Raw genomic sequence first — 57265 nt, forward strand, 5'->3', positions numbered from 1 at the left:
GCGAACGCGCCCGCGTCCGCTCCGAACGCCAGCAACGCTGGGGACGACCACGATCACGGGCCGCCTGACCCGAACCGAAACACGTTCGTGGTCAGCGCACTAGCCGACTTGACACCCCACAGGCTCGAGCTGCCGCGGCCGACTGATCGATCCGAGCTGGGCGCGAATGCGGGCGCCGATGCGAGCAGGTGGGCGGATACGCCTCCACCTGGCCGAAGCCCACTCCCGCGAGCCAGGCGAGCAGCGCCGCTGACTTGCGGCTCACCATGGACGTTGCAGGTCTGGGGCCAGTGCTGTTCGACCACGCGTCGACGCCCGGCGACCCGGGCGGTCAGCGCGAGTCCAGCGATCAGCGGGCGCCACACGGCCGGCGGTATTCCGTTCGACGATGAGGCCATGCCACGTCGATCTGCCGGCCGGAGGAGTGTGAGCCGGTTCGTGCCGTGATGGCCGGGGCGCGCCCGAGCTGCTCGGTGCCTCCGCCGCCCCCGCCGGCGCCGAGGGCGTGCTCCACGCCCGGGTGGCGGTGCTGACCGTCGCCGACAGCAAGGGCCTGGAGTTCGACGCCGTGCTCCTGGTCGAGCCGGCGGCGCTGCTCGCCGGGCCGACCAGGGGCCTGGCCGACCTCTACGTGGCCCTCACCCGCGCCACCCGTTCACTGACCGTCGTCCACAGCGACGACCTCCCGGAGGTGCTGGGGCGCCTCGCGGCCTGACCGTCCGGCGCCGCCGCCCCTGGCTGTCGGGCGCCGCGGGTCGTCGCGCCTATCCGGCGGTGGCGCCGGCGGCGTGGCGCCGGGTGACCAGGCCGGCGCCGGTGACCACGGCCCACACTGCGACCCCGAGGGCGGTCGGGAAGAGTGGGTCGAGGGCGCTGGTGAAGACGGCGGTCCCGCTGGCCAGCGCGTACCCGACGCCGCCGACGACTCCGAACGCGGCCGCGACCGGGCTGCCCAGCGTGCGCCGCGCCGCGCCCAGGATCGCCAGCGCGGCGATGGCGAAGCCGAAGAGCGGGACCGTGACCGTGTCGGCGACCAGGACCACGTCGGTGAGCGGATGACTGTCGCCGCGGGCGATCCGGTCGGCCTCGGTGGCGGCGAGCAGGTGGAGCAGGGCGACGGGCGCGCTGATCACGGCGGTCACGGCCGCGGCGACGGCCGCCTTGTGCGCGTGGTCGTCCCGGGCGAGCACGCGGCTGCGCACCAGGGCGACCAGCGCCGCCGCGAGGAGGACAGCGCCAACCGCCATGAGGGTGTGCGCCGGGTACCAGGCGGAGTCCTCGTACATGACCCGCATCTGCTGCGCCATGCCGAGCTCCGGTCGGTCCTCGTTCGGGTGGAATAGGCCACCGGCCAGGAAGAACAGCCCGCCGGCCGGGAGCAGCCATCCGGCGGGCGGTATCGCCCTGCGGGCCGGAACGCGGGTTTCGGCGGTAGTAGCGTTTGACATCGTGATCCCTCCATGGGTTGTCTCGAGGGACCGTAGAAACATCTGCGCGCCGGTTCATGAGTGCGGACCCTCGCAGTCGTGCGGGTCTGGCCCTGAGGGTCAGCCCTGATGGATTCCCGCCCCCGGCATGGGACGGTGACTGAATGACGCGCACCGCCGTGATCGTGGATGACCACGCCGAGTTCCGGGCGCGGGCGCGGGAACTGCTGGAGGCGGCCGGCTACGAGATCGTGGGATCGTGCCCGGACGGCCGGAGCGCCCTCGTGACGATCGACAGGACCCGCCCGGACGTCGTGCTGCTTGACATCCAGCTGCCGGACGTCGACGGTTTCGGCGTGCTGGCGCGCATCGACGCGCCACCGGCGGGTCCCGTGGTGGTGCTCGTGTCCACGCGGGCGGCGGTCGACTACGGAGGACGGCTGGCGCGCAGTGGGGCGGCCGGCTTCATCACCAAAGCGGAGCTGTCCGCCGACGCGCTGGCGGCCGTGGTCGGTGACCGGTGACCACGCAGGCGACGGCGGCCGGGGGTACGGCCGTCGGGGGAACGCCGGTCGGGGGGACCGGCCCGCCCGCGCTGGCGGACCCGCGGGGGCGTCTGCTGACCAGGGCGGCGCGGGTGGCGCTCGGGCTGCTGGTGGCGGGATGCGTCGCCGCCGGCTTCCGGCTCGGCGGGTACCTGCCGAACCTGCACAACGGGCTGATCGCGGTGAGCTTCACCGCCGTCGGCCTGTTCGTGGTCACGCGTCGGCCCGACAACCGGGAGGGCTGGCTTTTTGTCGCGACCGGGACCGCGTCCGCCATCATGTTCCTGGGCCGGCAGCACGGCCTGGCCGTGGAGGCGGGCAGGGCGGAGAACTCGACCGCGGTGACCTGGCTGACCTGGCTGGGCGTATGGCCGCTCGCGCCGATCCTGGTGCTCGCCGGGGTGACGTTCATGTCCTTCCCGGACGGGCGGCTGCCGTCGCGCCGGTGGCGGCTGGTCGTGGTCGCCATGGCGGTCGCCGCGGGCCTGCTCGCGCTGCTGTCGGCGCTCTGGCCGGTCGAGTACTCAGAGAACTCGCTGGTGGTGGCGCATCCGTTCCGGACCGGCGGCGAGGACGTCGCCCAACGGATCTGGAACGTGTCCGGCCCCCTCTGTTACACCCTGTTCCAGATCACCTGGGTTGTCGCGGTGATCTTCCGGCTGCGGCGGGCCCGGGGCGACGAGGCGCGCCAGATCCGGTGGTTCGCGTTCGCGGTGACCATCGGGGCGGTGGCGATGGCGACGGGCGCGATCGCCTTCCGTTCCGCGATCCTCGGGGTGCTCGCGGTGCCGCTCGTCGCGGTCGCGGCGGGCGCCGCGATCGTCAAGTACCGGCTCTACGACATCGACCCGGTGATCAACAAGGCGTTGGTCGTCGGGGCGATGGCGACCCTGGTGACCGGCGGCTACATCGGAGTGGTGGTGGTCGTCGGCCGGTTCGTCGGCATGTCGGCCGCGCAGCACCCGGTGTGGTCCATCGTGGCCACCGCGGTCGTCGCCGTCGTCTTCGAACCGGCGCGACGCCGGGTGCAGACGCTGGCGGACCGGCTGGTGTACGGCCACCGGCCGACCCCGTACGAGACCCTCGCCTGGCTGACGACCCAGCTGAACGGCGGTGTCCGACCGGACGACCTGGCGGCGGGGCTCGCGATCGCGGTGGCGGACGGGGTCGGCGCCGCCGAGGTGACGCTGTGGGAGGGTACGGCCGACAGGCTGGTGCCGGTGGCGTCCTGGCCGCCCGCGGCCGCCTCGGTGGCCCCGCGTGAGCTGCGCTGTCTCGACGGCGGGGGAACGCGGGTTCTGCCCATCGTCCGGGACGGCCGGGTCCGCGGTGCCGTCACGCTGCGCAAGGCACCCGGCGAGGCGCTGACGCCGGCCGAGGACCGGCTGCTGCGTGACCTGGCGGCGCAGGCGAGCCTCGTGCTCGACAACGTCGGCCTCGGGCTCGAGCTGCGCCGGCGGCTGCGCCAGATCGAACTCCAGGCGGCCGAGCTGCAGGCCGCGGCGAAACGGATCGTGGCCGCGCAGTACGAGGCGCGCCGCGCCATCGAGCGCGACCTGCACGACGGCGCCCAGCAGCGCCTGGTCACCCTGGCGCTCGGCCTGCGCTCCCTGGCCGAGCGGGCCGCCGCGGGTGGCCACGACGCGCTCGCCCGAAACGTCGACGACGCGCGCCGGGACCTCCTCGACGCGCTCGCCGAGCTGCGGGAGCTGGCCCGCGGGATCCACCCGGCGATCCTGACCCAGGAGGGTCTCGAGGCTGCCCTGGAGTTCCTGGCCGAGCGGTCCCCGATTCCCGTCGAGCTCGACGCGCGGGTGGACCGGCGTCTCGGCCAGGACGTCGAGGCCACGGCGTACTTCCTGGTCAGCGAGGCGCTGACGAACGCCGCCCGGCATGCCGGGGCCGCGCGCGTCGCCATCACCGGCCGGCTGGCGGACGGCTGGCTGCGCCTCGAGATCGCCGACGACGGGCGGGGCGGGGCGGACGCGCGCCGCGGCCAGGGTTTGCAGGGGCTGGTCGACCGGACGGCGACCCTGAACGGGCAGCTGACCGTGCACAGCCCGCCCGGCGGCGGCACCCGGCTCGTCGCCCAGATCCCCGCGGAGAACCCGCGCGAGTAGCGGAGTAATGGAGATTTTCATGCGTGTGGTCGTCGCCGACGACGCCGTGCTGTTCCGGGAGGGCACGGCCCGCCTCCTCACGGAGGCGGGCTTCGACGTGACGGGGCTCGCCCGTGACGCGGCCGAGCTTCGCGCGCTCGTCGCCCGGGACCCTCCCGACGCGGCGATCATCGACATCCGGATGCCGCCCGGCCACCTCACCGAGGGCGTCGAGGCCGCCGCCGACATCCGTCGGAGCCTCCCGGACGTCGGCCTGCTGCTGCTGTCCCAGCACGTGGAGACGCGCGTCGCGACGCGGCTCGTGACCGAGTTCCGCGCCGGTGTCGGCTATCTCCTCAAGGACCGGGTCAGCGACCTGGCCGCCTTCGCCGATGATGTGCGGCGGGTCGCCGCCGGCGGCTGCGTCCTTGACCCGGAGCTGATCGCGCGGCTGGTCGGGAAGCGCCGTGAACGTGACCCGCTGGTCGCTCTCACTGAGCGCGAGCGCACCGTGCTCGCCCTCATGGCGCAGGGGCGCTCCAACGCCGCGCTGGCCGCGGAGCTGTACCTGAGCGAGAAGACGGTCGAGGCCCATGTGCGCAGCATCTTCACCAAGCTGAACCTGCATCCCGACCCGGGCGACCACCGCCGGGTGCTCGCGGTACTGGCGTTCCTGCGCTCCTGAGCTTCCGACCTCGACTCCCGGGGTCCGCCGGGGCGACCGCGTCCCACGTCCGCGCCTCCGCCTGTCCATGGCGAGGTTACGGGCGGCCTGGGTGACCCACGCGGCGGTGGGGTATGCGGTGGCGCCCAGGATCCGGATCCGCCGGGTGGAGTGTTCGATCACCGTGAGGATGTACAGGCGCGCCCCGGTCAGGGTCACCGTTTCGAAGAAGTCGGCGGCGAGGATCGCGTGGGCTTGGGCGCGGAGGAAGTCGGCCCAGGTGGTCGCGGTCCGGTCGGGTGCGGGGTCGATGCCTGCGTCACGCAGGATCTCCCGGACGGTGGATGGGGCGACCCGGATGCCGAGGGTCAGGAGTTCGCCGTGGATTCGACGGTAGCCCCAGCTGCTGTTTTCCCTGGCCAGCCGTAACACCAGGGCGCGGATCGAGGCCACGGTACGGGGCCGGCCACGCCGCCTGGGACGGGAGCGAGCGGCGTGGTGGCGGGCGATCAGATCGCGATGTCAGCGCAGGACGGTCTCCGGGCGCACCAGGAGTCGCAGGCGGCGCAGGGTTGGCCGCGGCAGCGCGTGCAGGAGCGCGGCGAGCAGAGCACGGTCGGCGGGATGGAACTGGATCCGTTGACCGTCGAGTTGGCGTTGCAGCACGGCGATCTGGTGGCGCAGGGCGAGGATCTCGACGTCCTTGTCACGGCCACCGCGGGGCAGCAGGCGCAGCAGCGCGAACGCGTTCGTGACACCGAGGTAGGTCAGCCGACGCACCACGAACCGCCATCCTCGCGCAGCCGCCGGCGCCCAGGCGAGGGCCGGCGCTGGGAGGGCCATGGTCGGCAGCCACGGCTGCGACCGCGCTGAGCAGGGCGGATGGCATATTCGGCAGCCACACTGCCACGTCGATGCGGATGCCCGGCTACGGCCGCCGGTTGCCCCTGCCGAGCCAGCTCACACCGCGTGACGAGAGTGCCTGCGGGCCGCGGCTGGTACCTCGCGAGCCGCCCACGTGCACCTCGACGTCGGGTGACCGGCGCTTGGCCGGGTGGCTCGATCGTGCGGCCAGGCTCGCCGCCGACCTTGATCGTAGATCGAAACTCTTCGATGTCTTCCTGCTTCGGTCCCCTTCCGTTCGACGTCCGTTCATATCGAAGGTCTTCGATATGACCTCGGTTGGTTCGCGTGGACCCGCCACATATGCGCCCGTGGGCGCGGGGGAAGACTGAGGGGATGCGCACGTGGCAATAAGGGGTAAGCGGTTGGGCGCCGTCGTCGGCGTCGCGCTCGCGGCGGTCTTGACCGTGTCCGCGTGTGGTGACGACGAGGAGCCGACGACACCGGGTTCCGGAGGCACCGCGGCCGCGCTGTCCGGGACCGTCAAGGTCGATGGGTCGAGCACCGTCGCGCCGTTGTCGGAGGCGGCGGCCGAGTTGTTCCGCGAGGAGCAGGGCGGCGTGCAGATCACCGTCGGTACGTCCGGCACCGGTGGCGGCTTCGAGAAGTTCTGCCGGGGCGAGACGGACATCTCCGACGCCTCGCGCGCGATCGAGGACGACGAGGTGGCCGCCTGCGAGGAGGCCGGCATCGCCTTCGATGCGTTCCAGGTCGCGAACGACGCGCTCACGGTCGTCGTGAACAAGGAGAACACCTGGGCGAAGTGCCTCACGGTCGACCAGCTCAAGACGATCTGGGACGAGGGCTCGACCGTCAGCAACTGGAACCAGGTCGACCCGTCGTTCCCGGACGAGCCGTTGAAGCTGTTCGGCGCGGGCACGGACTCCGGTACGTTCGACTACTTCACCGCCGCGGTCAACGGCGAGGAGGGCCGTAGCCGCACGGACTACCAGGCGACCGAGGACGACAACGTCACCGTTCAGGGCGTGACCTCGTCCAAGGGCGGGCTTGGCTACTTCGGTTTCTCCTACTACGAGGAGAACGCCGACGAGCTGACCGCCGTGCAGATCGACGGCGGCGAGGGCTGTGTCACGCCGAGCGTCGCGACGGCGCAGGACGGCACGTACTCGCCGCTGGCCCGCCCGCTGTTCATCTACGTCAACGGCAAGTCGCTCGCCCGGCCCGAGGTCAAGGGGTTCGTCGAGTTCTACCTGGCGAACTCCACGGCGATCGCCGAGCAGGTCCAGTTCGTGCCGCTGACCGACGCGCAGATCAAGACCGCGCAGGACAAGCTCACCGCGCTGCAGGCGAGCGCGGGCGTCACCGCCACGCCGAGTTCGTGACGACGACATGACGCGGGCGGAATCCACCGCCGCCGGCGGGGTCGCCGCGGGGAGCGTTTCCCTGCGGCGGCCTCGGCCGCGCTACGGCGAAGCAGTCATCCGCGGCGCGCTGTTCGCCGCCGCGCTGTTGTCGGTCGCGACGACGGTCGGGATCGTCGTCGCGCTGATCGTCCCGACGGTCGAGTTCTTCGCCGAGGTCAGCGTCCTGGACTTCCTGACCGGCACCGAATGGGCGCCGCTGTTCGCCAGGCCGAAGTTCGGCGTGCTGCCGCTGCTGGTCGGGACCCTGGTGGTCACCGTGGTGGCGCTGATCGTCGCCATACCGCTTGGACTTGGTGCCGCGACGTTCCTGTCCGAGTACGCGACCGACCGGGTCCGGCGCGTGCTCAAGCCCGTCCTCGAGGTGCTCGCCGGTATCCCCACCGTCGTCTACGGCTTCTTCGCGCTCACCTTCGTCACCCCGCTGCTGCAGGACATCTGGCTGTTCGGCGACCCGCCGGAGGGCTTCAACGCCCTGTCCGCCGGCATCGTCATGGGCATCATGATCGTCCCGACGGTCGCGTCGCTGTCCGAGGACGCGATGAGCGCCGTGCCCGCGGACCTCAAGGCCGGCGGGTACGCGCTGGGCAGCAGTAAACGCCAGGTAGCGACGAGGGTGACGTTCCCGGCGGCGCTGTCGGGCATCGTCGCGGCCATCGTGCTGGCGATCTCCCGCGCCGTCGGCGAAACCATGATCGTCCTGGTGGCTGCCGGTGGAACACCGAACCTCAGCGCCGACCCGCGCGAGGCGATGCAGACGATGACCGCCTTCATCGGGGCGGCCGGGATCGGCGACCAGCCGGTCGGCTCCATCGGCTACAAGACGATCTTCGCCGTTGGTTCGCTGCTGTTCGTCATCACCCTCGTCATGAACGCCGTCTCCATCCGGCTCGTCCGCAAGTTCCGGGAGGTGTACGAGTGAGCACCACCCAGACCACCGGCGTGGAAGACCCGGCCGTGGCCGAGGCGACGTCGCATGCCGACCTCACGGCGGGGCAGCGGTCGATCAAGGATGTCCTGTTCTACGTGGGCATGCTGGCGAGCCTCGGGATCGCCTTCACGGCCCTGGTCGCCCTGATCGCCCTGATGCTGGTCCAGGGCTGGCCACGGCTCAACCTCGACCTCATCACCCACTTCCCGTCCAGCATCCCGGCCAGGGCCGGGGCCGAGTCGGCGGTGCTGGGAAGCATCTGGGTCGTCGGCTTCACCGCGCTGTTCACGATCCCGCTGGGGGTGGCCGCCGCCGTCTACCTGGAGGAGTTCGCCGACAAACAGCGCTGGTACAACCGCCTGATCGAGCTGAACATCCAGAACCTGGCGGCGGTGCCGTCGATCGTCTACGGCATCCTCGGCCTCGGCCTGATCGTGCAGGCCGCGGGACTGGGCCAGGTCGTACTCGCGGCCTCGTTGACACTCACCCTGCTCGTACTGCCCACGGTGATCATCGCGGCGCGGGAGGCGATCCGGGCTGTCCCGGACTCGATCCGGGCCGGTTCGCTCGCGCTCGGCGCGACCCAGTGGCAGACGGTGTGGCGGCAGGTGCTGCCGGCCTCGGTGCCGGGCATCGCCACCGGAGTGATCCTCGCGCTGTCCCGGGCGATCGGCGAGGCGGCGCCGCTGGTGCTGCTCGGCGGGCTCACCTTCATCCAGTTCAACCCGAGCGGCCTGGACAGCCCGTTCACGGTGCTACCGATCCAGATCTTCAACTGGGTCTCCCGGCCCCAGGACGAATTCGAGGTGCTCGCGGCCGCGGCCGGCGTCGTCCTCCTCGTGATCCTGCTGGCCATGAACAGCATCGCGATCCTCGTCCGGAACCGGTTCCAGCGCCGCTGGTAGCCCACCGCCGCCGCCCGCCGGGCGACCGGCGGCGGCCCGGCCCCGGCCCTGTCACGGGACCGTCATGACCAGCCCGCACCTCCGCACCCTTCGCGAAGGACAGCCATAGCCATGGACAATTCCCCGTCAGCGGACGACGCGCCGACGTCGGCCGACGCGCCCCAGCCGGCGGCCACGGGCTCCGGCCTGGCCGACCCGGCGCTGCACCTGGACACCCCCACCCGCGCCGGGCGGCGCGAGATTCCCGAGCAGCCGAAGGACCCCGTCATGCTGCTGCGTGACGTCGCCGTCTACTACGGCGGTTTTCGCGCGGTGAAGGACGTGAACCTCGACTTCGGCCGCCGCGAGATCACCGCCCTGATTGGGCCGTCCGGCTGCGGGAAGAGCACCGTCCTGCGCTGCCTCAACCGGATGAACGACCTGGTCCGCGGCGCGCGCGTCGCGGGTTCGATCACCTACCACGACCAGGATCTGTACGGCCCGAAGGTCGACCCGATCGTCGTGCGGCGCAGCATCGGCATGGTCTTCCAGAAGCCCAACCCCTTCCCGAAGTCGATCTACGACAACATCGCCTACGGGCCGCGGGTGACCGGGATGAAGCCGGGGAGCATGGACGAGCTCGTCGAGCAGGCGCTACGCGGCGCGGCACTGTGGGACGAGGTCAAGGACAAACTCAAGCAGAACGCCTACTCCCTGTCGGGCGGGCAGCAGCAACGGCTGTGCATCGCGCGCTGCATCGCCGTCAACCCCGACGTGATCCTCATGGACGAGCCCTGCTCCGCGCTCGACCCGATCGCCACTGCGCGCATCGAGGACCTGATGATCGAACTCGCCGACCGGTACACGATCATCATCGTCACCCACAACATGCAGCAGGCCGCCCGAGTCGCCGACCGCACCGCGTTCTTCACCGCGGAGGCCGACGCGACCACCGGCGAACGCACCGGGCTGCTGGTCGAGTACGACCGGACCGGCGCCATGTTCCACAACCCGCGCGACCGCCGGACCGAGGACTACATCAGTGGCCGCTTCGGCTGACGCCAACCGCATCCTTCGCGCGGGCGGAGCCCGCCCTGCTCGACCGAGCCCACGCGTTGGCCGGCGAGCCGACGAGGCGGCCTGGGCGGGCCGAACGGCGCCGCCCGGGCCGTTCGGCCAGGTCGTGACGCGGGAGAGGAGACCTGACCCGGTGCCCCAGATATCCGCGCGGCCAGCGGACGACGCCCGCCCGGCAGTCCGGCCAGTGATCGAGCCGGCGACCCATGCGGGCGCCGGCGGAAGTCCCACCCACGCGCCCGCCAGGCACCTGGGCGCGGGCCCCGCCCCGCGCGCGGTGACACCGCCGGGCGGAAGGGAGGTTTCCCTGGACGCGAGCCGTGGGGACGACCCCGAAACAGGCACCATACTGATCGCCGACGGGACCATCACCGAGGACACTCTGGCCACACTTCGGCAGGCGGGCGCCCAGGTGGCCATCGCCCGTGACGGGGCCAGCGCGCTGTTGGAAGTCGGTCGCCTCGAACCCGAACTGCTCCTCGTCCGCGCCGCCCTGCCGATTCTCGACGGAGTCGCGGTCATCAGGGCAGTCAGGGCCCGCTACGACCGTGAGACCCTGCCGATCGTGCTCGCCGTCGGGCCCGACGAGGGCGCACAAGCGGCGGCGGGGCTTGAAGCCGGCGCCAACTCGTGCGTCGCCTGGCCCCACGGAGTCATGGACATCCTCGGCACGGCGCACGCCTCTCGCGTCGAGGATGCCCAACGAACTGACGAGCCACCGGCGATCCTGCGCGCGGGCCCCATCACGATGGACGTCGCCGGACACGACGTCCGGGTCCACCAACGCCCGATCCACCTGCCACGCCGCGAGTTCGACGTTCTGCGGATCCTTCTCGAGAACATCGGCCGGGTAGTCACGAAGGAAACACTGGGCGAGCTCGCCTGGGGAACCGCCGAGACCGAGTCCAACACGATCGCGGTACACGTCCGCCGGATCCGCCTGCGGATCGGGGACACGGGCAAGCCCCAGCTCATCGAGTCCATCCGGGGCATCGGCTACCGCGTCCGCCGCGAATGATGAACCTTCGATGAACGGACATAAAACCAAGCCGAAACGCGGCGAAGAATCAAGGTGGCGCGGCGAAAAGTCCCATGCGCTCGCTAGTGTGTACGTGTGGCGGCGCTCGACGGGACTCCTTCCCACCCCGATATCGTCACCACCCAGCCCCCGGTCGATGACTGTGGGCCATCGCTGTCCGCCAAGCCGTTGCCGCGCGACGACGCGGACCGCTTGGCGGAGACCCTCAAGGCCATCGCGCACCCCGCCCGGCTGCAGCTGCTGAGCCTCATCATGGCCAGCGAGAACGGCGAGGCGTGCGTCTGCGATCTCATCGAGCCGGTCGGCCTCTCGCAGCCCACCGTCAGCCACCACCTCAAGCTGCTCACAAACGCCGGCCTGGTCACCCGCTCCCAACGCGGCCAGTGGGCCTGGTTCGCCGTCGTCCCCGAGCGTCTTCGCGAGATCCGCGCCGTCCTGCAGTGATCGAGCGGCCGGCCGGGTCGACAGGTGATCGGCCGGCGCGACGCGGTCTTCCTTGGCATGGCTGTAGATGCGAATATTGAAACATGTCGATGCGCGGCGAGAGTCGATGCGCCCCGTCCACCCTCCACGACCGGCCCGAAGCGCCGGCCCTCGCTGCTCCCCTGAGCGCACCGCGCTACGCGCTCGTCTCCCACCGCTCACCGGAGGCGGTCGCCGAGGCGCTCCAGACGCTGGCCCACGGCCCGTCGCTCCGGTTGTTCACCACATTGCGAGCCCACGGCGACGAGATCTGTGGCTGCCACATCGCTGATCTCCTCGCCGACCTCGGCCAGGACCGCGACCTGTACCTGACCAGGCTGGCGACCGCCGGCCTGCTCCAGATGATCTGGTGCGATGGCAACATCTACTACCGGGCGCTGCGTCCCGGCGATGTCCTCGCCGCGCTCGCACCGGCATACGTCAAGCCAGCGGGGATGGCCACCTCCAGCTGACGCCTTCCAGTCCAGGCCTTGGCCAGCATGCGGTGAGTCGGCGTGTCAGTGCAGGATCTCCTGTCAACAGGCGCCCCCCGCCGCAGCCCGCCCCCCGCCACAGCCGCGTGACTCGCCGGCGGCCCGTCGGGCGGCGGCGCGGCCGCGCTGGTGCAGCCCGAGAAACACCACCGCCAGGACGGCCAGGGCGATCACCGCGGCGACGAGCGTCTGGTTGACCGCGGCAGCCCACGGATCAGCAGGAGCACCAGCGTCGACACCATGCCGTCATGATCCCTGCCGCGCCATCTGCCCAGCTCAGCGGCCCTGACCGTCCAGTTGCACCCCACAGGGTCAAGGCCGATCTGAAGCGGTTCAAGGCATTCATCGAGAACCGCTGAACCGGGCTGTCGCGCCGCGAGGAGTCATCCTGTGGTGCGGCCGATTTTTCTGGCGTCGACTCAACGACCGCCCCGGGTCCGACGAGTCCGCGCAACTCCGGGGGCCTGTTGTGTCGGCGACCGCGGTGGCGATGTGGAGATCGCGCAGGTCCGTGAGGATCGGAGCGGGTGGATCCGCGGCGAGCGTCGTGAGCGCGGCGTCGCGCCCGGGCTGGGATCTGCCGGGCGCAGTCACCTGCTGAGGGGTCGGGCGCACCGGCACTGCGCACCGGCACTGCGCACCGGCACTGCGCACCGGCACTGCGCACCGGCACTGCGCACCGGCACGCCGCGCTACCGGCGCTCTTCGTCCCTCCGCTCCTCGAGGGTCGGTCCCGGGAGACGCCAGAACACCGCCCACTGGTCGATCCGCGTCAGGGGCGCGGTGACGCCGTGCGCGGCGCGGTAGTCGTGGACCGCCGCACGGCAGGCCGGGATCTGGTAGTCATCGATGATCACGAATCCGCCCGGTGACACCTTCGGGTACAGGTTGTCCAGCGCATCCATGGTCGACTCGTACAGGTCACCGTCGAGCCTGAGCACCGCGATCCGCTCGATCGGCGCGGTGGGCAGGGTGTCGCGGAACCATCCCTTCAGGAACCGGACCTGGTCGTCGAGCAGCCCGTAGACGCCGAAGTTGGCCCGCACCTGCTCGAGCGGGACGGCCAACACGGCGTTGGCCAGGTGCAGCCGGGTCTCCTGGTCGCTGGGGTGGCTGTCCGGCCCGCTGACCGGCATCCCCTCGAACGAGTCGCACACCCACACCAGCCGGTCGGTCACCCCGTAGGCGCGCAGGACCGCGCGCATGAAGATCGACGTGCCGCCACGCCAGACCCCCGTCTCGACCAGGTCGCCGGGAACGCCCTCCATGATCGCCGTGGCGGCGCATTCCTGGACGTTGTCCAGCCGGGCGAGCCCCACCATCGTGTGCGCGACGGTCGGCCAGTCCTGGCCGGTGGCCCGCTGGTCGCCGTCGAACGCCGCCCCTGTCCCGGAGACGGGCGGGTCCTGGTAGATCGTGTTCGTGAGGATCCGCTTCATCAGGTCGAGGTAGTCCTCATTCCCGGCCCCATGCGCGGTCAGCGGGCTCACCAAGGTCACGTCGTCGTCCCATCTCGCGGCCACGGCCACGGCCACGGCTCGGCTGCTCCTCTCGCGGGAACTCCCCGGATAGTTCGATCCTGGCCGGTGTCCTCGCGGCTCGCGACCGAAGTCGGTCCTCTGGAACCGAGATGCGGCAGCCGGTCGTCGCGACAGCCGCCATGCCTCGGGCCGGCTCGACGCGACTGTGCCCCAGGCAGCGCCCACCCGGACGGCGGTCCGGGTGGGCGCCGGGAGTCAGATCATGGTGCTGGTCGACGTCTGGCATCCCGCCGTCGTGGCGCCCGTACCCGTGTGCAGCGCGGCCGGCCCTCCTACAAGGACGGTCGCCAGGAGAACGACAACCCAGAGGGGAATCGGGTCTTGCTTCGGGTCTTGTTTAGGCATAGATCTACCTCTTTGTCCTCATACCGAGACTTTTAAGTGAGGCGCGCGGTTCCGGTTACCGCCGGACTGCAACCGCTCGCTTGAGTCACATCCTGTCCGCAGACGAGCACATTGGGTAGCCACCGGAAGTAACCATCTGTGGACTAGTCACAGACATAGCGTGCAGACGGGTGGCGTTTGATCGCCGATCCCCTTACGCTGCGCGTCAGCCGTCGTTCCTCATACCGAGCGGTTCAGGCGGCCACAGCCCCCGGTTACCGCCGGGGGCTGTCGCCTGTCGAGGCGGCGTCTCGGTCCCGTCGCGGTCGAACTTCAGCTGGAGATGCGCGGCGAGCAGGTAGATGTCGCGGACGGCATCGTCGTTCGCCCAGCCGCGCGCGCGGCACCCCGGCACAGCCGCGCGATCTCCGCGTCGAGCGCGTCCGCCTCGGGGCCGAGCGGCGGCGGCGACATGTTCGTCGTGTCCGTGCTCACCGGGCCAGCCAGCCTCCTTGGCTCCTGAGGGGGCTCCTGAGGGACGTGCCGCGCGCGGCGGCCGCCCCGCGCCGGCGCTGGTCGAGTTCAGGTGACGCCAGTCAGGTTCCAGCGGCGATCCCCTCGGCGCCGCCGCGCGGAGCGTGACCCTCGCGGCCGAGCCCGCTGGGACGTGATACGCGTACCTGCCCGTTCCAGCGGCCAGCGCGCCGCGCGGACTCGCGAACGCGGTCCCACGCCGCAACGATGATCGTCGCCGTGGGGCGCGAGAAGCAGCCCCACGGCGACGCGTCACACGCTCACGCCGGACGGTCCGACCAGCCTTCCGACCGGCCGGCGCGACAGCGCCTGCGTGACGACTGCCGAACGCCGTTGGCGATCACCGTTCAGAACTGGACGGAACTGTAGTCATCGAGGCAGGAGTAGACGAATGTGGCGGGGGTCCGGGCGTTGAACGTCATCGTTCCGGCATAGGTGGCGCCGGTGCTGGACCTGCGGGACACCTCGAGCGTCACCGTCGGCTTGACCGTGCCGCCGGACGTCCGCAGGCACGAGGTCGCGGGGTCGCGCAGGTCCGACCTGCCGGCGGCGGCAAAGCGGATGACGGTCTGGCCGCCGACGGACCGTACGTCGAGGATGTTGGCGAAGTAGTCCCTGCTGTAGACGGAGACCGCGCGGGACGGGACCGCGGCGGTGCCGAGCGCGACGGTGGAGTAGTCGCTCGCGCACGAATACGTGAAGCCGTACGAGCCGGGCGCGGCGAGCGCGAACGTCAGAGTTCCCGTATAGCGGCCGGGGCTGTTGGTCGACAGCGTGCTCTGCACGGGGAACAGCCGACGCGATGTCGATCCGTCCGACACCGTCACGCAGGAGGTCTCCGGCTTGCGGAGGTCGTTCCGCCCGGACGCGTCGAAGTCGACGTGGAGCAGGAACCCGTCCGGGCGGACCGCCCGGATCGCCGCGCGGTACTCGTCGCTGTACCGCGACGTGCCGAGCTGCGTGGCCTGGAAGGTGGAAGGACCCGATGAGGGAGCCGGTGCGCCGCCGCCGAGCTGGTCCAGGTAGCTGATGAGCGCGTCGGTGGCATGGTTCAGGCTGACGTCGCCCTTGTAGAGACGGCCGTGTGAGCAGCTCGCGGCGGCCTCGACGGCGGCGAGGTAGGCGACCAGCCCCGGTGTCAGGTTCCCGGACAGGATGCCGTCGAAGGTGTTGTCATCCAGCACCGCCATCTGGCCGATGCCCGCCGCGAGCGCGGCCAGCGCCGACTTGCTCCAGCCCAGGGCGACAGCCGCGGTCAGGAGAGAGTCGCTGGTGATGGTGCAAGCGTCCGTCCGGAGGGAAACCTTCACGCCTCGCGGCTGCGGTTCCCTCGGGTTCATCGGGAGATAGCCGTGCGCGGAGCTCACCGGCACGATGCCGTCGCTGCTCAGCGGGATGTCGTAGAGGTGGAACGGGCCCAGCGTTCGGCGCACCGTGGCGGAACCGGCGATCGCGGTCAACGGCACCGAGGCCGGCAGGTAGGACGGCAGCGTGCTGGCGCAGGCGTCGGGCATGTTCGCGCCGCCGTTCGGATGTGGGCCCAGGCAGACCTGGGCGTCCGAACCGGGCGGCGGAACCTCGGTCGAGCCGTGCTGGTGAAGGTCCTGCCAGAACCCGGCCGCCCAGGTCTCGCCGAACGGGGAGCCGAGATAGGGCGTGGCGAAGGTGACGACCCCGCCGAGCAGTTCGGCGGCCCCCGCCCGCCTGGCGGCGTACAGCGTCGCCAGGCCGCCCATCGAGTGCGCGACGACGAGGACCTTCCCGTCGCCGCCGTAGGTCGCCGACACGGCGGCGAGGTATTTGGCGAGGCAGCCCGCGACCGCGTCCGCGCTCGCCCACGTCGTTCGGTGCGCGCCGTAGTCGAAGTAGTAAGGGGTGATCCGGTTGCCTGTGCGGGCCGTGAGCGCCTTTCCGGTTTCCTTCAGCGCGCCGCCATCCGCCATCCAGCCGTGCACGAAGACCACCGGCCGGGTGCCGTCCGCCGGTCGCGTCGACGGCGAGGTCGAGCGCGACGAGCAGGCAGACGACGAGGCCTGGGCGGGGGCGGCCGGTGCCCCGGTCACCGCCAGCACGGTGAGAACCGCGGCGCCCAACGCGACCAGCCGGACGGCCGTCCCACAGCGGGCACGGCCGCGCCGGCCCGCTGGGCCCGCCGTCGCGGTCATCGGACAGGCTCCGTCGCCACGATCGTCCAGGAGCCGTCAGACCAGGCCAGGAGGAACGTCCAGGCGGCGGGCTGGCCCGCCGGCGGGTGAGCGAACCGCCCGACGACTGTCGCGTGCGTCGCGTCGAGTGGCTGGAACGTCGCCATGTCGAAGGACACCGGCCCGGCCTCGCGAAGCCCGGCGAGCGCGGCCGGGTCAAGCACCTGCCCCGGCGGAATCCCCATCGCCGACCGGAGGTCATCCTCCGAACCGGACGCCAGCCGCGTCGACAACGCGGAACCCTGCTGCTGGGTGAGCGGGGGCGCGGTCGAAGGGCTCGCGCTGGGCGACGGCCCGGATGGCCCGCCGCCGTCGGAGTCGTGGCCACCGGAACAGGCGGCCACGAGAAGGACGACGACCGGCAACAGCCGAACCGAGTATCTGTACGCGTCGGGCCGCTGCCGGCCCGGCTCATGCCTGCGCATTGTGTTTCTCCCCCGTGACCGCGCCCCCGTGCGCGGCTTCACGCCGGGACTATAGACCGGCGCCGCCGGGGCCTATTTCGATCTTGAAGGTTGGGTTCGGACGGCGACCAACCGGGCGGCTGCCATCGGGCTCAGCAGCGTTCCGCGCCGCGGCCCACGCTCGTTTGGGCCGCCGGCGCGCGGCCCGCGGCAGATCCGGATGCCGAGCAGGTCGGTGCCGCTCGGAAATATGCCTGGCAAGGCGGATGGGCCTTCTCGATGAGTGGTCGGTCAACGCAGAATCTCGACGTACCCGTCGCTTCCGTGCACGCGGATCCGCTGCCCGTCGGGAATCAGCCGGGTGGCATCCACCACACCGACGACAGCCGGCAGCCCGTACTCCCGCGCGATCACCGCGCCGTGTGTCATCAGTCCTCCGACCTCCGTCACCAGGCCGGTGACAGCGACGAAGAGGGGCGTCCAGCTCGGGTCCGTGTGGGCCGTGACGAGGATGTCACCCGGTTCGAGATCAGCCTGGGCCATGTCCAGGATGACGCGGGCGCGCCCTTCGATGGTCCCGGCGGAGACCGGTAGGCCGATCAGGGCGCCGGTCGGCACGTCGTCGCGTCGGTAGGCCCCGGCAATGACCTCGCCATCCGAGGTCAGCACCCGGGGCGGCGTGAGCGCGTGGTACGACCGGAACGCGTCCTTGCGCCGCTGGATGAGCTTGTCATCCACCTGGTTGGTGCGCACGACGCCGTGAAGTTCCTGGAACGTGAGGTAGAAGACGTCCTCCTTCTCGGGGAGCACGTTGGCCCGCACGAGGCGCTCGGCCTCGGCCAGCAAGGCCTGCTTGTAGACGAAGTAGCGGCTGACGATGCCGTACTTCGGGTACTCCCGGTAGCCGATGAAGGTCCGGACCCGGTCGATCATCTTCTCGGTCTCGGTGGCCTTGTGCTCCCCGTCCGGCAGGGCCCGCAGGTGTTCGAGCACCTCCTGCGTCTTCTTCCGCGCCTCCCGCTGTCCTTGCTCGAAGCGCCGCCTGGCGGCGCCCGGCGCGAAGTTCCTGACGTTGTCGAGGATCACGGGCACGAGCGTGCTGGGGCGTTCACGCCAACGCGGCCTCGTGATGTCGATCTCGCCGACGCAGCGCATGCCGTACCGGTCGAGGTAGGCCTCGATGGCGTGGCGCGCTTCGGTCCCGCCCGAGAACTTCGGCAGCGCGTCCAGGAAGCCGTCGTCCTCGACGCCCCGCAGGAACGCCACCACCTCCGGATGCGGGCGGATCACGTCGGCGACGTCGAGCAGCGCCAGTCCCATCTCCGACGTGACGTTGCCGGGGGCGGACAGCGTGAGGGTGTCGGCCGCGTTCTTCTCGCCCAGCCATTCCCGCAGCTGGTCATTGAGCCACCAGGTGGCCGCCATCCCCGCCATGATCGCCTGCATGCTCAGTGGATCACCGAGGACTCGCTTGTGCTCCTCGAATGCCTCCAGCAGGAAGTCGAACAGCGCCGGTCCGCTCTTCGTCCGGATCTCGCGCCGCAGGGCGGCGATGGACGCCTGGCTGCGCTCCACCAGCTCGGTGACGATGGCCGGATCGGTCTCGATCGGGGTGGACGCGCCGCGGACCGGCGGCCCAGCGGGACCCCCGTCGGGGAGCGTCGGGATGAAGTCGCCGCGGTCGAGGACGGTCTCCAGCGCGTCCCTGATCAGCGGATCGCCCCTCCCCATGAGGTCCAGGAGGCCGGCGCGGCTCGCGGGCGAGGCCAGGCGCCGGGTGACGTCGACGAACAGCCTCCCGCCGGCCGCGTGCATCGGCGCCATGGCCGTCAGCTGCCACATCGAGAGCCCCAGTGGCTTCATGGGGTCGGTCATCATCTGCTGATGACCGACGGAGACGTAGACGTGGTTCTCCTGGTCGTCGGCGGCGGGGATGGGAAACAGTGTGGTGATTGGTCGGCTCTGCACGATCTGGAAGTCATCGTCGACCAGGCACCATTCGATGTCCTGCGGGCGGCCGAAATGCGCTTCGATCCGCCGCCCGAGTCGCACGAGCCGCAGAATTTGCGTGTTCGTCAGCGCCGGCTGCTCCTGCCGGTGCGGGTCGATCGCCACTTCCCTCGTCCCGCCGGCCGGCAGGGCGTGAATGGCGCGCTGTTTGGCGGCGACCGCCTGGGCGACGATCGCGCCGTCGCGCACCTTGAAGACGTCCGGGTTCACCAGGCCGGAAACCACGGCCTCACCGAGGCCGAAGCTGGCGTCCACGGTGGCGACCTTCCGGTTGCCCGTGACGGGGTCGGCCGTGAACAGGATGCCGGCCGCATCCGGGAAGACCATCTGCTGCACGACCACCGCCATGTGGACCGCGCGGTGGTCGATGCCGTTGCGCTGGCGGTAGGTCACGGCCCGCTCGGTGAACAGCGACGCCCAGCACCGGCTGACGTGCCGGAGGATCTCCGCCGGCCCCACGATGTTCAGGTACGTGTCCTGCTGGCCGGCGAAGGAGGCCGTCGGCAGGTCCTCTGCCGTCGCGCTGGATCGCACGGCGTAGGCGGCTCGCTCGCCGAGCTGGGCGAGCGCGTGGGTGATCACCGTCGCCAGACCGCCCGGGATGGCAATCCCTTCGATGGTCCGGCGGATCTCCGCGCTGAGCGTGCGGACCGCCTCCCGGTCATCCGGGTTCAGGCGCGACAGCTGATCGAGCAGATTGGCGATCGACGGTGCATCCGCCATGATCCGCCGGAAGGCGTTCGTCGTCACGCAAAACCCAGCCGGCACCCGGATGCCTTCGATCCGCGACAGCCCGCCCAGGTGCGCGGCCTTGCCGCCAACGACCGCGACCCGCGTCGCGTCCACCTCTTGAAGATCCAAGACGTACTGCTCGATCATCGCGATACCTCCGAGGCAGCCGTGCTCCGTCGCACCGCACTGGCCGATCGAATCACCGGCCTCTCAAGCTGTGTCAAACCTCTTGTTGGGCACGTCCTCATGCCTTGGTTGGCTTCCCCGACGACGGCCAGCACCGTGGCGGCGGCAGAATCGCCGCGGCCCGCAAGCTCATCCGCGGCGGTACGCGCCTCACCGAGGAGGATGGTGCGGTGACCGCCGGTGGCATCCGGACCGCTGTCACACCCGGGTGGGCCACCTCGTCTCCCCATGTGCGGCACAGAACGAGACCGATGGACCTGTTCGCTCGAATGCGAAGAACGGGAGGGACCGCCATGCAAGCCATCACCGTTCGAGACCGCGCCGCCGGCGTCGGAGGACTCTCGCTGACGGAGATGCCATACCCCCACGCCGCCGAGAACGACGTCATCGTGCGCGTGCACGCCGCGGGGTTCACCCCTGGAGAGCTTGACTGGCCGGGAACATGGACCGATCGCGCCGGCCGTGACCGGACGCCGAGCGTGCCTGGACATGAGCTGTCGGGTGTCGTCGCCGCGCTGGGCTACGGGACCACCGGCCTTACCGTCGGCCAGCGGGTCTTCGGACTGACCGACTGGACCCGCGACGGCTCGCTGGCCGAGTACGCCGCGGTGGAGGCCCGCAACCTCGCCCCGCTTGCCGCGGACGTCGACCACATCGTGGCGGCCGCGCTGCCGATCTCCGGGCTCACCGCCTGGCAGGGTCTTTTCGATCACGGCCGGCTCACGACGGGCCAGACCGTCCTGATCCACGGTGCCGCGGGCGGCGTCGGCTCGATCGCGGTGCAGCTCGCGCGCGAGGTGGGAGCCCGAGTGATCGGCACAGGACGGGCCGCCGACAGGGACATCGCGCTCGGTCTGGGCGCCGATGCCTTCCTGGACCTGCAGTCCGATCACCTGGAAGATGCCGGCGAGGTCGACGTGGTGTTCGACGTGATCGGCGGCGACGTCCTCGGCCGCTCGGCCGCTCTGGTGCGCTCCGGCGGCACGCTCGTCACCATCGCCACGCCGCCCAAGGTCCAGCCCAGGGACGGGCGGGCTGTCTTCTTCGTGGTCGAACCCGATCGCGCCCAACTCGCGGACCTCGCCCGGCGACTCCGGGACGGACGCCTCAAGCCGATCGTCGGGGCCGTGCGGACACTGCGGGAAGCGCCCGCCGCGTTCGCCCCCGCCCGGCGCACCCCCGGCAAGACGATCATCAGGGTCGCGGAGGACTGAGAGCCGTCACGACCGGAATGCGGTTCGCCGGCTCGGACGCCCAGTGGGACCGCACCGGTTCGTTCTGCGCGGGGCTGGTGTCCTGTGCGGGGTTGGTGTCCGATCCGCCGGTGGCCGAGCACTTGCGCGCCCAGGCCTGAGTCGTCGAACCGGCGGCGACCGGCTGGGCACGCATCTATCGTTCCTGCCATGGATGGCGACGCGGGCCGCTGGGAACTGGCGCAGGTCAACATCGCGAGGCTGCTTGCGCCACTCAGCAGCACCCAGTTGGCGGGCTTCGTCGCGGCGCTCGAGCCGGTCAACGCGCTGGCGGACGCCGCGCCCGGTTTCCGGTGGCGGCTGCAGGACGACAGCGGCGACGCCACCGCGATCCCGGCGTTCACGTGGGACACGGGAACCAGCGCCGGGGTCATCGTGAACCTCACGGTCTGGGCGTCGGCCGAGGCGCTTGCCGACTTCACGTTCTCGGGGCGGCACCGCGAGGTGCTCCGCCGCCGCAGGGAGTGGTTCCAGCCCATGAGCGAGGCCTATCTGGCGCTGTGGTGGGTGCCGGCCGGCGCATGGCCGACGGTCGCCGACGCCGAGGAACGCGTCCGGCACCTGCGCGAGCACGGCCCGACCCCGTGGGCCTTCACGCTGCGCGAGTACTTCCCGCCGCCGGGAACGCCGGCCGGCACTGTCGCGTCGAGCCAAGCCGGGTGGTCGTGACCGGAGATCTTCCCGCGATCAGGTCGCCCGGCTGGCCGGCCGGCCCGCCGGGCGCGACTGAGGATCCATCGGCCCCGCCCAGCGGCATCCCGGCCGGACGATTCCCAGCCAAGATCACTCGACTTGGCGGGAGGTAACAGGGCCTCGTCAACTCGGGATGACGCCGCCGGCGGCGATCCACCGCTTGACGACATCCTCGGCCTCGCGCGGCGAGTAGACGTCTTCCTCGTAGCTCCACTTCCCGCCGCCGGCGTAGTGGAGGATCGTGTTGACGTCGAATCCGTAGTAGCCGTCGTCGCCTTCGGGTGGCGGCAGGATGTTGGGGATCAGCGCGTTCACGCGGTTGCCGTCGATCAGGTAGTACGAGACCGGGAATTCCATCGTGGGGAACGGCTGCATCACCGAATTGATCCAGTCGCGGATCTCGCGCTGGCCGCGGAAGTAGCCGTAGTGGTGCTCGCGATAGTGGGCATCGTCGGTGAACTGGTCGGCCCACTGGTCCCAGTCGCCGGTCGCGACAGCCAACGCGGCGCGCTCGCGGTACCTGGCGAACTCGGCCTCGACCTCCGCGCGCGGGAACGCCGGCGCCGGCGGCTGCGGTGCCCAGTCCGTGATACCCCGCAACGAGCGATCCTGCGGCGTGGTCCTGCGTCCACCGGCCTGGATCCACTCACCGAACACGCGCTCGGCATCGGCCGGGTTGTAGTAGTCACCCTCGAAGCGGAACTTGCCGTCGCCGCCGTACTCGAGGAACGCGGTGTTCGGGAACCCGAAGCGCTTCCCCGTACCGGTCGGGTCGGGCAGGTTGTTCCAGATGTAGAAGCCGATGCGGTCGCCGTCGATGGCCGCCCACTCGATCCACATCGTCATGGCGGGGTACTCCGCCATGCACGAGACGATCCAGTCCTCGATCGCGTTCTGCCCACGGAACACGCCGAGGTTGTGCTCCTCGTAGAGCGCGTCATCCGTGAACATCTTTCCCCACGCCGGCCAGTCGTAGGTCTCGACGCCACGCCGCCGGTACTCCGCCCACGCCGCCTCGATCTCTTCGCGTGGATAGTTCCGCATCGAACAGCCTCCTCTGGTGTCGGGGGCCGCGGCGGCTGCCCGCTCATGACTGCCCAAGGGGATCCGCGTCGTCGAGAGCCCACCGCTCGAACCCGCGTCGCTCGGCGCCTTGCTCGCCGAGCTCGGCGTCGACATCGTCAAGGTCGATCCGCCGAGCGCGGGCGACTACACGCGGTGCGTGGAGAGGCCACTCGTCGACGGCGTCTCGATCTTCCACCGGCACCGCGAGCGCGGCAAGAGCCGCCTCGGCCTCGGCCCCGCCCACGTCGGCGGCGAACGCGTCAGGTCGTCGGGGCGTCCGCCGGGTACCAGCGGAGCTCGACGGTGTTGCCGTCGGGATCTTTGATGTAGAGCGACACGGCGTCGCCGCGGGCGCCGAAACGGGTCGCCGGGCCGTCCACGACCGTGACGGCGCCCGCCTCGATCACCTCCCGCCAGTCGAGCGGCTCGACGACGAGACAGAAATGATCCACGTTGGCCGAGCCCCGGGGGAGCGCTACCAGGTCGATGATGGTCTCGCCGCTGACCCGGACGGACGGGAACGGGGCCTCGCCCGCTCGCCACTGCTCGACCCGGACGGGCTCGAGCCCCAGAACACCGCAGTAGAAGGCGAGCGAACGCTCGACGTCGTCCACGTTGAGCACAAGATGGTCGAATCCGATGACCCGCATGATCATCAATCCTTCCCTGTCGGCCTGGGCGATGACCTGGACCAGAACATCACCACCTGGTCGAAGGGTCCAGGCGGCCGTCCCGCTTCTGGCTCGACGGGTGGTCCCGTGAGAGTGCCCCGTCGGCACCATGTCACGATTGGCGCGGCTTGAACCGTTGTGTGGTGTTCGTGCCGGAAGGGGTGTCGTGCCCGGGGTGGGGGCGGCCGGACGCACAGCCAGTTCGTCACTGAGGTGAGGAGAGGCTATGCGGGAAGACGGTGTGTCCAGATTTCGCCGCGGCTACGGCGCTCTTGGCGGTCGCGAATCGGCGCGGGACGGCGGAGCCGACGCCTCGGACGCGTCCACCACCCGTAGGCGCTGGGCGAGGCGCCGCGCGGGAGCCCGGTTCGGGGTGGTAGCCGTGGCGGCCACCGTCGCGCTCGCCGTCGCGGGATGCCAGCCCGGCGGCGGCACGCCGGGAGCGTCCGGGCCGGGCACGACCGCCGCTCCCGGCGGGTCCACGCCGTCGACGTCCGGCGCCCCGACTCCGGCGCCCCCGACGCTTACGGGCACGACAACCCCGGCCACGACGGCGCCGGCGGTCACGGGTTCCCCGTCGCTGTCCCCGCCGCCCGCGCAGGCCACGAGCCCCACGGTCATCGCCCCGCCGCCGCCCCGGCCGCCCGCCGCGAGTTCGGGGAAGAAGGGCATCAGCATCTGGAACTTCGGCGGGCTGGAGAAGGCTCTCAAGGACGTGGGGGCGTCCTGGTACTACAACTGGGCGGCCAGCCCCGGAAACGTCCCGGCCCCGTCGGGAACGCAGTTCGTGCCGATGATCTGGGGCGCCAAGTCGGTCACCGCGGACAACCTGCGGCGGGCGGCGGCCAGTGGCGACACGATCCTGGGCTTCAACGAGCCCGACCTCGGCAGCCAGGCGAACATGACCGTCGAGGCGGCGCTGGAGCTGTGGCCCCAGCTTCAGGCGACGGGCAAGCGGCTCGGCAGCCCGGCCGTGGCCTTCGGCGGCGCCGACCAGGGCAGTTGGCTGGACCGCTTCATGACCGGCGCTCAGCAGCGTGGCCACCGGGTCGACTTCGTGGTGCTGCACTGGTACGGCAGCGACTTCAACCCGACGCGGGCGACCGACCAACTCCGCAGGTATCTGCAGGCCGTGTACGACCGCTACCACCTGCCCATCTGGCTGACCGAGTACGCGCTGATGGACTTCGCGGGCGGCACGGCCAAGGCGCCGTCGAAGGACCAGCAGGCGGAGTTCGTCACCGCCTCGACCACGATGCTGGAGAGTCTGCCCTTCCTGAGTCGCTACTCCTGGTTCTCCCTCCCGGCCACGTCCGACGCTCCGACCGGCCTTTACGACGAGCAGGGCACCCCCAACGCCGCCGGCCTTGCCTATCGCCGCGCCGGCTCCACCAGCTAGCAGGTCGTCGGTACGCCGGCCGGGCCTGGCGGGCGTTCAGGGGCTCATCGCTCTGGCCGGCACCGACGGGCCAGCCGAACCCGGACGGTGGCCAGATGGCCAGATGGCCAGGTGGTCACCCGTCACGGCCGGCTCGTCGGCGCTGGCGGCGACGGAATCGGCGGGTCGACGTCACGCCACGTCGCCGAGTCCAGGCGTGTCGCGCATCGGCCTCCTGGGCCTTTGACCAGCGAGGAGACTTGGCGCATGAATGCTGACGCCTCCGCGCGCGCCATCGACGCTGTCGTCCGCACCAGGACGGGTACCGCGTTGGCCGCGAACGAGATCGAGCGGCTGGTGGCGGACTTCGTCGCCGGCCGGATTCCCGATTACCAGATGTCCGCCTGGCTGGCGACGGTGGCCTGTCGGGGCCTGTCACGGGCGGAGACGGTGGCGCTGACCCGGGCCTATGTGACCGGCGGTGAGACGCTCGATTTCGCCGCGTCGGGACGGGTGGTGCTCGACAAGCACAGCACCGGCGGCGTGGGCGACACGGTGAGTCTCGTCGTCGTGCCGCTGGTCGCGGCGTGCGGAGTGGCGGTGGCCAAGATGAGCGGCCGCGGCCTGGGCCTTACCGGGGGCACGATCGACAAACTGGAGTCCATTCGTGGGCTGCGGCTGGAGCTCGACGCCGACGACGTCTACCGGATGGTCGACCAGGTCGGAATGGTGATCACCGGGCAGAGCGCCGGGCTGACGCCCGGCGACAAGGTGACGTACGCGCTGCGAGACGTCACCGGAACAGTCGACAGCCTGCCGCTGATCGCGGCGAGCATCGTCAGCAAGAAAATAGCGGTGGGCGCGCACGGTGTGTTGTTCGACGTGAAGACAGGCGCGGGGGCGCTCATCCCGGACCGCGACCGGGCGGTCGAGCTGGCGCGGCTGATGGTCGAGGTAGCCACCGGCGCCGGGCTGCGCTGTCGGGCCGTGCTCACGGACATGAGCCAACCGCTCGGGTACGCGGTCGGAAACGCCCTCGAGGTGCGTGAGGCGTTGGACGTGCTCAGGGGCCGGGAGGTGCCGGGACTGACCGATATCTGCCGCACGATCGCCGAGCTGATGCTGCGAAGCGCGGACCCGGATCTCACACCGGCGGACGCCGAGCGGAAGGTGAGCGGGATCCTGGCCGGCGGCGAGGGCTACGAGCAGTTCGTCCGCTGGGCGGTGGCGCAGGGAGCCGAGCCCGCCGCGCTGGAGGAACCGGACGGGCTGCCCACCGCCGAGTGCCGCACGCAGGTTGTCGCCGACCGCGGGGGCTACGTACGCGAGGTCGACCCACGCGCCATCGGCACGGCCGCCATGAACGTCGGGGCGGGCAGGTTCGTCAAGGGTGGCTCGCTGGACTACTCGGCGGGGGTCGTGCTGCGCCACCGGGTGGGGGACCAGGTCGCGGCCGGCGAACCGCTCGCCGTCATTCACCATCGCCACGGCGTCCAACCGCCCATCGACCTCGTCAAGGACGCATTCCAGCTGTCCGAGTCCGCGCCGCCCAGCAGGCCGGTTCTTCTGCAGGTCATCTGAACCTGTCCCGGAAGCGCCAGACGGCATGAGGAAGTGGTGGCCCGTCGCCGAGCCGCCCTTGGGTGGAAGGACCGTGGCCGGTCGTCGCGGCGATTCGGCGGTCCGGGGGCGTGGCCGGTTTTCGCGGGGTCGTCGGGGGGTTTGGGCGGCGTTGTCCGGGCATGGCGCCGTTACGGCTTCCGAGACCTCGAGGAGGACACCCGTGGCCCGAACGGTGGCTGAGATCATGACCAGGGATCCCGCGACGATCCAGGCCGACCAGCCGGTGGTGGAGGCCGCGCGGCTGATGCGGGCGTCCGACGCGGGTGACGTCATCGTGTTCGACAACGGGCGGGTCGCGGGGATCCTCACCGATCGCGACATCGCGATGCGGGTGGTCGCCGAGGGCCGGGACCCGGCCGCCACGCCGGTTCGGGAGGCGTGCAGCGGCGAGCTGACGACCGTCACGCCGGCCACGACCATCGTCGAGGCCGTCCGTCTGATCCGCGCGAACGCGGTACGGCGGCTGCCGGTCCTCGACCGGGGCCATCTGGTGGGTGTCGTGAGCATCGGCGACCTGGCCATCGAGCGTGCCGAGGATTCCGCGCTCGCGCAGGTCAGCGCCGCGACCGGCAACGACTGACGACGCGGGGCCGGTCAGCGGCCGGACCGGTCAGCGCGGGGCCGGCCCGGCGGGGGGCCGGCCGAGCCCTGAGCTGGCCGGCCCGGCCGCGCGGCGGGAGAGTGGCACCCGGCAGTGACGGGAGGAGAGCCGAACCGTGAAGAACTCGACCGCGATGGCGCGGGCGGAGCGGATAGCCGAACGCGTTGGCCGCCGCATGCCAGGTGTGGGTGGCGGCGCTCCCGCCGGGAGCGAGCGTGCTCGAACGGCCACCGACCGCCCGGCCCCGGGCGGCGAGACGCCGCGGGTGGTCGTCGTCGGGGGCGGATTCGCCGGCCTCGGGGTGCTCCGGTACCTCGAGGCACGACTGCCGGCGGGCGCGGCCGACCTCGAGCTCGTCTCCCCGACGGACCACCTGCTCTACACCTCCCTGCTGCCTCAGGTGTGCGCCGGCGACGTGGAGCCGCGGCACCTGGCGGTGTCGGTACGGGGAACGTTGCGGCGGGCCGTCCTGAGACCGGGGCACGCCGTCGACATCGACGTCGCGGCACGCACGGTCACGGTCGCGGGCGGCGACGGCACGACATACGAGACCAGCTGGGACCGTGTCGTCCTGGCACCCGGATCACTCACCCGCACCTTCGACATTCCAGGCCTCGCCGAACACGGCCTCGGCCTGAAGAACCTCGCCGAGGCCGTCTACCTGCGCGACCACGTCCTGCGTCAGCTCGAGTACGCGGACATGTGCGCCGACGCCGCCGAGCGGCGAGCGCGCTGCACGTTCGTCGTGGTCGGCGCCGGTTACACCGGAACCGAACTCGCGGCCCAGATGCGCCGGTTCACGGCCGGCGTCCTCGACCGCTTCCCCCGGCTGGCGGCCGACGACCTTCGCTGGGTCCTGCTCGACCTGGCACCGCGGGTGCTTCCGGAACTCGACGAGGCCCTCGGCGCCGGTGCCATGAAGGTGCTGCGCGAACGAGGAGTGGAGGTCCGGCTGGAAACCTCCGTATCGAAGGTCACGGCCGGGTCGGTCACGTTGAGCGACGGCGAGATCCTGCCCACGCACACCCTCGTCTGGTGCGCGGGCATCACCCCGAACCCGCTGGTGGAGAAGGTCGGTACCGAGACCGTCAAAGGCCGGCTCGTCGTCGACGAACACTTCGTCGTCCCCGGCGCGGCGGGCGTGTTCGCCCTCGGCGACGCGGCGGCGGTACCCGACGTGACCAGGGGCGGGGCTCCCGCCGGGCAGACCGCGCAGCACGCCGTCCGCCAGGGCGCGGCCGCCGGGCGCAACGTCGCGGCCTCACTCGGCTACGGCAGGACACGGCCCTACCGCCACCGTGACCTCGGGTTCGTCGTCGACCTCGGCGGCGCCGACGCCGTCGCCAACCCGCTCGGGATCCACCTCTCGGGTGTCGCTGCCGCGGCGGTCACCCGCGCCTACCACCTGCTGGCCCTCGGCGCGGGCACCAACCGGGCGCATGTGGCCGCCGACTGGCTGCTGGCCGCGGCGGCACCTGAGCAGGTGGTCCAGCTGGGGTTCCTTCCCCCGGCCAAGGCGACGATCACCGAGGTCGAGGACACCCACATCTACTCCGGATGAGCCGAAGGATCTACTCCGGACGAGTGGCAAGGGCTGACCGGCACCAGGACCGCCGACACCGACAGCTAAGGCTCCGCGGGAGCACCTGGGGTGTGTCCCACGGGACACACCCTAGGCTCGCTGGGCGCCGGGGCGGCCGTTCTCGATCACCCAGGTGGCATCCGTGGTGGTCGGCGCGTCGCGTTGGTCGATGGTCTGCACCGTCCGCATGTCGGCGCGGCATTCGTCCGGTGTCACCGTGATCCGGGTGTAGCCGCGCCGGTCGCCGCGGAAGTAGCGGACGTGCGGGTTGAAGCGGGCGTTGTTCTCGGTCACGAACTCGTCGCTGACGAGGAAGTACGCCGAGCTGACCGAGGTGCAGACGAACTCGGTGGCCACCACCGGCGAGTCCTGCGCGTCGAAGTCGACTCGCAGGTCGTTCACCCACGCGCAGTGGATGTCGCCGGAGAGCACCACGGGGTTGGTCGCCCCGGAGTCGCGGACCTCGGCGAGCAGCCGGGACCGGTACGGCCCGTAGCCGTCGTTCTGGTCCAGGTTGGCCAGCACCTCGCCCTGGCCGACGGGCAGCTGGGCGTTGACCTGGGCCATCATCGTCTGCTGGGCGATCACGTTCCAGCGCGCCGACGATGCCCGCAGCCCGTCGACCAGCCAGCGCTCCTGCTCGTCGCCGGCCATGGTCCCGGTGGTGTTGGAATGGCCGTCTACCGCGGGGCCGATGCCATCCGCCGGCCGGCCGGGCGGCGGGGTGCGGTACTGGCGGGTGTCCATCACGGCCAGGTCGAGCAGGTCGCCGTAGCCGAACCGGCGGTACAGCCGCAGGTCGGGCGATCCCGGCGTGTAGTCGACCCGGATCGGCATGTGCTCGTAGTACGCCTGGTAGCCGGCGGCGCGCTCGCGGGCGAAGGCTTCCGGCTCCTGGTGGGCCGGGCCGGTGTCGCGGCTCTCGTCCACCAGCCCGGCGTAGTTGTTCTCCACCTCGTGGTCGTCCCAGGTGACCACCCACGGCGCCGCGTGGTGCGCGGCCTGCAGCTGCGGGTCGGACTTGTACTGGCCGTACCGGGCGCGGTAGTCGTCCAGCGTGCTGAGCTGGCCCAGTCCCGGTGTCGCCGGCGCGGTGTGCCGCCGGTCGGCGAGCCGGCCGGCCGGGTCACCTTCGTAGATGTAGTCGCCGACGAAGAGCACCAGGTCGGGCCGGTCGGCGGCGATCGCGCCGTGCGCCGGCCAGTAGCCCTCCTCGTAGTCCTGGCAGCTCGCCAGCGCCAGCGACAGCTTCGAGCCCGCGGCGGTGCCCGAGCCGGCGGCGAGCGCCGTCCTTGTCCGTCCCACCGGGCTGATCACCGTGCCGGCCCGGAACCGGTAGAAGTACTCGCGTCCCGGCTCGAGGCCCTTCGCGTCGACGTGCACCGAATGCGCCAGCGCCGCCCGGGCCGGGGCCGTCCCGACGGCGACCACCGAGGCGAACTTCTCGTCGGTGGCGATCTGCCAGTCGACCTCGATGTCGCGGTTCGGCATGCCGCCGCCGGCGACGGTGGGCTGGGCCGCCAGCCGGGTCCAGAGGATCACCGCGTCGGGCAGCGGGTCGCCGCTGGCGACGCCGAGCGCGAACACCCCGTCGGTCACGCCGGGGATCGGCGTCGCCGGCCGCAACGTCGGCGCCGCCGGGGGAGACGAGCCGCCCCCGCCACAGGCCGCGGCGCCGAGCAGGACCGCCCCGCCGACCAGCAGCGAGCGCCGGGACGGAGCCGGCACGGTACGCGCCGCCGATGCTGTTCTCACCGGCCGAAATCTAGTCCTCGTCACGCCCATCTGGGGCCAGTCCGCCGTGTCCGGCCAAGCGCCATCCTGAAGGCGTGGTCCGACAAGTCCGCCGTCGCCGCGATCCTCGAACCTCGACGGCTGACGCGCGCGACAGTCACCCGTGAACGTGGCCGAGTTTTCTCCGGACGGCCGTCGGCCTGGCGTCGGCGGTGCTCCACCGCTGTCGCGCATTTCCCGCGCCCTTCCTTTGCCCACCCTTTTCGCCGCTGGTGGTGTCATCATCTTCGCTCTGCGCGACTGGTGGTTCTGGTCCGGCGCGGAGCTCGGTTCTGGCGCGTCGACCTGTGAGCATGATCGCCGCGGGCGCTGCCCGGACGCGGCCGCGGGCATAATCGGCGGTAGTCCAGCGACACGGGGGACAGGTGCCTTTCACGCTGAGCCATCCCATGGCAGTGCTTCCGCTGAGGCGTCTTGGTCTGCCGATGAGCGCGCTCGTGGCCGGGTCGTTGGCTCCTGACGCACCGCTGTTTCTCGGGTGGCCCGACTATCGGCTTACCCATAGCGTGCTCGGCGCGGTGACGATCGTTCCGGTGCTGGCCCTGGCCGGGTTGGGTTTTTGGTTCTACCTGTTGCGCGATGCCCTGGTGGACCTGGCCCCGGATCCTGTCCGGTCGCGGCTGGTTTCCCGAGCGCGACTCACCGGACGCCAGTGGCTGTTGGCGCCGGCGGCGGCAAGCGTCGGGGCGATGACGCACATCGGTTGGGACGCGTTCACCCACTCGGGGCGGTGGGGTGTCCGCCAGGTGCCCTGGTTGAGCGCCGAGTACGGCGTCCTGCCGGGCTACCGGTGGGCTCAGTACGTCTCGAGCGTGGTCGGAATGGCCGTCGTCGCTGCGGCGATCATCGCTCACCTGCGAGCGCTGACGCGCGGGCCGCGTAGGCCGCGTCGGCACCGCCTGGAGCCGGTGGTTCTTCCGGCGGTCGTGGTCCTCGCCGTGGGGATCGGCGCGGTCGTCGGCCTGGCGAATGTGGGCCACGGGCCGCTCTATGTCGCCTTTCGGGGCGTCATTGCCGGTGGGGAGGTGCTGGCGGTCGCCCTGCTGCTGGTCACGGCTGGCTGGCGAGTGGCCCGGCGGGGCCCGGCGGTCGAGACCCTGTAGCACAGGCCGGCGCCGCCCCGGCCGCGCGCGGATGCATGTGGGATCTCGGCAGCCTTGTCGAGTTGGTCCTGACGATCGTCGCGTCGGGCGGTGCGCCGACACCGACCTGGCGGTTCCTCCCGCCCGGTGCCGGGAGGAGCGCCCTGCCGACTCCGCCCACGGCACGCTCCGGACGCCGCGCGGCGTGTCGGCCTTCGGACATCCATCCACAACATCAAGTTGACGGTGTCAATCTGAGCTCGTGACGTCCAAGCCACGCACGCGCGCCGGGCGCGGGGAAGGCGGCCGACTCGCCGAGGAGATCCTGCTCGCGGCCGAACAACTGCTCGTGGAAGCCGGCACCGAGGATGCCGTCACGCTGCGAGCGGTGGCCGAGCGAGTGGGCGTCACCACGCCGTCGGTCTACCTGCACTTCGCTGACAAGTCCGCCTTGCTGGCCGCCGTCTGCCTGAAGGGCTGGGCCGAACTGGGCGCCACGATGGCCGCCGCGGCCGAAGGGGTGGCCGACCCGTTCGAGGTGCTTCGCCGTTACGGCGCGTCCTACGTGCGGTTCGGTCTCGATCATCCCGTTCAGTACCGGTTGCTGTTGATGACACGAGCCTCGGCCGCGGTCCCGGCCGGGGGGCAGCCCGGCGTCACCGCGACCGACGTCACCGCGGCCGAGGTCGTCGCGGCCACGGCCGCGCTCGACCAGATCACCCAGGTCACCCAGCTGTGCATCGACGCGGGACTGTTCAGGGGCGAGGCACAGGCGCTCGCGCTGAGCATGTGGGCGGCCGTGCACGGCTGCGTCTCGCTGCTTCTCAGCATGCCGCGGTTCCCCTGGCCGCCGATCGAGGAGTACGTCGACCGCACGCTCCGGATGATCGGTTTCGGCGCTGGCCTGATCAGCCGGGTCGACGCGCCCGCGGGCACCTTCGGCAGCGAGGTCATGGCCGCGGAGTTCGACGCCACCGCCGCCCGGCTGGCCGCTCGACGGTCCGCCGGCGCGGTTGACCCCCCGCCCGCCGACCCGGGGTAGCCCCCGCGGGGGCGCCGACACGGCCTCGAAGATCACGGCGATGGCCGTCGACCCGAACCGTCCCGACCGCGGTTTCGACCATGGTCTCGACCGCAGTGAGGAAGCCCGGTGAACGAGTTACCGCCACACCCCATGCCAGGCCGGTCCTACCCGGCGCCGGCTCAGGCACTGGCACCCATGCCCGCGCCCGTCGCGGAGACGGCGCCGTCGGGGCCGTCGACCGGCGCCGGACATGCTGGCCGCGCTGGGCACGCCGGCCGGACCCTCGCGATCACTTCCGTCGGTGTGTTCGTCGTTTTCCTGGACGCGACGATCGTCAACGTCGCGTTCGAGGCGATGGGCCGTAGTTTCCAGGCCGGCACCGCCAGCCTGGCCTGGGTGCTGAACACCTATTCGTTGATCTTCGCCGCGTTGCTGGTACCGGCCGGCCGGCTCGCCGATCAGTACGGCCGCAAGCGGCTGTTCCAGGTCGGCCTGGTCGGGTTCGCGGTCACCTCCGTCGTCTGCGGCCTGGCACCCAGCGTCGAAACCCTGATCGCCGGCCGCGGGTTGCAGGCGGTGTTCGCGGCGTTCCTGGTACCGGCGTCGCTCGCGCTGCTGCTGCCCGAGTTTCCCGTCGAGAAGCGCGCCACCGCCATCGGCGCCTGGGGCGCGGTGGGCGCGCTCGCGGCCGCCAGCGGGCCGACCGTCGGCGCCGTGGTCGTCCAGTACACCTCGTGGCGCTGGGTGTTCCTCATGAACGTCCCGGTCTGCCTGGTCGCCGCCGCGCTGGGGATCAGAATCCTGCGTGAGAGCCGGGACGACACCGCGGACGGCCTGCCGGACCCGCTCGGCATCGTCCTCGTCGCGGTCGCGGTCGCGGCCGGCGCGCTCGGCATCATCCAGGGCCCGGAATGGGGCTGGGACAGCCCGGGGGTCCTTGGCGCGTTCGCCGTGGCCGCCGTCGGGTTGCCGTTGTTCGTGGCTCGCACCCGGCGCGCCGCCCAACCGGTGCTCGACCTGACGCTCTTCCGAGTCCGTACCTACGCCTACGCGAACGCCGCCTCGCTCACCTTCGCGGTGGCGTTCTTCGCCGTCGCGTTGGCGAACCTCATTTTCATGCAGACGGTGTGGGGATGGTCGGTGCTGCGGTCCGCGGTGGCCATCACGCCGAGCCCCGTGTTCGCCACGATCGCCGCGCCGTTGGCCGGCCGTCTCGCGGACCGCTTCGGACACCGCGCCGTCGTCGTCCCGGGAGCGCTGGTGTTCACCGCCGCGATGCTGCTCTACACCCGCGTCGACGCCACGCCCGACTACCTCACGGTCTGGCTGCCCGCGGCGGTGCTGTCCGGCATCGGGATCGGGATGACGATGCCCACGCTCGGCAGCGCGGCGGCAGCCTCCCTGCCGTCCGCCCAGTTCGCGGTCGGCAATGCCGTCAACGCGTCGTTTCGCCAGTTCGGCGCGGTGCTCGGCGTGTCGGTGTTCGTCGCGGTGCTGGGCACTCCTACCGGCGCCACCGCCATGGAATCGTTTCATCGGGTGTGGTTCGTCCTCGCCGCTGTCTCCGCGCTGACCTGCGTGCTGTGCGCCGGCGTCCGTACACCCTCAGCGAGAGCGGGCGGTCACCCCGGTGCTTCGGACAGCATGGGCGGGCTCGGCGACCGTCACTGACAGCCCCGGCCGTGGCTGGCGCCGACGACGACTTCGTCACGGCGATACCGGTCGGCGGTGCCAGTCGGGGCTGTCAGCCGGGCGTGTCAGTTGGGGGTGTCAGCCGGCGGCGGGGATGGGGTCGCCGCACCAGTCGCCGCCCGGCCGGTTGCCGGGGATCATCTCGAAGCGGTCGCCAGCCTGGTTGACCTGGAGGAAGTAGAAGCAGCTCATCGGCTGGTCGAGCCTGCCCAGGTCCACCCCGGCGAGCAGGCCGCCCCCGTCGTAGTCGTGCACCTGGCGCAGGTTTGTCATGAACGACTCGCGGGTCGGGCATGGTCCGGCGCGCTCGAGGCCCAGCAGCATCAGGTCGGCCGCCGTGTAGCCGGCGAGCGCGATCTCGCCGGTGCGGTCGTCCAGTTCGGGCGCGTACGCGTACATGTCGTTCATGAGGCGCTGCATCGCGGGAGTCTGCTCGTCGAACGTCGCGTAGGCGATCATCACTGTCAGGCCGGCCATCTGCTGGCCCTTGTCCGCCAGTTGCTCCGGGTGGTAGCCCTCGGCGCTCAGGGAGGCCTTGAGATCCACGCCCATTCCCTTGAGCTCGGCGAAGATGTCGATGAATGCCTGGCCCTGGACCGCGCCGACGAGCGCGTCGGCGCCGCTTCTGCGAACCGCCTCGGCGACCTGTTTCGGGCTGGAGATGTTCAGGGTGACGTTCGACTGGCCGACCACGTCCACCCCCGCGTGCTCCAGGCTGGGCGCGAACTTCGTCAGCACGTCGCGCGCGGCGGGAGCCTGCGGGTCGACGATCAGGAACGCCTTCGTCGCGCCCCGCGATTTCACGAATTCGCCGTAGGTGGTGATGCTGCCGGGAAGGAAGATGTTGCCGAAATGGAAGACGTTGGAGTAGCTGCTCCAGTTGACGTCGGTGGCGACGCCGACCACCGGGATGTCGTTGTCGCGCAGCCACTGGAAGGACCCCGACGCGACGAGGCTCTGCGCGAGCAGCGCGAACACCCCGTTGCCCTGGCCGTCGTCGACGAGGCTCTGCGCCTCACGCTGGAACTTCTCGGGGTTCGACTCGTCGTCGCGCCATTCGATGACGACCTGACGACCGTGGACGCCGCCGGCCGCGTTGGCGGCGCCGATGCGGGCGGACACGGCGCTGGGTGTGGCGCGAAAGCCGGTGGCGATCCCGCCGCCGCTGTCGGGATAGACAAGGCCGATCCTGATGGTGTCCGCGGTGACCCCGGGCGCGGGTGGACATTCGCCCGCGCCGCCCGCGCCGTCGGTCGAGCCGGAGCCGGAGCCGCAGCCCGCGAGCACCGCGGGCAGGACCACGAGAACGGCCGCGGCCGTCGCCGTGAATCTGGAAAGTAATCGTCCAGCAACCATCGGTGTCTGGTCTCCCGTCATCACGCGCTCCACGACAGGGCGAGGTCACCCCCGTCGGCCAGGCCGCGGGTGGGTGACCCACGTCACGTCATGCTCCCCCTGTGCCGGACAATAGCGTCGGTCGACGCCAGATGCGCCGCGGGTCTCGACGGGGGATCCGGACATCGGAGTCGCTCGCCCTCGGATCGGCGTGGCCCGCGCGGCAGGAAAGGGCGGTCCGTGGCCGGGTGACCTGGTCGTCAGGTGCTACCAGCCCGCGGACACGCCGTAGAAGACGTTTCCGCCGCTGAAGCCCGAGTGCCAGAGCTGACTGGCGGCGAAGTAGTCGACATAGCCGAGGTCGGTGTCCCAGCCCGTCTGGCCGCGCCCCACCCAGGCCCGGTAGCCGCCGGAGACGGGCTCGAACGCGGCGATGTCGGCACGGCTGTCGCCGTTGAAGTTCCCCACGCCCGGCAGTTCGGAGTTCGCGACGAAGTAGTCGCTTCACTTGGTCGCGGCGCCGAAGGTCGTCCCGAACGACTGCGCGACGTACGCGTCGGCGGCGGATCCGCGCGTGAAGTACACGATGTCGTCACGCCAGAGTCGGGGTCTTGCGGGTCAGCGGGATTCCTGGTCGGCGGCATGACAGCCGCCTGGGGAACCGGCGGTCGCGGCGAGCGACCCATCGAGCGCGATCCGGCGTTGACAACGTAACCAAGCAAGCGCATGCTTGGGCCCACTGTTCAGTGGTCAAGGCCTTTTCGTTCCTTGGCGCTGTGATTCTGGTCGCTTTGCCCATCCCACCTGTACCCGTCGTTCCTGCCTGCTTGCCCGCGCGAAGCCGCGCCCGCCTCAGGTATTGGCGCCGCCTTCGCCGACGTCGAAGGGACCTGTCCGTGGACGCCGTTTCGGACCCCGCCTTAACCCCCGGCCCAACGTCACCCGAGAGCGCTCGCGGCCCTGTCCGGCCCGCGGGCTTCAGCCGCCGCGCGGTGCTGCGCGGCGCCGCCTACGCCGGCGGAGGCCTGCTGAGCACCGGCCTGTTCAGCGGACTCGCGACACCGGCGTTCGCGGCGGCCGAGTACGACGTCGTGGTCGTCGGCTCCGGCGCCGCGGGTATGACGGCGGCCCTGCGGGCCGCGAAGCGTGGCCTGAGCACGGTCGTGATCGAGAAGGCGCCGACGTTCGGCGGCTCGGCCGCCCGGTCCGGCGCCGGTGTCTGGATCCCGAACAACCAGGTGATCCTGGCGGCCGGCGTGCCCGACAGCCCGGCGAAGGCGGCGGCCTACCTGTCCGCGGTGGTCGGCGGCGATGTGCCCGCCGCCCGGCAGAACGCCTTTCTCAGCAACGGCCCGGCGATGATCTCGTTCGTCGTCGGCAACAGCCCGTTGCGTTTCCGCTGGATGGAGGGGTATTCCGACTACTACCCCGAGCTGTACGGCGGCATGCCGAACGGCCGGTCCATCGAACCGGCGATGCTGGACGGCAACCTGCTCGGCGCGGAACTCGCCCGGCTCAACCCGTCCTACATTCCGGTACCGGCCGGCCTGGTCATCTACAGCGCCGAGTACAAGTGGCTCAACATCGCGGCCGTGAACGCGCGGGGCGTGGCGGTCGCCGCCGAGGCCGCCGCCCGGGGTGTCGCGGCGTCACTGGCCGGCCAGGTGCCGCTGACAATGGGCCAGGCGCTGGCCGGCGGGCTGCGGGCGGGCCTGGCGGCGGCGAACGTCCCGGTTCTGCTGAACACCCCGCTCGTGGACCTCGCCGTGGAGAGCGGTCGGGTGGTCGGCGTGGTCGCCACGCAGAACGGGACGAATACGACGATCCGGGCCCGGCGGGGTGTGGTCGTCGCGGCCGGGGGATTCGAGCGCAACGCCGGCATGCGCGCCGAGTTCCAGGCGCAGCCGATCGGCACGAGCTGGACCGTCGGTGCCCGGGAGAACACCGGCGACGGCATCGAGGCGGGGGAGGAGATCGGCGCCGCGCTGGCGCTGATGGACGACTCCTGGTGGGGGCCGGCGATTCCGCTGCCCGATCAGGCCTACTTCTGCCTGGCCGAACGGACGCTGCCGGGTTCGATCATGGTCAACCAGGCCGGGCAGCGGTTCGTCAACGAGGCGGCGCCCTACAGCGACGTCGTCCATGTGATGTACGAACGCAACGCGGTCTCGCCGCACATCCCAGCCTGGATGATCGTCGACCAGAACTACCGGAACCGCTACCTGTTCAGGGACATCGCGCCGCTGCTGCCGTTCCCGGACTCCTGGTATGACAGCGGCGCGGTGTTCAAGGCGTCGACGATCCAGGGCCTGGCCGCCAAGATCGGGGTTCCCGGCGCGGCGCTCGCCAGCACGGTCAGCCGGTTCAACGGCTTCGCGCTGCGCGGCCGAGACGCCGACTTCGGCCGTGGCGACAGCGCCTACGACCACTACTTCACCGACCCCGGCGTGATCCCGAACTCCTGCCTGGCGGCGCTGTGGCTGCCGCCGTTCTACGCCTTCAAGATCGTGCCGGGTGACCTCGGCACCAAGGGCGGCATGGTGACGGACGCGTCCGCGCGGGTGCTCCGGGCCAACGGGGCGGTCATCCCTGGGCTTTATGCGGCCGGTAACTCCAGCGCCGCCGTCATGGGCCACAGCTACACCGGCTCGGGGGCGACGCTCGGCCCGGCGATGACCTTTGGCTACGTGGCCGCCAATCACATCGCCGACAACCCGCCTGCCTGAGCCACCTCGTCAGGAGAACCAATGGACATGCAAGGAAGGCCCCACGCCCCGGCCGCGGCCGCGCGTCCAGCTTCGGCGCGTCCAGCTTCGGCTCCCGCGGCCGGCCCCGGCGGCTCGCGGCGCGCTTTCGTCGCCGGCGCGGTAGCCGCCACGGTGGCGGCTGTCGGCGCCAGCTGGACTCCGGCGTTCCGCGTGCCCGCGGCGGCCGGCGCGACGGCGGCGCCGCCCGGCTTCCCCGCCTCGATTCCGCTCTACCGGCAGGCGTTCCAGAACTGGTCCGGCGAGGTCGTGGTCGAGGATGTGTGGTCGTGCGCGCCGAGCACACCGGCCGAGGTCGTCACGCTCGCCAACTGGGCGCAGGTGAACGGCTGGCGATTACGGCCGGTCGGCGCCCGGCTGGCCTGGTCGCCGCTGGCATTCGCGGCCGGAAGTTCGGCCAACCTGCTGCTCGTGGACACCACCGACCACCTCACCGCGATTACCGTCAATCCCGGTTCTCCGGCGTCCGTAACCGCGCAGGCGGGCGCGACTCTCGATGCGGTCATGGCGGCGCTCGAACCGGCGGGTTATGGGTTGAATGCCGCCCCGGCGATTGGTGAGAACACTATCGGCGGGGTGCTGGCCACCGGGGCCCGCGGCACGGGGATCGCGGCCGTAGGCGAGACCACCACCCCCGGCCACACCTTCGGATCGCTGAGCAACCTGGTCGTGTCGCTGACGGCGGTGGTGTGGAACGGGGCGCAGGGCCGCTACGTCCTGCGCACGTTCACCCGCGGCGAGCCGGAGATCCAGGCGCTGCTCGTGCACCTGGGCCGGGCCTTCGTCGTCGAGGCCACCCTGCGGGTCGGCGCGAACCGCAGGCTGCGCTGCCAGAGCTGGTTCAACGTCAGCGCCGCGACCCTGTTCGCGCCGCCCTCGACCGCCGGTCCGCAGTCGTTCGCCAGCTACGTCGCCGCCAGCGGGCGGGTGGTCTGCATCTGGTTCCCGTTCACCGCGAACCCGTGGCTGCGGGTGTGGACCGTCAGCCCAACCAGGCCGTGGACGGCACGCCAGGTCAACGGCCCCTACAACTACCCGTTCAACGACATCGTGTCGCCGGAGATCTCGAGCCTGCTCTCGGCGATCACTCTCGGCGACGTGAGCAAGACCCCTTCGATGATGCAGACGCAGATCGGTCTGGTCGGCACCGGCCTGGTCTCCACCGCCAGCTGGGACCTGTGGGGCTGGTCGAAGAACATGCTCTCCTACGTCCGCTCGTCCACCCTGCGGATCACGACCACCTGCTACGCCGTCCACATCCGGCGGGCCGACATCCAGCGTGCCGTGGCGGAGTTCCACGCCTTCTACGCGGCGAAGCTCGAGGAGTACCGAGGCCGCGGGGAGTACCCGATGAACGGCCCGGTGGAGGTGCGGGTGACCGGCCTGGACAATCCCGCCGACTGCCAGGTCGCGGGCGCGGTGCCAGCGTCGCTGTCACCGCTGCGGCCACGGCCGGACCATCCGGAATGGGACGCGGTCGTCTGGTTCGACGTGGTCAGCCTTCCCGGGACGCCGAAACAGAACCAGTTCTACCGCGAGCTCGAGGCCTGGATCCGGTCGAATTTCAGCGGTGGGTACGCGGCTGTCCGGCCGGAGTGGTCGAAGCGGTTCGCGCACACCGACGCCGGTCCCTGGACCGACGCGTCCGCCCTGGCCTCGACGATTCCCGACTCCTACCGCGCCGGCGTGCCGGCGGGTACCGGCTGGGACGCCGCGCGCGCGACGTTGAACGCGTTCGACCCGCACCGGGTATTCAGCAACGCGTTCCTCGACGCCATGTTGCCCTGACGAGGTTGCCCTGACGAGCGCCAGCCCCGACGACGGTTCGACTGCATGCGGTACTCAGATGTAACCGTACGGTCATCGTTCGTGGAGGCGCTGGAGCGCCCGCTGATCAGGCCGGCGGGACGACTACCTCCGAGTACTCGAGCTCCAAGGCCGTCCACAGGCACTGCCCGCGAAGCGGCCGTGGCACCTTATAGTCGTCTCGAATGGTCGTCTTGTCGCGGAAGTCGCTGGCTGTTCCACTGGTCCGCTCTTGCGTGAGTTCTGTGCGGCTGTCGCTAGGTGGACGAGCGTGACGCGTGGGCGCGGCCCGCGGGTGTCGGTGTGCCGAGCGCCGAACGGCCCGTGGGCCTCACCCACCGTCGCGACCAACAGGCTGTCGGAGCAGGGCGCAACCCGTCTGCATGGATCGTGGAGGCCGTCATGGTGGGAGTGCCCAGGCAGCGGCGCTGGCGCGCGGACGATGTTCCTGAGCTGAGCGGGCGAACGGCCGTCATCACGGGCGCGAACTCGGGGATCGGCTTCGAGGCCGCCAAGGTGCTCGCCGGACGCGGCGTGACGGTCGTCCTGGCATGCCGCAACCCGGTCAAGGCACAGGCCGCCGTGGACCGCATCCGTGCCGTTGCTCCCGAGGCGGACCTCTCCACGCTGGAGATGGACCTCAACTCGCTCGCCTCGGTTCGCAAGGCCGCCGACGAGCTGCTCGCCAAGCACTCCGTCATCGACCTGCTCATCAACAACGCCGGCGTGATCATGCTGCCGCACGGGCAGACGGAGGACGGCTTCGAGCAGCATTTCGGGATCAACCACCTTGCCCATTTCGCCTTCACCGGGCTCGTGCTGAACGCGGTCCTGGCCGCCGAGGCCGGCCGGGTCGTGACGGTCGGCAGCAACGGGCACCGGATGGGGAAGCTCGACTTCGACGACCTCGCCTTCACGCAGGGTTACAAGCCGCTACGGGGCTACGGCCGGTCGAAGCTCGCGAACCTGCTGTTCGCCTACGAGTTGCAGCGCCGGCTGGAGGCGGCGGGTGTGCCGGCCAGGTCTCTCGCCGCGCATCCCGGCGGCGCGAACACGGACGCCGGCGGTTTCGCCGGCAGCGCGGGCAAGCAGCAGATCAAGAAAGTGATCGACTACATTCCCAATCCCATCGTGCACTCGGCGCACAAGGGCGCCCTGCCCATCCTGCGCGCGGCGGTGGACCCCTCCACGAAGGGCGGCGAGTACTACGGCCCGTCCGGGCTGCTGAAGATGACCGGACGCCCGGTCGTCGTCTCGTCCAACGCCGCGTCGCGTGATCCCAAGACCGCCCAGCGTCTGTGGGAGCTCTCGGAGACGCTGACCGGGGTGACCTACCCGCTCTGAGCCCGCCTTTCGTCTCGCCGTCACCCGGCCGAGACGCGCGGCGCGGACCTGTTCAGCCCCGGCCCGGCGTGCGCCGGACCGGGGCTGCGTTCGCGGTCACACTCCGGCTCGTGGACCTGGCACCGACCTCGCGGCCGGACCGCCGTCGCCGATGACGTGATCGTCTTTCGCGCCCGTCGGTGGTCGTGAGCCGGTCCCGTCGACGCGCTCGGGCGACCCAGGCCGTGATCGCCGGTTGGTGGGCGATGGCGCGGCCGCCGAGAGATCTTGGCGATGGCGCTGGGTGGCGCGGGTCCGCCGCGGATCCCGCGGTCCGTGAAGGATGTCCGGCGTCCCGCGGCGGGCCGCTCAGGAACCGTTCGCCACCGAGCGCTGCACGACCTCGAACTCCAGCAGGGACGAGCCGGACGCCACGGGGCGGGCGCGCTCCCCGGAGTGCGCCTCCATGGCCGGCCCGTTGAGCCACGCCTGGAACGATTCCTCGCTGTCCCAGTGCGTCACCACGAAGTACCGGTTGTCGCCCTTCACCGGCCGCAGCAGTTCGAACGACTGGAAGCCGGGCTGCCCGTCTACCGCGTGCAGCCGGTTGGCGAACCGCTTCTCCAGCTCGGGGCCGGCGCCCTCGGGAATCTCGATGGCATTGATCTTCACGACAGTCACGCTGCCCAGCGTATGACCAGACCCGGATCCGGCGTAGGCCCAGAGGCGGCGGTAGGCGGCGGTGGGCGGCGTCGAGGACGGCGCGCGCCGCGGTGGTGGCTACTCGCCCGGTCGAATCGGATGCCAGCCGCGGTTGGAACCCGCGACGAGGTCAAAGTAGAGCCCGAACTCCGTCAGGCAGGACACCCGGACCGCGCCGTCGGGATCCTCTCGCCTGCCGCCAAGCAGGTGCACGTCGAACCCAAGCACGCTCTCGACGGCGGCGTCGACGTCTTCGACCGCGAGCCCGAGCCGCCACCCGCCCACATCGAGAAGCTGCGGCCAGTCGCGGTTCTGGCCGGGGAATCGTGGTTCGATCAGCTCGATGTTGAGATAGGCGCTTCGCAGCAGCCGAACCTTCGACACCTTCACGCGGGCGTCGACATTGGCATATGCGCCGAAGCCGCTGCCATGCGGGTCGGACACCGGCCCCATGTCGTAGAAGCGTTCGCAGCCGAGCGCGTCCTCGAAGAAGGCGGACGCCTCCTCGATGTCGGCGACGCCGACGCTCACGTGCTCGAAACCGCGGAAGCCAGCCAGCCCCGGACCGGTGGACACGCGCGGCGTCGCGCCGCGGTCCGGCGCGGCCGGGTTCCACAGCCGCCCGTCGAAGTCCGCCATGTAGGCGCGGCCGTTCGGGTACGTCAGGATCTCGAAGTGGAGGCCGAACGACGCCATCCCGTGAATGGCGTAGGAGCCCTCGCCGACCTCGGGCGCGTTCGTGGTCGGTTTCTTCCCCGGACCCAGCACGTACAGGTCCGAGCGCTGAAGGAATTCCAGCGCGGCGTCGATGTCGTCGACATAGCCGGCGAGGTGCCATCCGCCGACGTCGAGCATCATGGGCCACAGCGTGCGCTGCCCAGGATAGGTCGCCTCGAGAAGACGTATGTTCAGGAAAGGTGTACGCAGGAGGCGGGACCGCCGGATCACCGCGCGGACGTCGGCGTTCGCGTGGGCGCGCAGTGTCGAGCGCCTTCGGTCGCTGAGCTCGCCCTCGTCGTCGAGGACCTCAGCCCCGAAGACGGACACCAGGAACGACGACGCCTCTGCCAGGTCGGCGACGGTGCAGGTCAGCTCCTGGATGCCGAGCAGCGAGGCCAGTCCGCCCATGGGCTAGCATCCTAACCGTGATGGCCGGCATGGTTCCCGCCTTCGACGAGGTCGCTCGGCGGCTCGCCTGCGCGGATGTGGTCCTGGAGATCTTCCGAAGTTTCGACGCGCATGACATCGACGGCGCGCTGGAATTCTACGCCGATGACGCCGTGTTCCTCGGGGTCACCGGCAGGGAGGCCATCAAGGAGAAAATGCGTGCGGGCCTGGCGCCCAACGCCGCCCGGCGCAGCCGTCACGTGATCGGTAATCTCCAGGCGTCCGCGCTCGACAGCAGGGTCATGCTGGTGCGCTATACCGCCGTCACCCACACCTTGGACGGCCCCGGGCCCTACCCGCCTCGGTCGGTACTCGACCAGGAACAGGAACACCGCTGTGAACCGGACGGGACGATGCGCGTGATCCGCCACCACATCCTGTGGCCCTAGGATGCGTCCGCCATCGTCGCGCCAGCACGTCGTGCGTGGACGGTGCTTCGGCGGCTGGACGGTTCGACGCGGCTGGAAGCGTCAATGCAGCAGGGCGCGGAGCAGGACCAGGGCAATGCCGAACATGCCGGAGACGAGCCCGTAGGCCAGGGAGGTCCAGGCGCCGCGCCCGCTGTGCCGTCCGGCGATCTCACCCCACAGCACCAGCGCGGCCACGCCGGTCCACATTCCGGCGAGGGCCGCGGTGTGCACCGACGCGCCGGCCGCCGCGGCCAGCAGCACCGCGAGGAGCGGGACGAAGGACGCCGTCACCAGGGACCATTCGTGGGCCATCGTGTCGGCCAGGCGCCGCAGTCCGGCCCGGCGGTTCACGGTCGGCGGCGCGCCGAGGAACTCGGCATATACATGGGCGAGCCAGTACACGACGACCGTGACCAGCTCGGCGTAGATCAGGTCGCGTAGAAGCAGTTGGTACCGCGCCTCCACGGCCAGCACCGAGTCGGCGAGGATCGTTCCGTAGATCGAGCCGACCGGATTGCGGGCGAGCGCCAGCATGGCGGCCCGCCAGCCACGGCGGGAAGCGACCGGCCGGTCGAGACGGACGTCTGCCTCCACACCCGAGGTCTACCCGACCCGCGGAATCCGTGCCGCTCGGCGGGCCCGAACCTCCCGTACCGCGTGCTGACCCGCGCGGTCTGTCGACCGGCGCGCGTTCAGGTCAGGATTCGTGACTTCTCCTGCTGGTACTCCGCGTCGGTGATCTCCCCCTGCTTGCGGAGGTCGGCCAGCTTCGTCAGCTCGTCGGCCACCGCGCGAGACTGCACCGCGGAAGGCCGGAAACCCTGGTAGGCCGCCTCGCGCCGCCTCGCCGCCTCGGTCGACCGCTCGCGCATGCCCTCGCCGCGGAAGGCGAGGTAGAGGAGAACGCCCAGCAGCGGAAGGACGATGACGCCAGCCACCCATCCAGCCTTGCTCCAACCGGACAGATCGCGGCTTTGGAATACATCGGATACCACGACGAAAAGGAGGTACATCCACGCGGCGAACAGGAAGAACCAGAGCATTGTCAAGAAAGCGCCGAGAAACGGGTAATCCATGGACCACGCCACCTCCTTGCGGCTACGACACTCCTTATGGTGCCCACCTCACGGCGTCCTGCACGCCGGATCTCCTACGAGTGGCGTCGTCTCGCGCCAGGACCGTGGCGGAGGTCGCGGCCGACGGACCGCTGAGGACCTCGGTGGCGGCCTGGTCGTACATCATGGTGACGTGGCCGACGAACGAGTGACGGCGCCAGAGTCGCCAGCGATGACGAGCGAGCAGGCCGGCCGCTGGGAGACGGTTCTGGACACGCTCGCCGGGATGCTGCCGCCGGGCGCGGTCCGGGTGCTGGTCGACGGCGCTGGCGGCGAGGACGTGCCGAGGCTGTTCGCGGACCGGCTGGCCGCCTCCGTCAGCGCCGCCGGCCGCCGCGGCCGGCGGGCAGGCGCCGGGCCGACCGCGGGCGCCGGGCCGGCGGGCGGCGCCGGGCCGGCGGCGGGCGGCGACACGCCGGACGGGGCGGCCGGCGCCGGCACGGTCGTCCTGGCGGACGGTCCACGCCGGCGCGCCGACTCGCCCCCCGGCGGCTGGGACGTCGTCGTGTGGCTGCATACCCGGGCCGGCCGCGACGAGGAAGGCGAGCGTGGCGCCGACGTCGTCGTCGACGTGGACGACCCTGCCTGGCCGGTGATCCGGCGGGTCGCGGCCCGGCTGGCCGGCGACGGGAGTTGGTTCGCCCGCGAGACCGATGCCTTCTTCTCCGTGCGCGCGGCCACCTGGGACGCGAAGTTCGGGGACGACCTGCCGGCCTACGCGGCGGCCGTGCGCGCGATGGGGCTGCGCGCCGGCGCGGTCGCGCTGGACGCGGGCTGTGGGACAGGGCGCGCGCTGCCCGCGCTGCGGGACGCCGTCGGGCCGGCTGGCAGGGTGATCGGGCTCGACCTGACCCCGCTGATGCTGCGCGCGGCGCGCGAGGCCGGCCGGGCCGTCGGCGTGACGCTGCTCGTCGCCGACGCGCGCCACCTGTCGGTGGCCAACGGCGCCGTCGACGCGGTGTTCGCCGCCGGGCTGGTGCATCACCTGCCGGACATGGCGGCGGGGCTCGCCGAGCTCGCCAGGATCAGCCGTCCCGGTGGGCGGCTCGCGATCTTTCATCCGTCCGGGCGGGCCGCCCTGGCCGCCCGCCACGGCCGCGCGTTGCGGCCGGACGAGCCGCTCGCGGCCGGGCGTCTCGGACCGATGCTCGCCGCCAGCGGCTGGCACCTCGACAGCTACGACGACGCCGCGCACCGGTTTCTCGCCCTCGCCACCCGCGGGTAGGACCGTCCCGCCCGGGTGGCCGCGACACGCCGGCCTGAGCGCGTCCGGCCCGCCCAACCGGGCGACGGGTGGCCCGCCCCGGCCGCTGGCTGACGTCGAACTCGGGAGTGGACGGACCCGGCTGCTGGGTCTGTCCCGCGCGGTCGGCGGTGATGGCGCTCCGGTGACCCGCGGTAGCGGCAAACGTAGGAGTCACCCTCAGCCGCCCGGTACCCCCGCGAGAGGGTATCAAGACCGGCCTTTTCTGGACTAACGTGCCAAATCCGTACCTTGCATCGTACCCTGCCCGTGGTGAGGGGCCGTTTTAGGAAACGGAGGAACTTCTGGTAGCGATGCCGCCGGTAGAAGCCAGCACCAGCAGGCCGCGAGCCGTTCTTCAGGGGGTTGACGGAGCGTGCGTACTGGTGGCGGTGACTGGGGTGGCGCGGGATGCGGCACCGGTGTGCCGCGACGTCCGCCAGACCATCCCGGCGAGTGCCGCCGGGCTGTTCTTTGGCCGTCGAGATCCCAGGCAGTTGAGGGCGAACCGTGGAGGGGGATTGTCGAGGAGGTATTGATGACATCAAAGCCATGCGACGATACCCAGGCTGACGAGTTCCTCATCCGGATCACGTCCAGCTTGCGGGAACGTACCGGGGCCGATCTTGCTCTCGCGGGGGTCGTCTATCCGCGCACCGGCAAGCTGGCCCTTCGCTGCGCCACCGGCATGCGGACCGACGGGCTTCCAGGGAGAACCGCTCCGCTGGATCAGACCCTGGCCGGCCGGGTGGTCGCCGCCGGCCGGCATGTGCTCGTCGAGAACGACGGCAAGCGGGCGCGGATCGGTACCCGTGGGCCCGCCTGGGGGGACTGCGGCGAGGATGTCCGCTCTCTGCTCGCGGTACCGCTGCGCCTGGACGGGCGCGTGCTGTTCGTGCTGTATCTGGGGACGCGGTCCGACAAGGCGATCGGCGCCGCGACGACCAGGACGGCGCTTTCCTTCGTCAGCCGCTTGGAGGACTTCGTGACCCAGGCCGCGAGGGCGTACGAGATCGACGCGCCGCAGCGGTGCGTCATGGACATAAGGACGCTGCGCCAGATCGACGGCGAGCTGGAGAAACTCGCGAAGGGGGTCACCGTCCCGCATGACCGGGCGAGGATCGCCGCGATTCGGAGCCTGCTCGAAGACGGCGTCCTGGCGTCGTCGGCCCAGGAGCCGGCGTTCGCCCTGACCCGGCGTGAGCTGGACGTTCTCGGGCTGGTGGCCGAAGGACTCTCGAACGCGGAGACGGCGGAACAGCTCGCGGTGAGCCCGGAGACCGTCAAGGCCTATCTGCGCAATATCCGGAGCAAGCTGGGAGTACGGAACCGGACGGCGGCGGTGAGCGTCGCCCGGCGGTATGGCCTGCTGTGGTGACCTGGCCGGGCCCGGGGACCCGTCGTCGCGCGCGGGGGCTGCCCGCGACGGGATCCACGACCGGGCTCGCCTCGCGGGACGCCGAGCATCCACTCGCTGATCATTTTGCGAGCCGCCTCGGCTGTTCCGTTCGTCGTGGCGGCCCGGCGGGCGCGGCGTTGGCCGGTGACCGGGGTCGGCTCGGCGGGGCCCAACGAAACGTGGTGGTCGAGCCGGAGTGGCTGGCCACTGTTGCTAACGCGATGTAGCTCCTTGTGGGCCTGGGGTCGCCAGATTTCCCGAGGCTCCATTTGATCGCTACTTCAAGTAATGGGCAAAGTTGATATCGCATAAATTGACGAAACGCTACCGTGTCGTCGTCCGATCCCGATGATCATGTCCAAACGTAAGTCGGAAGGGGGCCGATCGTGGCGTCGGCGGATGAGCGGCGGTCGTGGCCGGGGGAGCACTTATGTCGCGACTGACCTCTTGGTGCTGCGCCCATCACCGTCTGGTGGCCGCGCTGTGGCTGCTGGTCGTCGTCGCGGCGGTGGTGGCCGCGCTGGGCTCCGACGCGCGGGTGCGCTCCCGGGTCGGGCCGGCGACGACGGAGTCCCAGCGGGCGACGGACCTCGTTCCCACGGTGATGCCGGACGGGAAGCTCCCGGACACCGAGACCGTCGTCGTGCACCTGCCGAACGGCGACCTGCGCGCCCCGGCCGAGCGCGCGCGCGTCGAGGCGCTCGTGAAGAGACTCGGCGAGGTGCCCGGGGTGGGCGCCGCGCTGAGTCCCTACGGCCCCGGCGCCGACCTGGCGGTGGGGGCCAACCCGATCAGCGCCGACGGCGACACCGTACTCGTGGCGGTCCTGATGAAGGCGTCGGCGCTCGCCCCCGACCTGGCCGCCGTGCGGGAACTGGAGCAGGCCGCCCAGACGTACGCGACCGCCGGCATGCGCGTCGAGCTGATGGGCCCGGGCATCACCACCGACGTCCAGGGGAAGATCGCCATTCTCCCGCTGGCCCTGGGTGGCCTGGTGGCGCTCCTCATCCTGCGCCTGGCGCTCGGGACTCCCTCCGCCATGATCGCCGCGGCGTCGCCGGTCATCGTGACGACGCTGGTCGGCCTCGTGCTGGTCGGTCTCGTCTCCCGGGCCCGGCCCATCTCGCCGCTCGCGCCGGTGCTCGCGCTGCTGCTGGGCCTCGTCGTCAGCCTCGGTGCCGGCATCGTGGTGGTGCACCGCGCCCAGCTCGCGATGCGCGAGGGCCTCGACCCGCGGGCCGCCGTGGTGCGCGCGATGGGCTGGGCGGGGCGAGCGGCGGTGCTCGGCGCGGGCTGTCTCTGCGTCGTCGCGCTCGTGGCCTGGGCCAGCGACCTCGCCGGCTTCGCCGAGTACGCGCCGGCGGTGTTCGTCGTGGCGGCGGTGGCCGCGCTCGCGCTGGCCACCATAATGCCGGCGGCCCTCGCCCTCGGCGCGAACCACCTGCTGCCCTGGTCGGAAAGGACCCTGGTGCGGCGTACCGGCAGCGGGCCACCCCGCCGGGCCGGGCTGCGCTCCTGGTGGGCACGGCAGGTCGGCCGGTATCCGCGGCCGATCGCGATCGCCGCGGGGGTGCTGCTGGCCGTCCTGGTGGTGCCCGCCCTCAGCCTGCGCCTAGGGGCCAGCGACGCCGGCGTCGACCCGACGTCCACCACCACGCGCCGGGCCTACGATCTGATCAGCCAGGAGTACGGCCCTGGCCTGACGGGACCGATGCTGATCGTCGCGCAGAACACCTCCGCCGCCGGGCCGGACGCGGCGGCGCGGCTCGCCGAGGCCATCGACGCCACCCCCGGGGTGGCCTCCGCGCAGCTCGTGCTCGACCGCCCGGACGCGGGCCTCGCGCTGCTGCGCGCCATACCCGACAGCGAGCCACGCTCGCAGGCCATGTCCGACCTGCTCGACCGGCTGCGCACCCAGACGGTTCCCAAGATCGTCGGGGACACGGATCTGCGTGTCCACATCGGCGGTCAGTCCGCGCTGTTCCTGGACACGGCCGACGATCTCGCCGGCGCGCTGCCGGTGTTCATCGGGCTGGTCGGTCTCGTCGTCGGTCTCGCCGCCCTTGTCCTGGCCCGGTCGTTGCTCGTGGCCGCCGCGATCGCCGTGGCCGAGCTGGTGGCGCTGGGGGCGGCCCTTGGCATCGTCAGCCTGTTCACCCGCATCGACTGGTTGGCGGCCCTCCTCAACGTGCGTACCGGGCCCTTCGAGCCGTTCGCGGTCGCGTTCATGGTCTTCGCCGCCTTCGGCCTCACGGTCGGCATGCACCTGGGCCTGCTGAGCAGGCTGGGCGAGGCCCGGTCGGCGGCCAGGCTCGACGCTCTGCGGGATCGCGCGGAACAGACAGTGCCCCTGAAATGGCCGCCGGACCGCGAGCTCCGGCCGGCGCTCCGCCCCGCGTACCGGTCCGCCCTCACGGCCGAGGCGGAATCCCAACGGCACAGGGAGCTCGTCCGCGCGGGCCATGCCGACGCCGCGGCGATCACGCTCACCATCAGCGTGATCCTGTTTCCGTTGTTCCTGGCGGTCGCGGCGCAGCAACAGCGGATGTTCGCGGTGTTCGGGGCGGGGCTGGCCCTCGCGGTCGCCGTTGACGCCCTCGTGCTCCGAGGAGCGCTGCTACCGGGCCTGCTCCACTTCATCTCCATCCCGACCACGCCCCCGCCGGGGACCCGACCGCTGCATTCCGCCCGGGCCGCCGAGTCCCGCCGGCCCACCGCGCGACGGGACTCGGCGCGGTCGGACTCCACGCGGCCGGGTTCCACGCGACCTGGAACCTCCAGGCGGGCCCGCCCGCTCGCGCCCATCGACGTCGCCGAACGCCTGGCCGACGCCGCGGTACGCGAGCTCAAGGAGGAGACCGGGCTCGACGTCGAGGTGGTCCGCATCGTCGGGCTCTACCGCGATCCACACCACGTCATCGCCTACGGCGACGGAGAACTCACCCAGGAGTTCTCCGTTCGCTTCGAAACCCGCGTCGTCGAGCAGGACCCGCCGCCCACCGGCGGTGACGACCAGGAACCGGTTCCCGTGCCCAACCCGACGGGGCCGCACTCGATATCCGCCCCACAGACCGGCTATGCGTCGAGCACGGCCTGGGAGAGGTGACCGACGCCGTCCACCCGTCCGGCTACCTCCCACGGATGGTGGGGTTCTCCAGGGCGGCGGGCTGCTTCCTGTTCCTCGACGGTCGCGTGCGTCCCGCGGCCTGGCGCGGTGGGGTACGTGACGGGGCAGCGGGCCGCGAGGGGACGGGCGCAGGGGCGGGAGCCGGACTATGGCGTGGGCGCGAGGTCGCGTAGCGCCGGCGCGAGCTCCCGCCATTCGCGGTCCGGCAGCGCGGCGGGGTCGGCGGTGAGGACCTGGATGCACACGTGGTCCGCGCCCGCGTCGAAATGCTGGCGCACCCGGTCACGGATCACGTCGGCGTCCCCATGGGCGACGATCGCGTCGACCAGCCGACGGCTCGGGCCACCCACGATGTCGTCGTCGCCGAAGCCCAGCCGCCGGACGTTCGCCTGCTGGTGCGGGGCCAGGGCGACGTACATGGCGACGTGCTCCGTGGCGACCTCGCGGGCGCGGTCGGCGTCGGTATCCAGCACGACCGCCTGCTCGACGCCGAGGAACGCCTCGGGACCCATGATCTCGCGTGCCCACCGGGTGTGCTCGACGGGCACGAAGTACGGGTGCGCGCCCCAGGTTCGCTCGGCCGCCAGCGACAGCATCTTCGGGCCGAGCGCCGCCAGGACCCGGCGCACGGCCGACTCCGGCGGCGGGCTGTGCACGGGGACGGCGTCCATGGCCGCCAGGTAGCTGCCCATGGTCGATACCGCCTTGCCCAGGGCGGGTATGGGGTAGCCGTCCAGGTGGTGGATGGTGTCGTCGACCCGGTGGCCGCCGAGGCCGAGAAGGTAGCGTCCCGGGAACGCCTCGCCCAGCGCGCGGGCCGCGGTCGCCAGGGCGACGGGGTCGCGGAACGCGATGTTCGCGATGCCGGACGCGACGGTGACGCGCCGGGTGGCCGACAGGAGGAGCCACGCCTGGCCCACCGCGTCGCGGCCGAATGCCTCTCCGTACCAGATGGCGCCGTAGCCCAGCTCCTCGATCTGGGAGGCGGCCTCCCGTACCCGGCCGGCGGGCTGGCCGTCGAAGGCGGACGTCCAGACGCCTACCTGGCCGAGCCCGTGTCCCGTGTCTCCGGTCATCGTGATCCTTCGGTCCTCGCGTAATACGGACAGGCTGTCCGCTTGTTCGGCCACGATACGGACAGCCTGTCCGGTTGTCTATCCGGGTAACCTGTCCGGTTGTCGACCCGGGCAGGGTGGAGAGGGGGAGCGATGGCCTCGGCCGGACAGGCTCCCGCGCAGCGCCTCCAGCGCACCGACGCCCGGCGCAACCGGCAGCGGCTGCTCGCCGTCGCGCGCGAGGCCTTCGACGAGGCCGGGCCCGACGCGTCCCTCGTCGAGATCGCCCGCCGGGCCGGGGTCGGGCAGGGCACCCTCTACCGGCACTTCCCGACCCGAACAGCCCTCGTGCGAGCCGTGCTCGCCGACCGGATCGAGACGCTGTGCCGGCAGGCGGCGGAACTGGCGGCCACCCATGGCGCGGACGACGCGCTGGCCGCCTGGCTGCGGCTGTTCCTCACCCACGCGCGGGTCAACCAGGGCCTGGCCGGCGCGTTCATGACCGAGGGACCCGAGGCGGTCGGGGTCGACTGCCACCAGACGATCCTGGGTACCGCGGCCGATCTCCTCGGCCGAGCTCAGCGGACAGGGACGGCCCGCCCCGACCTGAGCCCGGACGACCTCATCCAGCTCGTCGTCGGGATCGCCCTGGCCACCGCCCGCGGCGACGACGCCGACCAGGCCGACCGGCTGCTCGCGCTCGCCCTCGACGCGGTCGGGAAGAAGCCCGCCGACGGCGGCGGGCCGCCGCGGCCATAGGGCGGGCGGATCCCGCCGGCCCGGCCGGCCGGCGGCTTCGACCGCGTCTCTCAGCCGCGTCCCTCAGCCGTGTCCTTCGACCGTGCCCGCTCGTCGCCGTGCCCGCTCCTCGCCGTGGCCTACCCCTGCGCGCGCTCGTCGTGGCCGGGCCCGTCGGCGGGGCGGCGGACGACGAGCACGGGGCACGTCGCGTGGTGGATCACGGCCGTGCTCACGGAGCCGAGCAGCGCACCGACGAGGCCGCCGTGTCCCCGCGACCCGACTACCAGGAGATCGGCCTCCTTGCCCGCGTCGGTGAGGACCTTGGCCGCGGTGCCCTGGCGGATCTCGGCGCGCACGCCGTCCGGCGGACTGTCGCCGAACACGGCGGTCAGCGCCTGCCGCAGGCCCTCGCGGGCGGCCTCCTCCACGATGCCGGCGTCCAGGGGGATCGCCGGCAGGTAGGGGCCGGTGTAGGGCGGCTGCCAGGCCAGCAGCACGAGGAGCTCGGCGCCGCGCAGCTCGGCCTCGCTCGCGGCCCAGCGCAGGGCGTCGAGCGAGCCTTCCGAGCCGTCGGTGCCGGCGACGATCCGCCGCACCTCGGTGCCACTGGTCATGATGTTCCTCCCTGGTGGGCCGCGGTGGCGCCCTGCCCACTGAACGCTCCGTCTACTGAAGAGGCCTACAGAAGAGCTAACCCCGCCGGGATCCGGCCAAACCGGGACCGGTGGCCCATCAGCGTGGGCCCTTCGCGCCGCCCATGACCCGTCGCGCGGTCGGTCTGTCGCGCGCCGCCGCCGACCGTTATCCGCCGCCGACGACCGCGCCCGGCCGAGCCCCGGCCGGCAACGGCAACGGATCGGGCTCACCCAGATAGAAGCCCTGCGCCTGGTGGACGCCGATCTCGATGAGCAGGCGCAGCTCACCGGGCGTCTCCACGCCCTCGGCGAGCACCAGGCTGCCGATGTCCTCCGCGAAGTGGACCAGCGCCGCCGCCAGCGCCCGGCTGGCGGGATCCGACTCGAGGCGGCCGGTCAGGCAGCGGTCCATCTTGATGCAGTCGGGGTGGAGCTCAAGCAACTGGTGCAACCCGGCGTAGCCGGCCCCGACGTCGTCGACGGCGGTGCGTGCCCCCTCGCGGCGCAGCGCGTCGAGGGCGAGGACGGTGGCCGGATAGTCGTCGATCCGGTCGTGCTCGGTGACCTCGACGATGATCCGCTCCGCGGGGACCTGCCGGAGCAGATCGTGAAGGCCGTGGGAGACGACCGTCGCCGGGGAGGCGTTCACCGCGAGCACCTGGCCATCCGGCAGCAGAGGGAGCGCGCGAAACGCGTTCCTGATCGCGGCCAGCTCCAGGTCGACGCCGAGACCGACCGAGGCCGCGTCACGGAACCACTGCTCCGGACCGCCGGTGCCGGCCGGGAACCGGGCCAGCGCCTCGCCGCAGATCACCCTGAGCCCGGGCAGCTCGACGATGGGCTGGACGACCATGGCCGGGCCGCCGGAGTCGAGCAGCCCGCTGACGCGCCGCCAGATCTCGTCCCGGTCCCGCCACTCCAGGTTGGAGTCCCACAAGCAGTCGGCGAGCACATTCGCGAGCAGGGTCAGGAAGCCGGCGTCGCGGTCCCGCAGGTCGGGCTCGGGCCGCCGGCTGAGGCAGCCGAGCAGCCCGTAGAGAGTGCCGTCCCGGAGCACCACCGGCACCCCGATGTAACTGCCGATGCCGATCTGCCTGATGACCTCGAGGTCGGCCGTCCTGGTCTCGTCCTGGACGCTCCTGATCACCCGCGGCGCGCGTTGCGCCATGACCCGGCCACAGACGGTGCCCTCGACGCAGCTGATGAGGCCGGGGCTGAGCCCGAACGCGTCGGCCTCGCCGTCGACCTGCTCGACGGCGACCATGTTCCCGACCCGCCGGGCGAGCCAGCTGAGCTCCATGCCCAGCCGGTGCCGGGCGACGGAGAGCAGCCCGACTACCATCCCTTCGGCATCCGGGATCTCGCCTGGGCCGGGGATGCGGCGCCGCTGAGGATGCGCCATGACCACAAAGTACGCCGCCGGTCCGGTTACCGCATGTCCGGGGAGCGGCTACCGAAGGTGGTGAGTGGTGCTGTCGGCCGGATGCCGGTGACCGTTGGCACCGGCGGCGGTGAGGCGGCCGAAGCTCAGGGGCGGACGCGCAGCGCGTCCGCCAGGAGGTCGAGCAGGCGGCCGGCCTGGTCGCGGTCTCCCCGGTCGGCGGTCGCGAGGGACAGGCCGCTCAGCCCGACCAGCACGTCGTCCGGCGTCACGTCCGGACGCAGGGAGCCGGCCGACGCGCCGGCCGCCAGCAGCGTCGCGACGGCCGTGGTCAGTCGGTCGCGGCTGTGCGCGAACGGGTCGCCGCCGGACGCGATGAGCGCGCGCAACGCGTCGGCCAGGCCGCGCTTGGTGGCCAGGTAGTCGACGAAACGGTCCATCCAGGCTCGGAGGGCCAGATCCGGTGGCATGGCGTCGAGCAGGTCGTCGACGGAGTCGGCCAGCCGGTCGAGCTCGTTGCGGTAGGCCGCGTCGATCAGCGCCTCGCGGGTCGGGAAGTGGCGGTACAGCGTGCCGATGCCCACGCCCGCCGCCTTCGCGATCGCCTCGAGTGGGACGTCCGGCCCATCGCGGGAGAACTCGCGGACGGCGACCTCCAGCAACCGTTCCCGGTTGCGCCGCGCGTCGGCGCGCAGCGGCCGCGTGGCCGTCATCACACCTCCCGAGGAATGAAGCGGAGGAGCCTCCGGTTACCTCTGCTGGAGAGACCGGAGGAACCTCCGGTTAACGGTACCGAGAGGAAGCCCCATGAACGACCGGATCATCACGCCGTTCTCCGCCGAGTCGACCGCTGACGAGGTGATCAAGGGTATCGACCTCGCCGGCCGCCGCGTGGTCGTCACGGGCGCGGCCTCGGGCATCGGCGTCGAGACGGCGCGCGTGCTGGCCGGCGCCGGCGCCGAGGTGACACTCGCCGTCCGCGACGTCGGGGCGGGCGACCGGGTCGCCGCCGACATCACGGCCGCCACCGGCAACAAGCAGGTGCTGGTCGATCGGCTCGACCTCGCGGACCAGGCGTCGGTGTCGGCGTTCGCCGCCCAGTGGGACGGCCCGCTGGACATCCTGATCAACAACGCCGGCATCATGGCCTCGCCGCTGATGCGCACTCCCGAGGGCTGGGAGATGCAGTTCGCGACCAACCACCTGGGCCACTTCGCCCTCACCACCGGCCTTCGGAGCGCGCTGGCCGCCGCCGGCGGCGCGCGCGTCGTGTCCGTCAGCTCGAGCGCGCATCACCGCTCTCCCGTGGTGTTCGACGACATCCACTTCCTGCGCCGCCCATATGACCCGTTCGAGGCCTACGGGCAGTCCAAGACGGCCAACGTGCTGTTCGCCGTTGAGGCCAGCAAGCGGTGGGCCGCTGACGGGATCACGGTCAATGCCCTGATGCCTGGTGGCATTCGCACCAACCTGCAGCGCTATGTGCCCGACGAAGTGCTCGAGCAGCTGCGGGTCGCGGCGGGCGGCGGCGGCCTGAAGTGGAAGACCCCCGAGCAGGGGGCCGCCACCTCGGTTCTCGTCGCGACCTCACCGCTGCTCGACGGCGTCGGCGGCCGCTACTTCGAGGACTGCAACGAGGCCGAGGTCGGCGTGCTCAGCGCCCGCAACGGCGTCGCCCCGTTCGCCCTCGACCCCGACGCCGCCGCCCGCCTGTGGGACGTCTCCCTCACCACCCTGGCCGGCTAGCGGACGACCTCGAAGACCTGCTTCTGGATGCCGTTGGCGTAGGCGTCGTGCTCCACCAGCTTCAGCATCGTCTTGTCCTTGTCAGCCGCGCTGAACAGCCGCTTCCCGGCGCCCAGCAGGACCGGGAACATCAGCAGGTGGTAGCGGTCGACGAGTCCGGCGTCGGCCAGGCTCCTGGCCAGTGTCGCGCTTCCATGCACCGCGATCGGGCCGCCCTCGGTCTCCTTCAGCGCCGCGACCTCGTCGAGCGAGCGCAGGATCGTCGCCGGCCAGCGCGGATCGGCCTCGGCGAGAGTGGTGGACACGACGTACCGCGGCATCGCGTTGTAGCCCGCGAACTCCGTCATCGTGGGCCAGATCGGAGCGAACGCCTCATAACTGGTTCGACCCAGCAGCAATGCCGTGGTCTCCTCCTGCTCCCGGCCCTTGAGCTCATAGGCGGCAGGGTCGAAGTCGATGTCCTTGAAGGTCCAGCCGGTGTTCCGGTACCCCGTCTCCCCGCCGGGCGCCTCCACGACACCGTCGAGGGACACGAAGGCGGTCACGATCAGGGTGCGCATCTTGGCTCTCCTCTGCTGCGCCGCGGGCGTTCCGCCGCGCTGTGGTCGCGGACCCGCGCTCGGCTCCGGGTAGTCACAGATCAGACCGGCCGACACCCGGGAACTCATCGCCGGCGGTGAACCCGGCAGTCAGCCTAATGATCCGCCAGGTCCACTCGACGCGGGCCGGCGCGGTCCGCCCGACGGCGTCCAGCGGAGCGTCGGCCGGAGTGGCCAAAACGGTGACGGGCGCGCGTGACGGGGCAAATCCGGTCGACGAGGCGATCCATGTCTGTTCAGATCGGGACGTGGATTCGGGCAAGCTGGCGCCTGGGGCGCGGTTGACGTTGGTGTTCGACGCGGACGACACACTGTGGGAGAACAACGTCCGCTTCGAACGGGTGATCGCCGACTACCTGGAGTGGCTCGCGCATCCCACACTGGACCGGGCGGCGCTGTACGCGATGCTGATGGAC

At 71.4% G+C, this 57265-nt stretch carries 51 protein-coding genes and 1 pseudogene (1 of these 52 cut by a window edge); 31 read left to right on the top strand and 21 right to left on the bottom strand.

The window, feature by feature from the left end; translation table 11 throughout:
- Positions 1-520: 520 nt before the first annotated feature.
- A complete protein-coding gene (locus tag I6A81_RS06445; protein WP_407661261.1) occupies positions 521-715 on the top strand; it encodes an ATP-binding domain-containing protein in 195 nt (64 codons plus the stop codon).
- Positions 716-764: 49 nt separating this feature from the next.
- Here the strand turns inward: I6A81_RS06445 and I6A81_RS06450 are convergent, their stop codons facing one another.
- Positions 765-1448 carry a hypothetical protein gene (locus tag I6A81_RS06450; protein WP_203005529.1) on the bottom strand — a complete coding sequence of 228 codons (684 nt, stop codon included), beginning with the start codon at positions 1446-1448 and terminating at the stop codon, positions 765-767.
- 143 nt (positions 1449-1591) lie between these two features.
- On the opposite strand from I6A81_RS06450, the gene I6A81_RS06455 reads away from it, so the two are divergent.
- The 3 genes from I6A81_RS06455 to I6A81_RS06465 are packed head-to-tail and all read left to right on the top strand — an operon-like array spanning position 1592 to position 4756.
- Entirely contained in the window at positions 1592-1951 is a 360-nt protein-coding gene (locus I6A81_RS06455; protein WP_203005528.1) for a LytR/AlgR family response regulator transcription factor, read from the top strand.
- A complete protein-coding gene (locus tag I6A81_RS45455; protein WP_203005527.1) occupies positions 1948-4092 on the top strand; it encodes a sensor histidine kinase in 2145 nt (714 codons plus the stop codon). The genes I6A81_RS06455 and I6A81_RS45455 overlap by 4 nt, the downstream gene beginning before the upstream one ends.
- Before the next feature lie 19 nt (positions 4093-4111).
- On the top strand, positions 4112-4756 hold the full coding sequence (locus I6A81_RS06465; protein WP_203005526.1) for a response regulator transcription factor: 645 nt from the start codon (positions 4112-4114) through the stop codon (positions 4754-4756).
- A gap of 63 nt (positions 4757-4819) precedes the next feature.
- On the opposite strand, the pseudogene I6A81_RS46100 reads toward I6A81_RS06465, so the two are convergent.
- Positions 4820-5518 (bottom strand): annotated as a pseudogene (locus I6A81_RS46100) (integrase); the annotation flags it as partial.
- A 464-nt stretch (positions 5519-5982) separates the two neighbouring features.
- Here I6A81_RS46100 and I6A81_RS06475 point away from each other — a divergent pair.
- From I6A81_RS06475 to I6A81_RS06505, 7 genes are all read left to right on the top strand, one after another.
- Positions 5983-6981 carry a PstS family phosphate ABC transporter substrate-binding protein gene (locus I6A81_RS06475; RefSeq protein WP_203005524.1) on the top strand — a complete coding sequence of 333 codons (999 nt, stop codon included), beginning with the start codon at positions 5983-5985 and terminating at the stop codon, positions 6979-6981.
- 7 nt (positions 6982-6988) lie between these two features.
- Entirely contained in the window at positions 6989-7942 is a 954-nt protein-coding gene (gene pstC, locus I6A81_RS06480; protein WP_203005523.1) for a phosphate ABC transporter permease subunit PstC, read from the top strand.
- 20 nt (positions 7943-7962) lie between these two features.
- Positions 7963-8856 carry a phosphate ABC transporter permease PstA gene (pstA, locus tag I6A81_RS06485; protein WP_407661262.1) on the top strand — a complete coding sequence of 298 codons (894 nt, stop codon included), beginning with the start codon at positions 7963-7965 and terminating at the stop codon, positions 8854-8856.
- A 267-nt stretch (positions 8857-9123) separates the two neighbouring features.
- On the top strand, positions 9124-9894 hold the full coding sequence (pstB, locus tag I6A81_RS06490) for a phosphate ABC transporter ATP-binding protein PstB (protein WP_203005531.1): 771 nt from the start codon (positions 9124-9126) through the stop codon (positions 9892-9894).
- A 151-nt stretch (positions 9895-10045) separates the two neighbouring features.
- The gene (locus I6A81_RS45460; RefSeq protein ID WP_203005521.1) at positions 10046-10930 is read left to right on the top strand and encodes a response regulator transcription factor; all 885 of its coding nucleotides are present in this window, start codon (positions 10046-10048) and stop codon (positions 10928-10930) included.
- Between the two features lie 96 nt (positions 10931-11026).
- A complete protein-coding gene (locus I6A81_RS43040; protein ID WP_203005520.1) occupies positions 11027-11395 on the top strand; it encodes an ArsR/SmtB family transcription factor in 369 nt (122 codons plus the stop codon).
- An 83-nt stretch (positions 11396-11478) separates the two neighbouring features.
- Entirely contained in the window at positions 11479-11886 is a 408-nt protein-coding gene (locus tag I6A81_RS06505) for a hypothetical protein (RefSeq protein WP_203005519.1), read from the top strand.
- 713 nt (positions 11887-12599) lie between these two features.
- Here I6A81_RS06505 and I6A81_RS06510 read toward each other — a convergent pair.
- From I6A81_RS06510 to rph, 5 genes are all read right to left on the bottom strand, one after another.
- The gene (locus tag I6A81_RS06510) at positions 12600-13436 is read right to left on the bottom strand and encodes a TylF/MycF family methyltransferase (RefSeq protein ID WP_203005530.1); all 837 of its coding nucleotides are present in this window, start codon (positions 13434-13436) and stop codon (positions 12600-12602) included.
- Between the two features lie 669 nt (positions 13437-14105).
- Positions 14106-14267, bottom strand: coding sequence for a hypothetical protein (locus tag I6A81_RS06515; RefSeq protein ID WP_203005518.1), 162 nt, complete (start codon positions 14265-14267; stop codon positions 14106-14108).
- Between the two features lie 386 nt (positions 14268-14653).
- Complete coding sequence (locus I6A81_RS06520; protein ID WP_203005517.1) at positions 14654-16471, bottom strand: esterase/lipase family protein; 1818 nt, start codon at positions 16469-16471, stop codon at positions 14654-14656.
- On the bottom strand, positions 16468-16935 hold the full coding sequence (locus I6A81_RS06525; RefSeq protein WP_203005516.1) for a hypothetical protein: 468 nt from the start codon (positions 16933-16935) through the stop codon (positions 16468-16470). Before I6A81_RS06525 ends, I6A81_RS06520 begins: the two co-directional genes overlap by 4 nt.
- Before the next feature lie 270 nt (positions 16936-17205).
- The gene (rph, locus tag I6A81_RS06530; RefSeq protein WP_203005515.1) at positions 17206-19803 is read right to left on the bottom strand and encodes a rifamycin-inactivating phosphotransferase; all 2598 of its coding nucleotides are present in this window, start codon (positions 19801-19803) and stop codon (positions 17206-17208) included.
- Between the two features lie 332 nt (positions 19804-20135).
- Here rph and I6A81_RS06535 point away from each other — a divergent pair, with 332 nt between their 5' ends.
- Together I6A81_RS06535 and I6A81_RS06540 are read left to right on the top strand one after the other, a co-directional pair.
- Positions 20136-21056 (top strand): NADP-dependent oxidoreductase, encoded by a 921-nt coding sequence (locus I6A81_RS06535; protein WP_203005514.1) that lies wholly within the window; start codon positions 20136-20138, stop codon positions 21054-21056.
- 189 nt (positions 21057-21245) lie between these two features.
- Entirely contained in the window at positions 21246-21764 is a 519-nt protein-coding gene (locus I6A81_RS06540; RefSeq protein ID WP_203005513.1) for a DUF3291 domain-containing protein, read from the top strand.
- 147 nt (positions 21765-21911) lie between these two features.
- Here I6A81_RS06540 and I6A81_RS06545 read toward each other — a convergent pair whose 3' ends face one another.
- A complete protein-coding gene (locus tag I6A81_RS06545) occupies positions 21912-22832 on the bottom strand; it encodes a nuclear transport factor 2 family protein (RefSeq protein WP_203005270.1) in 921 nt (306 codons plus the stop codon).
- 61 nt (positions 22833-22893) lie between these two features.
- Here I6A81_RS06545 and I6A81_RS46105 point away from each other — a divergent pair, with 61 nt between their 5' ends.
- Positions 22894-23178 (top strand): CoA transferase, encoded by a 285-nt coding sequence (locus I6A81_RS46105; RefSeq protein WP_407661263.1) that lies wholly within the window; start codon positions 22894-22896, stop codon positions 23176-23178.
- Here I6A81_RS46105 and I6A81_RS06555 read toward each other — a convergent pair.
- Complete coding sequence (locus I6A81_RS06555) at positions 23114-23503, bottom strand: VOC family protein (RefSeq protein ID WP_203005268.1); 390 nt, start codon at positions 23501-23503, stop codon at positions 23114-23116. The two genes, I6A81_RS46105 and I6A81_RS06555, sit on opposite strands and share 65 nt — an antisense overlap.
- A 403-nt stretch (positions 23504-23906) precedes the next feature.
- On the opposite strand from I6A81_RS06555, the gene I6A81_RS06560 reads away from it, so the two are divergent.
- From I6A81_RS06560 to I6A81_RS06575, 4 genes are all read left to right on the top strand, one after another.
- Complete coding sequence (locus I6A81_RS06560) at positions 23907-24923, top strand: glycoside hydrolase family protein (RefSeq protein WP_307874504.1); 1017 nt, start codon at positions 23907-23909, stop codon at positions 24921-24923.
- A 246-nt stretch (positions 24924-25169) separates the two neighbouring features.
- Positions 25170-26483, top strand: coding sequence for a thymidine phosphorylase (locus I6A81_RS06565; RefSeq protein ID WP_203005266.1), 1314 nt, complete (start codon positions 25170-25172; stop codon positions 26481-26483).
- 202 nt (positions 26484-26685) lie between these two features.
- The gene (locus I6A81_RS06570; RefSeq protein WP_307874505.1) at positions 26686-27105 is read left to right on the top strand and encodes a CBS domain-containing protein; all 420 of its coding nucleotides are present in this window, start codon (positions 26686-26688) and stop codon (positions 27103-27105) included.
- Positions 27106-27241: 136 nt separating this feature from the next.
- Complete coding sequence (locus tag I6A81_RS06575; RefSeq protein ID WP_307874506.1) at positions 27242-28687, top strand: NAD(P)/FAD-dependent oxidoreductase; 1446 nt, start codon at positions 27242-27244, stop codon at positions 28685-28687.
- A gap of 111 nt (positions 28688-28798) precedes the next feature.
- On the opposite strand, the gene I6A81_RS06580 is transcribed toward I6A81_RS06575, so the two are convergent.
- Positions 28799-30493: an alkaline phosphatase D family protein gene (locus tag I6A81_RS06580; RefSeq protein ID WP_203005264.1), complete on the bottom strand. Its 1695-nt coding sequence runs from the start codon at positions 30491-30493 to the stop codon at positions 28799-28801.
- Between the two features lie 374 nt (positions 30494-30867).
- On the opposite strand from I6A81_RS06580, the gene I6A81_RS06585 reads away from it, so the two are divergent.
- The 3 genes from I6A81_RS06585 to I6A81_RS06595 all read left to right on the top strand — a co-directional run bounded on the left by I6A81_RS06585 (position 30868) and on the right by I6A81_RS06595 (position 34279).
- Entirely contained in the window at positions 30868-31605 is a 738-nt protein-coding gene (locus tag I6A81_RS06585; RefSeq protein ID WP_203005263.1) for a DUF4184 family protein, read from the top strand.
- Between the two features lie 241 nt (positions 31606-31846).
- On the top strand, positions 31847-32626 hold the full coding sequence (locus tag I6A81_RS06590) for a TetR/AcrR family transcriptional regulator (protein ID WP_203005262.1): 780 nt from the start codon (positions 31847-31849) through the stop codon (positions 32624-32626).
- A 108-nt stretch (positions 32627-32734) separates the two neighbouring features.
- On the top strand, positions 32735-34279 hold the full coding sequence (locus I6A81_RS06595; RefSeq protein WP_203005261.1) for an MFS transporter: 1545 nt from the start codon (positions 32735-32737) through the stop codon (positions 34277-34279).
- Positions 34280-34378: 99 nt separating this feature from the next.
- Here I6A81_RS06595 and I6A81_RS06600 read toward each other — a convergent pair whose 3' ends face one another.
- Both I6A81_RS06600 and I6A81_RS06605 read right to left on the bottom strand, forming a co-directional pair.
- Complete coding sequence (locus tag I6A81_RS06600) at positions 34379-35677, bottom strand: ABC transporter substrate-binding protein (RefSeq protein WP_203005260.1); 1299 nt, start codon at positions 35675-35677, stop codon at positions 34379-34381.
- Positions 35678-35902: 225 nt separating this feature from the next.
- Positions 35903-36103: a hypothetical protein gene (locus I6A81_RS06605; RefSeq protein ID WP_203005259.1), complete on the bottom strand. Its 201-nt coding sequence runs from the start codon at positions 36101-36103 to the stop codon at positions 35903-35905.
- A 557-nt stretch (positions 36104-36660) separates the two neighbouring features.
- Here I6A81_RS06605 and kstD point away from each other — a divergent pair.
- The 3 genes from kstD to I6A81_RS06620 all read left to right on the top strand — a co-directional run bounded on the left by kstD (position 36661) and on the right by I6A81_RS06620 (position 41550).
- On the top strand, positions 36661-38361 hold the full coding sequence (gene kstD, locus I6A81_RS06610; RefSeq protein WP_407661264.1) for a 3-oxosteroid 1-dehydrogenase: 1701 nt from the start codon (positions 36661-36663) through the stop codon (positions 38359-38361).
- Positions 38362-38388: 27 nt separating this feature from the next.
- Positions 38389-40188, top strand: a complete 1800-nt coding sequence (locus tag I6A81_RS06615; protein WP_203005271.1) for a cholesterol oxidase substrate-binding domain-containing protein — start codon at positions 38389-38391, stop codon at positions 40186-40188.
- Positions 40189-40608: 420 nt separating this feature from the next.
- Entirely contained in the window at positions 40609-41550 is a 942-nt protein-coding gene (locus I6A81_RS06620) for an oxidoreductase (protein WP_203005257.1), read from the top strand.
- Between the two features lie 348 nt (positions 41551-41898).
- Here the strand turns inward: I6A81_RS06620 and I6A81_RS06625 are convergent, their stop codons facing one another.
- Together I6A81_RS06625 and I6A81_RS06630 are read right to left on the bottom strand one after the other, a co-directional pair.
- Positions 41899-42210, bottom strand: coding sequence for an antibiotic biosynthesis monooxygenase family protein (locus I6A81_RS06625; protein WP_203005256.1), 312 nt, complete (start codon positions 42208-42210; stop codon positions 41899-41901).
- A 99-nt stretch (positions 42211-42309) separates the two neighbouring features.
- The gene (locus I6A81_RS06630) at positions 42310-43359 is read right to left on the bottom strand and encodes a VOC family protein (protein ID WP_203005255.1); all 1050 of its coding nucleotides are present in this window, start codon (positions 43357-43359) and stop codon (positions 42310-42312) included.
- 20 nt (positions 43360-43379) lie between these two features.
- Here I6A81_RS06630 and I6A81_RS06635 point away from each other — a divergent pair, with 20 nt between their 5' ends.
- On the top strand, positions 43380-43787 hold the full coding sequence (locus I6A81_RS06635; RefSeq protein WP_238429833.1) for a nuclear transport factor 2 family protein: 408 nt from the start codon (positions 43380-43382) through the stop codon (positions 43785-43787).
- Between the two features lie 81 nt (positions 43788-43868).
- Here I6A81_RS06635 and I6A81_RS06640 read toward each other — a convergent pair whose 3' ends face one another.
- Together I6A81_RS06640 and I6A81_RS06645 are read right to left on the bottom strand one after the other, a co-directional pair.
- On the bottom strand, positions 43869-44402 hold the full coding sequence (locus I6A81_RS06640; protein WP_203005253.1) for a hypothetical protein: 534 nt from the start codon (positions 44400-44402) through the stop codon (positions 43869-43871).
- 98 nt (positions 44403-44500) lie between these two features.
- Positions 44501-44884 carry an SHOCT domain-containing protein gene (locus tag I6A81_RS06645; RefSeq protein WP_203005252.1) on the bottom strand — a complete coding sequence of 128 codons (384 nt, stop codon included), beginning with the start codon at positions 44882-44884 and terminating at the stop codon, positions 44501-44503.
- Positions 44885-45056: 172 nt separating this feature from the next.
- Here I6A81_RS06645 and I6A81_RS06650 point away from each other — a divergent pair, with 172 nt between their 5' ends.
- From I6A81_RS06650 to I6A81_RS06660, 3 genes are all read left to right on the top strand, one after another.
- Complete coding sequence (locus I6A81_RS06650) at positions 45057-46148, top strand: class I SAM-dependent methyltransferase (protein ID WP_307874508.1); 1092 nt, start codon at positions 45057-45059, stop codon at positions 46146-46148.
- 556 nt (positions 46149-46704) lie between these two features.
- The gene (locus tag I6A81_RS06655) at positions 46705-47544 is read left to right on the top strand and encodes a helix-turn-helix transcriptional regulator (RefSeq protein WP_203006795.1); all 840 of its coding nucleotides are present in this window, start codon (positions 46705-46707) and stop codon (positions 47542-47544) included.
- 493 nt (positions 47545-48037) lie between these two features.
- Positions 48038-50671: an MMPL family transporter gene (locus tag I6A81_RS06660; RefSeq protein WP_203006794.1), complete on the top strand. Its 2634-nt coding sequence runs from the start codon at positions 48038-48040 to the stop codon at positions 50669-50671.
- A 167-nt stretch (positions 50672-50838) separates the two neighbouring features.
- Here I6A81_RS06660 and I6A81_RS06665 read toward each other — a convergent pair whose 3' ends face one another.
- The gene (locus I6A81_RS06665; RefSeq protein WP_203006793.1) at positions 50839-51768 is read right to left on the bottom strand and encodes a TIGR03620 family F420-dependent LLM class oxidoreductase; all 930 of its coding nucleotides are present in this window, start codon (positions 51766-51768) and stop codon (positions 50839-50841) included.
- A 132-nt stretch (positions 51769-51900) separates the two neighbouring features.
- On the opposite strand from I6A81_RS06665, the gene I6A81_RS06670 reads away from it, so the two are divergent.
- A complete protein-coding gene (locus I6A81_RS06670; protein WP_203006792.1) occupies positions 51901-52506 on the top strand; it encodes a TetR/AcrR family transcriptional regulator in 606 nt (201 codons plus the stop codon).
- Between the two features lie 119 nt (positions 52507-52625).
- Here I6A81_RS06670 and I6A81_RS06675 read toward each other — a convergent pair whose 3' ends face one another.
- The 3 genes from I6A81_RS06675 to I6A81_RS06685 all read right to left on the bottom strand — a co-directional run bounded on the left by I6A81_RS06675 (position 52626) and on the right by I6A81_RS06685 (position 55217).
- On the bottom strand, positions 52626-53102 hold the full coding sequence (locus I6A81_RS06675; protein ID WP_203006791.1) for a universal stress protein: 477 nt from the start codon (positions 53100-53102) through the stop codon (positions 52626-52628).
- Positions 53103-53289: 187 nt separating this feature from the next.
- A complete protein-coding gene (locus tag I6A81_RS06680) occupies positions 53290-54525 on the bottom strand; it encodes a sensor domain-containing phosphodiesterase (protein WP_203006790.1) in 1236 nt (411 codons plus the stop codon).
- 125 nt (positions 54526-54650) lie between these two features.
- Complete coding sequence (locus I6A81_RS06685; RefSeq protein ID WP_203006789.1) at positions 54651-55217, bottom strand: TetR/AcrR family transcriptional regulator; 567 nt, start codon at positions 55215-55217, stop codon at positions 54651-54653.
- 94 nt (positions 55218-55311) lie between these two features.
- Between I6A81_RS06685 and I6A81_RS06690 the strand changes: the two genes are divergently transcribed.
- Positions 55312-56250 carry an SDR family NAD(P)-dependent oxidoreductase gene (locus I6A81_RS06690; RefSeq protein ID WP_203006788.1) on the top strand — a complete coding sequence of 313 codons (939 nt, stop codon included), beginning with the start codon at positions 55312-55314 and terminating at the stop codon, positions 56248-56250.
- On the opposite strand, the gene I6A81_RS06695 is transcribed toward I6A81_RS06690, so the two are convergent.
- Positions 56247-56810 (bottom strand): dihydrofolate reductase family protein, encoded by a 564-nt coding sequence (locus tag I6A81_RS06695; protein WP_203006787.1) that lies wholly within the window; start codon positions 56808-56810, stop codon positions 56247-56249. The two genes, I6A81_RS06690 and I6A81_RS06695, sit on opposite strands and share 4 nt — an antisense overlap.
- Positions 56811-57097: 287 nt before the next feature.
- Between I6A81_RS06695 and I6A81_RS06700 the strand changes: the two genes are divergently transcribed.
- Positions 57098-57265: the 5' end (the start) of an HAD family hydrolase gene (locus I6A81_RS06700; protein ID WP_203006786.1), read on the top strand. 546 nt of this gene lie beyond the right edge of the window; only the first 168 of its 714 coding nucleotides appear in the window; the start codon lies at positions 57098-57100; its stop codon lies off the right edge, out of view.

Origin of the sequence: Frankia nepalensis (assembly GCF_016786325.1) — a bacterium.
GTDB classification, from domain to species: Bacteria; Actinomycetota; Actinomycetes; order Frankiales; family Frankiaceae; genus Pseudofrankia; species Pseudofrankia nepalensis.

What these genes read in the sequence shown, in the direction of transcription:
- I6A81_RS06665 (WP_203006793.1), bottom strand. Translation starts at nt 51,768, where the DNA reads ATGACCGGAGACACGGGACACGGGCTCGGCCAGGTAGGCGTCTGGACG.
- pstB (WP_203005531.1), top strand. Translation starts at nt 9,124, where the DNA reads ATGCTGCTGCGTGACGTCGCCGTCTACTACGGCGGTTTTCGCGCGGTG.
- I6A81_RS06685 (WP_203006789.1), bottom strand. Translation starts at nt 55,217, where the DNA reads ATGACGGCCACGCGGCCGCTGCGCGCCGACGCGCGGCGCAACCGGGAA.
- I6A81_RS06535 (WP_203005514.1), top strand. Translation starts at nt 20,136, where the DNA reads ATGCAAGCCATCACCGTTCGAGACCGCGCCGCCGGCGTCGGAGGACTC.
- I6A81_RS06505 (WP_203005519.1), top strand. Translation starts at nt 11,479, where the DNA reads ATGTCGATGCGCGGCGAGAGTCGATGCGCCCCGTCCACCCTCCACGAC.
- I6A81_RS06455 (WP_203005528.1), top strand. Translation starts at nt 1,592, where the DNA reads ATGACGCGCACCGCCGTGATCGTGGATGACCACGCCGAGTTCCGGGCG.
- I6A81_RS06615 (WP_203005271.1), top strand. Translation starts at nt 38,389, where the DNA reads ATGCAAGGAAGGCCCCACGCCCCGGCCGCGGCCGCGCGTCCAGCTTCG.
- I6A81_RS06520 (WP_203005517.1), bottom strand. Translation starts at nt 16,471, where the DNA reads ATGACCGCGACGGCGGGCCCAGCGGGCCGGCGCGGCCGTGCCCGCTGT.
- I6A81_RS06675 (WP_203006791.1), bottom strand. Translation starts at nt 53,102, where the DNA reads ATGACCAGTGGCACCGAGGTGCGGCGGATCGTCGCCGGCACCGACGGC.
- I6A81_RS06695 (WP_203006787.1), bottom strand. Translation starts at nt 56,810, where the DNA reads ATGCGCACCCTGATCGTGACCGCCTTCGTGTCCCTCGACGGTGTCGTG.
- I6A81_RS06655 (WP_203006795.1), top strand. Translation starts at nt 46,705, where the DNA reads ATGACATCAAAGCCATGCGACGATACCCAGGCTGACGAGTTCCTCATC.
- I6A81_RS06680 (WP_203006790.1), bottom strand. Translation starts at nt 54,525, where the DNA reads ATGGCGCATCCTCAGCGGCGCCGCATCCCCGGCCCAGGCGAGATCCCG.
- I6A81_RS06545 (WP_203005270.1), bottom strand. Translation starts at nt 22,832, where the DNA reads ATGCGGAACTATCCACGCGAAGAGATCGAGGCGGCGTGGGCGGAGTAC.
- rph (WP_203005515.1), bottom strand. Translation starts at nt 19,803, where the DNA reads ATGATCGAGCAGTACGTCTTGGATCTTCAAGAGGTGGACGCGACGCGG.
- I6A81_RS06635 (WP_238429833.1), top strand. Translation starts at nt 43,380, where the DNA reads ATGGCCGGCATGGTTCCCGCCTTCGACGAGGTCGCTCGGCGGCTCGCC.
- I6A81_RS06690 (WP_203006788.1), top strand. Translation starts at nt 55,312, where the DNA reads ATGAACGACCGGATCATCACGCCGTTCTCCGCCGAGTCGACCGCTGAC.
- I6A81_RS06540 (WP_203005513.1), top strand. Translation starts at nt 21,246, where the DNA reads ATGGATGGCGACGCGGGCCGCTGGGAACTGGCGCAGGTCAACATCGCG.
- I6A81_RS06465 (WP_203005526.1), top strand. Translation starts at nt 4,112, where the DNA reads ATGCGTGTGGTCGTCGCCGACGACGCCGTGCTGTTCCGGGAGGGCACG.
- I6A81_RS06525 (WP_203005516.1), bottom strand. Translation starts at nt 16,935, where the DNA reads ATGCGCAGGCATGAGCCGGGCCGGCAGCGGCCCGACGCGTACAGATAC.
- I6A81_RS06630 (WP_203005255.1), bottom strand. Translation starts at nt 43,359, where the DNA reads ATGGGCGGACTGGCCTCGCTGCTCGGCATCCAGGAGCTGACCTGCACC.
- I6A81_RS06670 (WP_203006792.1), top strand. Translation starts at nt 51,901, where the DNA reads ATGGCCTCGGCCGGACAGGCTCCCGCGCAGCGCCTCCAGCGCACCGAC.
- I6A81_RS06565 (WP_203005266.1), top strand. Translation starts at nt 25,170, where the DNA reads ATGAATGCTGACGCCTCCGCGCGCGCCATCGACGCTGTCGTCCGCACC.
- I6A81_RS06580 (WP_203005264.1), bottom strand. Translation starts at nt 30,493, where the DNA reads ATGGGCGTGACGAGGACTAGATTTCGGCCGGTGAGAACAGCATCGGCG.
- I6A81_RS06620 (WP_203005257.1), top strand. Translation starts at nt 40,609, where the DNA reads ATGGTGGGAGTGCCCAGGCAGCGGCGCTGGCGCGCGGACGATGTTCCT.
- pstC (WP_203005523.1), top strand. Translation starts at nt 6,989, where the DNA reads ATGACGCGGGCGGAATCCACCGCCGCCGGCGGGGTCGCCGCGGGGAGC.
- I6A81_RS06645 (WP_203005252.1), bottom strand. Translation starts at nt 44,884, where the DNA reads ATGGATTACCCGTTTCTCGGCGCTTTCTTGACAATGCTCTGGTTCTTC.
- I6A81_RS06555 (WP_203005268.1), bottom strand. Translation starts at nt 23,503, where the DNA reads ATGCGGGTCATCGGATTCGACCATCTTGTGCTCAACGTGGACGACGTC.
- I6A81_RS06450 (WP_203005529.1), bottom strand. Translation starts at nt 1,448, where the DNA reads ATGTCAAACGCTACTACCGCCGAAACCCGCGTTCCGGCCCGCAGGGCG.
- I6A81_RS06600 (WP_203005260.1), bottom strand. Translation starts at nt 35,677, where the DNA reads ATGACGGGAGACCAGACACCGATGGTTGCTGGACGATTACTTTCCAGA.